The organism is Prosthecobacter debontii, assembly GCF_900167535.1.
In the GTDB taxonomy this organism is placed as follows: Bacteria; Verrucomicrobiota; Verrucomicrobiia; order Verrucomicrobiales; family Verrucomicrobiaceae; genus Prosthecobacter; species Prosthecobacter debontii.
Genome location: NZ_FUYE01000013.1, coordinates 56,996 through 114,666 on the forward strand (window position 1 = coordinate 56,996; position 57,671 = coordinate 114,666).

A 57,671-nucleotide genomic window follows, 5' to 3' on the forward strand; every position below is an offset into this window, starting at 1 on the left:
CGTTACCTCCTGAATGTAGAGTGAGACTTCCTCCTGAGACAAACTGCCCCCGCGGACCGAATCTCCCAGATGACGGATTGCTCGATTGAGCACACTGTATTCCGGAGGCTGCGGCCCTCCCCGAATGATAAAATCATGCAGCAGCTCATCAAAGGAGCGAAGCAGGTGAGACTCCCGCCGATTCAAAACTGGCGATTCATCGGTGAGGATCGAGTAAGGCGGAGGCATCTCGGGAGAATTTTAAAATATCACGCCCGCTTATTAATAAGCGGAGGTATTTTGTTAAAATAAACGAGATATTAAGCATCGCAAAAGCCGAATTGGCTGGGCACGCTAACTTTGTTTCTGAAAAATTTAATTCATTCTAGTGAATCCAGAGAATGGGCTGGTTCAAACGGGGTGGAGGCGGGTGACGCGAAAAACCTTCCATTTTTGAGGCCAAACTCATTCGTGAGGGGTTGAGAAGGCGCTCATTTGAGAGTTTGTGGGAGGGGCTCTCCCGCTTGCTTATGACCTCCGTATTTCTTTTCCAGGCTGTAATCTATCTTCTGGCAGCGGTGATCTCCGTGCCAATCGCCAAACGATTCGGGCTCGGGTCCGTATTGGGCTATCTGCTGGCGGGGATCGTCATCGGCCCTTCAGCCTTGCAGCTGGTCGGGGAGGTGGAAGACGTGCAGCACTTTGCGGAGTTCGGGGTGGTCATGATGCTTTTCGTCGTCGGATTGGAACTGCGACCGAGTTTGCTCTGGCGTCTGCGGGGGCCTATCCTAGGGACGGGGAGTGCTCAGGTGCTGGGCACCGCCACTGTGATGGCCGGAGGCGCTCTCATGTTGGGGATGGCTTGGCCGGTGGCGGTGACGATCGGTCTGATCTTGGCCATGTCATCGACAGCCATCGTTATTCAATCGCTAGCGGAGCGGGGTATCCTGAATACTCGGGGCGGCCAGGCCTGTTTCTCCGTGCTGCTATTTCAGGACATCGCGGTGATTCCGATCCTGGCGTTCCTGCCTTGGCTCGCAGAGGTGCATGGCCATGGGGCCCCTACAGATGTCGGACATGCCTCCGGTCATGAGTCGGCGCTGGCCCATCTGCCGCAGTGGGCGCAGACGGCGGCGACCATCGGTGTGGTGGTGGGGGTCGTCTTTGCGGCGCATTACCTGTCCCGCTATGTGTTTCGCTATGTGGCCGCTTCCAAGTTGAGGGAGATGTTCACGGTGGTGGCGCTGCTGGTGGTCGCTGGCGTGGCGTGGCTCATGCACATGGTCGGTCTCTCACCTGCGCTGGGCACTTTCATTGCCGGTGTGGTCTTAGCCGAAAGTGAATATCGGCATCAGCTCGAAGCGGATGTGGAACCCTTCAAAGGTCTGCTGCTGGGCTTATTCTTCATTGCCGTGGGCGCTGGTTTGAACCTGGGACTGGTGATGGATCAGCCTGGAAAAATCGGCTTGCTCGTTCTCGCTTTGATGGGGGGCAAGTTTTTGGTGTTACTCATTTTAGGAGGTCTGTTTCGCCTGGGGTGGGGGGCTTCCTTCATCTTCTCGGCAGCTTTGGCTCAGGGCGGGGAGTTTTGCTTTGTCCTGTTAGGCACGGCTGGAGGTCTGGGATTGCTCAGCCCGGACTTGAGTGAGCCCCTCAATGCCGCTGTGGCGGTCAGCATGGCTTTGACCCCGCTGCTGCTGATTGCCAATGATCGCCTCATTCAGCCCAAGTTTGCCAAGCTCACGCCACCTCGAGAGCCAGATGCTGTGGAGTCTCACGATCACCCTGTGATCTTGGCTGGCTTTGGTCGTTTCGGGCACATCATCGGGCGCTTGCTCCAGGCGAATGGCTTCGGCGTCACGGTGCTGGATAACGATCCCGACCAGGTGGAGATGCTGGGACGATTTGGTCTGAAATCCTTCTATGGGGATGCATCACGTGCCGACCTCCTGGCCGCCGCAGGGGCGGAGAAAGCGAAACTCTTTGTCTGTGCGGTGGATGATGAAGAAAAATCGATGGAGATCGTGGATCTGGTTCAGCGAGAGTTTCCGCATCTGCGGATCTTAGCCCGGGCTCTCAACCGCAATCATGCTTACCGTTTGATTGATCGGGGTGTGACTGACTTTCGCCGGGATACCTTTGCCAGTGCGCTGGATCTGAGCACCGACGCCTTGCGTGCGCTGGGGTATCGAGCCCATCGGGCGCTGCGGGCCGTGGAGATCTTCCGCTGTTATGACGAAAGCAGTGTTTTTGAACTGGCCAAGCACTTCAATGAGGATGAGGCCAGCTATATCTCTGCGGCGCGGCAGCACCTGGAGAATCTGGAGTCTGTCTTCCGTCAGGATCTGCACCGCCAGCATCTGGATGCCGAGGATGCCTGGGATAGCGCAGGGCCTAACAATGGATAGTTAGCCCCCCGCTGGATTCTCAACTCATCGGCAGTGTGACGCCCTCATGCTCCAGGAGCCACTGCTTGCGCTCCAGCCCGCCGGCATAACCGGTGAGTGAGCCGCTGCTGCCGATGACCCGATGGCAGGGGATGATGATGGAGAGCGGGTTTCGACCGACCGCAGCGCCGATCGCACGGACAGCGGCGGGCGTCCCGAGTCGTTCCGCGAGTTGTCCGTAGGTCCAGGTTTGGCCTGCGGGGATCTCTTGCAGTGCCTGCCAGACCTGCTGCTGAAAGGCCGTTCCGGTGACCAGATCCAGTGGCAGATCGAAGTCGAGACGTTTACCCATGAAATACTTGGCCAAGGCGTGCAGAGCAGGATCGAAACGTGTCGTATCGTCTTGGCGGAGCCACAGGTGAGCATCTTTGGGCCAATGCTTTTGGCCTTCGAGATACAAGCCAGCGAGGCCCTTCTCACTGGCCACCAGGGTGATGCCGCCAAGAGGAGAGGACGTTGTGGTATAAAAGAGGGTGGGGATCATGAATGAAAATTGGTTAGGTGAGGCTTTTCCAGAGGGCTGCGGCAGCATAGGCGCGCCAAGGACGCCAGGCTTGAGAGCGTTGTTCCACGACACGTGCCGGGGCAAGCTCACCTTGGCCGACCGCTTTCCGCAGACCCAAGTCCGCAGCCGGGAAGGCATCCGGAAAACGCAGTCCTCTCATGGCGATGTAGTGAGCTGTCCAGGGGCCGATGCCGGGTAACTGGACCAAACGAGCCACGGCTGCCTCGTGATCCAAGCCCACTGGGAAATCCAGTCCTCCCCGCAGCGCATAGGTGGTGAGATGCCGCAGCGTTTCCGCCCGTGCACGGACCAAGCCTAAACGGCAGAGATCATCGAGGGATAACCGATCCATCGCCTCGACGGTAATGGCATGACGGTGCAAGGCGGCAAAGGGTGTTGACATAGGTTCCCCGAGTCGCTCCGCCAACCGACCGGACAGGGTCGTCGCGGCAGCGACTGTGATCTGCTGGCCCAAGACCGCACGAACGGCGAGCTCGAAAAGATCCCAGGTGCCGCCGACTCGAAGACCTGGAAAGCGGCTCAAGGTCGGGGCCAGCAGAGGATCATCGCCCAGGACTTCATGGATGCTTGCCGGGCTGGCATCGAGGTCGAACATGCGTCTCACCCGAGATTGAAGGCTGCCCAGATGACGGGAAAGGGAAGGGGAGACTTCGACGATCAAAGCTGAGGTGGCCACCTCCGGCCAAACACGCATCCAGCCCTCGGCATGGCCGATTTTCACGGTTCGGCGGTATTCATGATCCTGGATTTCTTCGACTCCAGGCACCAACCGGCTGCGAAAGTAATCCATCAAGGCCTCCCAGGCCAAAGGGGGGCGGTAGGCCAAGCGCAAACGGATGCTGTCCACGGGCTGGCGTGTCCCTTTCCGACACGCACTGGGGGCCATGCGATAGTGTTGCTGGAAGACCGTGTTAAAGGTGCGCAGGCTGCGGAATCCCGATGCCAGGGCGATCTCGCTGATCGGTTGAGTCGTTTCTTGGAGAAGCTGTTTGGCTAAAAGCAGCCGCTGCGTCTGCACCACCTGCACCGGGCTCACGCCGAACTCGGTTTTTAATAAACGGCGCACCTGCCGTGAACTCAGGCCGAGGTCCGCATCCAGAGCCGCCAGGCGAGAGCCCTCCACGGCACGCTCTTGCAGGCGTTTCAAGATCGCTTCCGCCAGGGAGGTGCTGCGGAATCCAGGGGCCAGTTCCGGGCGGCACCGGAGGCAGGGGCGAAACCCCGCCGCCTCGGCAGCGCTGGCGGTGCTGTAAAACTGACAGGAACGGCGAGCGGGGGTCCGTGCGGGGCAGACCGGGCGGCAATAAATGCTCGTGGTTTTGACGGCGGTGAAAAACACCCCATCGAAACGGGAGTCCCGCGCTTGCAGGGCGCTGTAGCACGTGTCGTCAGAAAGTATCATGCCCCGAGGATGGCGCAGAAAAGGAATCTCTGCTCGCCATTTTCGGACAAGGTTATGATTGGTTTCTGCGCGAGGGAATGCTCCATAAAATTGAAAGAGCATCATGCGGGCTTGAAATGCCTGGAGCGAAAGCCGTAGAATCTCGAAGCATGATCAACCGCATGTTGATGTTAGGAGTCGTTGTGATAATGCTGCTGAGCTCGCGTCAAGTGCAGGCGACGTCTTGGGTTGTCCCGACTTGGGAGCAGCTGGCTCAGGAAGCAGATTTTATCGGTGTGGTGGAATGTGTGACGGCTGGAGGCATTGTGGCTCGCTATCGGGTGGAGGAGTCTTTGAAGGGGATGGCCGTCGGGACCGAGTTCTTAATGGAAGAGTTTTCGGATTCGATGGGAAATCATTATCCGGTCAGATTGTGCGGAGAACGGATGCTGGTGATGGCGGCCAAGATCAAAGCTCCAATGGAGCGCAACTCGTCAGATCTTTTTTGGACCATTCCCGCTGACTATTTTGCTTTGTTTTTTGGGACTTGGGAGCTGGAGTATCTGCCTGCTTTGAAAGCTTCTTTTGGCGACAGCGTCACTTCGGTTAAAGAGGCTGAGGAGGTAATTCAAAAGTTTCTCGAAGCATCCGAAAATGAGAAAGAACGGCAGACTATTTTGTCGATCCTGCGGAGTGACCATCGACGGTTTTTGCACTTTGTTGAAGGAACTCGTTCCAACGAAAACGGAAGGCTTTGGGAGGACCTTGAAATCTCTGAGGAGGATATCGCGAAGACTGCGGCAAGGCTACAGACTTTGCAAAAACACACGGATGCAAAGGCACTGATCAGGCAAATGTTGGAGATGGCTCCTCATGAAAAAGTCCTCGGACTTTGGGGGGCGTTGGAACGTGGAGGCGTTCAGGTGGCCCTCGACGAGTGTAAAAAACAGAACACCGATGCTTGGTCAGAGGACAGCGTGATTCAGTTGAACAACGTCTGCCATGCCATCTTTAAGCGGTTGAATCGAGAAAATCAGTCTGAGGAAGTCGTGGCACAGGAAAAAGTAAATAAAGTTAGGCCGAATGAAGATGAACTGTTGAAATATCGCCAGAGGGTCAGCGAGTTAGGATCTGATGATAGCCGTCTGGGAGGGAATCCTTTTGTGATTGTTGATCCAGAATCTTCGAAAGCCTGGAATGCTGCAGTGGAAAACCTTGTTGCGTATGATCCTGATTTTTTGGTGGCCATGTTGATCGCTTGGCCTCGGAGTGATGATGCAGCTGCTTGCAAGCATGTGCTGATCCGGCTGTGCTTCGCTGCGCAGGGAGATCGGGCAGAGCTATTCATGCGATTGCAAGAGGCCCGTGATCCACTTATTCAGGTCATGGCAGCCATTTACCTCTGTTTTGAGAATCAAGACGAAGGGCTGAAGCGTCTGCGACAGCATAGCCAGCTGCCTGGTGTTGCAGGAGCTTGGGCGGCATTGACTTTGGCCAGACGCGGGGAAAAAGGGGCCATGCCGCGGGTGCTGGAGGTTTTCGCTCCCTTGGATGAGGGGGCGAAAAATCTGATTTTCGATCCAGATCAACTCAGGTTCATTCTTCAGCAGAGGCTGCTGGTCCTTTTGTCAAACTCAGCCAAGAACAGCAATGTCCCAAGATTCTTCTTTGAGAACTACACCACCTTCTATCCTGAATTTGGCGAAGGCGGAGTTCGAGAGCGGCAACTCAAGGCTCTCAAAAAATGGTGGGCAGAGCATGCCGATGCCATTGAACTTCATGACCCATGGAGAGGTGTTTTAGAGCAAGAAAAAAAGGACTGATATGGATCTCGCGGCATGAGAGCTAGGCAGAGGGCGCTGCTGCTTTGAGCGGCTTCTTGGTCAGCATGATCTGCGCGATCCGGCGGATGACGGTCTGCACGTTGGTGCCTGAGCAGGTGCTGCCTTCGACGGCACTCTTTTGCCAGTAGCCGGGCGTTCCCAGGATACCTTCTTCGACACAGGTCATCACGGCTTCATCGGCGGGGCGTTGCGGTTGGAGACTGCGCGCGGTGTTTTTCAAAAGGATGCCGACGTTCTTGCCCGAGCAGGTGGAGTTTTCCGTGGCGTGGGCGATCCAGTAGTCAAACGAGCTGATGAGCTTGTGGTCGATCAAGACACGCAGGTCCGCGGCGAGTTGCGGAGAGATTTCGGCGAGGTCAATCGGCGTGGGCGTGCGTGGGGCGGGCCAAGCGAAGGTTTGCGGGGTCTGGGTTTGACGAGCTTGGGCGAGTTTGACAAGGCCCTGAGCCATCAAGTCGGCGGCTTCGCGTCGTGTCATCGCCTGGCTTGTTTTCGCGAGGTTATCCAGTCCCGTCAGGGTGACTTGATGCTCAGCCAGGGCCTTTTTCAGCTTCTCCGCAAACACGGTCGGAGTGACCGGGGTGGGAAACTTCACGGCTTGGTCAAAGGCGCACTTGAAGATCTGGGCGGCGGCCTCGGGAGTGAGCGGTTGGTCAGGCAGAAACTTGCCTTCTTTCAAACTCATCAGCCCCCGCACCGTCACCATCTGCGCCGGCTGCCATTCCCAGCTTGTTTTGGCGATGTCCTTCAAGGGGGTGATCTGGAGCGTGTCACCGGTTTTGAGAAGCGTGTCTTGGACGAGGATCGGGTCGAGCTGACGAGGCTGGACCTGGTTCTGAATTGCGAGCGCAGCGATGGCTCCGGCGGCCTGGCCCATCAGCATGGTGCTGGGTTGCAAACGAGTCGCGCCATTGGCGAGGCGAGACTGAGAGATGTTCTTCTCAGCGGGGATAAAACCATCCACGGTCTCAGGAATGAAGCACTCGAAGGGAATGGCAAACGGGCCGGTGCCGTGACTGCCAAAGCTGCCCTGAGGGATATCTTCGACGGGGTCGAGATCCAGCTCCAAAAGTTCCGGCTTCTTGGAGCCATGCAGATCCACCGCATAGTCACCCAGCGCGATGGTGTTGATGAACTCCGTCGGTTGGCGCGGCTTACGTTCGATCTCGCGGGCTCTCAGCGTATGCAGGCCCACGATGCGGCGGCTCTCACGCGCATACGCCATGATCGAGAAGTGGTAGAGGATGTCCCGATACGGGGCCAGCTCCGGTTGATCTGCGATCCAGGCGTCCATCTGCGCACGATTGTAGGGCGTGTCGTAGCCCTCATCATTCGCGACGCTCCAATCCGTTTTCCCGATCGTGTGCTGCACGTAATAGAGCAGGTGCAGCGTTTTCAGCATCGCCGAGCGCAGCGTCTTTTGGCGGGAGGTCAGATCTTCGACATCGCCAATCGTGGTCGGGTGGTCATTGTTAAAATTCATGTGTGTGCGCGTGATGACACCCACTTTGTTAGGCTGCTCACTGTTTGGCATGCCGCGATACCGGATGAACCGCTCAAAGCTCCAAGGCGCCTCTTTTGAGAGAATGTCATCGCCTGCTGCCAGCGTGCGCACAAAACCCTGATGCACCGCCGGAGTGTAGCCGGGAGGTGCTTCATGGATCACCAACTCATCAGGGACGCCCTGCGGATACTCTTTGATCACCGCCGTCCAGGTCAGGTCTTGGATGCGTCGCTTCATATCCACGTTGTCATTGAAGCAATTCCCCACGCGATAGCGTGCACCCGTGAGCGGGATGACATCGCCCCACTCCGTGGCGTCCATCAGGATCTTGCTCTGGATCGTGCGGGTTTTTTTCCCCGACGTGATTTTCACGCCCGTCACCGCATTCCCCTCCTTCAGCACTTCGGTGACTTGGGCTTGCAGCGTGATGTCCAGCGCCTTCGTATGCGTGCGGGCCTCCGCCAGCATGTCGTAGAGGATCTGTTGGCCCACGTGCGGCTCCATGCAGATGTGGCGGAAACCATAGGCGGTTTCCGCGCTCATGCCCAGCTTGTTGTAGTGGGCATTCACCGCATCGACAAACTCATGATACAGCCCGCGCTCCCGCACGATGATGGGCCCTTCATCCATGGAGGTCACCGCCGCCGCATTCATCTGCCCGCCGATGTAGTCCGTCTCCTCCAGCAGCAGCACCGTGGCCCCCATCCGCGCCGCCTGCATGGCCGCGCCAAAGCCCCCCGTGCCCGCCCCTGCAATGACCACATCGTAGCTCTCCTGCAGGGCTTTGAGAGGCTTCGGGCTCGCTTCCTGCGCGAGCAGAGTGGAGGTGATCAAAAGCAAAAGGCTAGGCAGGCAAAAACGCAGAAACATGGGGAGAAAAACGAGGCAATGAGGCGGCATATTGCCAGCGAATCGACTCGACCGAAACAGCCTCGTCGCCCCGGCCATCTGCCCCCCCGGCAGTCCCGGCCCTTCAAGGTCCGTATCGAGGTCGCTTTTAGTCCCGTCGATATCGCGATGCCTACATGAGGATCGGGATGCATCGTTCGAAGTTAATTTCCAGTCACCACGATGGACACAACCCCGTTGGGGTTGCTCTGCAAATTCCCGCATCATACATGCAACCCAGGGTTGGGGCAACCCTGGGCTCAATGACGCAAGCCCTTTGGGCTTGGCCCTGGAGCGGGCCGGTTTGAGGTGATGATACGCGAGCATGGTTCGACGTGGAGCCTGCGTGTGAGTGTGGAAACACCGGATGAGGCAATGACACGCAGCCATGGTGTGGCAGGACACCCCCCGGTCCCATACGATCCTGCATCCCCTCCAATGCCAACGGCATTGTGTCTTTCAGCCCAGGGTTCTCTGAACCCTGGGTAGCGTGCACGAGGGTGTTTGAAATCCCGGGCAACCCTGGGCTCAACGACGCAAGCCCGTTGGGCTTGGCCCTGAATTGGTTGGTTAGAGGCTATGACACGCAGACATGGTGCGACGCGGGGCCCGGGCGTAAATGTGGAAACACGGGATGAGGTGATGACACGCAGGTATAGTTCGACGCGATGCCTGGGCGTGAATGTGGAAACACGGGATGAGGTGATAACACGCAGATATGGTTCGACGTGATGCACGGGCATGAATGTGGAAACACCGGATGAGGTGATGACATGCAGACATGGTGTGGCAGAACACGCGCACGGTGCCATGGGGTTCTGCATACCTCTCAATGCCAACGGCATTGTGTCCCTCAGCCCAGGGTTCTCAGAACCCTGGGTCGTCTGCGTGTGAGTATTTCGTGGGGCGGGCAACCCCAACGGGGTTGCGTCCATCGGGGTGAGTGGACACACTCTCCCGAATGGTGCCTTTCTAATCCCACACGTAGGCTTCATCCCACTTCTGGCCATGCTTACGCAGAAGGGCACGATATTCATCCTGAAAGGTCACGCCACGATGATGCGCTTCTTGATCTTCAATGTAACGTGTCACGGGTGGAAGCTGCGATTCTGAGACGGAAAAGACACCATATCCTGCCTGCCAATGGAAGTTGCAAAATTCTTGCCCCTGATTCTGAATCCAATGGGTGGAACTGCGTTTGACCTCTTTCACCAAGTCCGCGATGCAAAGCGTGCGCGGTAATGTGGCCAGTAGATGCACGTGATCACTGACTCCCCCAATGATGAGAGGCTGACTGTCTAACGTTTTTAAACACCCGCCCAAATAGGCATGGACCTCTTGGCGAAAACTGGGGTTTTGAAAAGAAGGCATGCGGTCTTTTGTCGAGAAAACCGTGTGCAGAATGACGCGGGCGAGGGACTGCGGCATGGGGCATCGTGAACGATCACGCTGGAATTGGCAAGAGGCGACGAAGGCGAGATGAGGAAGGGAATTTGTTTTACCGGTGGACGGAACCCCGTTGGGGTTCACCGCGATGCGTGGCGGTGGGGGCCTGCGAGACCCAGGGTTGTGCCAACCCTGGGCTCAATGACGCAAGCCCGTTGGGCTTGGGAGGGAAGCGGCAACAAGGCATGGTGAAAACCGCGAGTGATGCGAACTGTTTCCAGAGCCATTGCGTGATTTGATGCATCAGGTTCAAGACCATAGGCTTTAAGATATGGGGCCATTATTCATGAAACTAGCCGTGTGGGACATCCCTCCCCATTGGATTCCCTGATCCCTGCCGATGGCCTTACGATATGAATGCTGTTCTTCGTGAAACCCCTAGCTCACATCCATGCTCTATTGGGTGTCTGCATCAATGCCAACGGCATTGTGTCTTTCAGCCCAGGGTTCTCTGAACCCTGGGTAGCGTGCACGAGGGCGTTTGAGATCCTGGGCAACTCCAACGGGGTTGCGTCCATCGTCGGGTGGTCGTTGAGGGTGGTTTTATCTCCGCACCTCATGTTAGACCGAGCCTTCATGGACAGAACCCCGTTGGGGTTCGCCGACATTCATGGTGGTGGGGTTCTGCGAAACCCAGGGTTGGGGCAACCCTGGGCTCAATGACGTAAGCCCGTTGGGCTTGGGGGGAGGTCAGCGCAGGATTTGACCCTGGGTCACATCACCAGTGACATCGAGGACTTGGATTTGATTGATGTCTTTGAAGTGGGCGTGGTCGGCGGATTCCCAAACGACTTTTTTGTCGGGAGTGACCTCGAAGACTTGGGGTTGCTCGCCGAGATGGCCGTGGCCGAGGTAATTACAAAAGACGGTGTTGCCGTTGGGCAGGCGCTGGCAACCGGCCATGAGGCGGAGGGTGTTGCCGGGGAGGTCGTTTTCGTTGAGCTCCCAGACGACTTGGCTGTCGGGGGCGATCTCTTGGACTTTGTGCCCGTCGCCACAGGTGATGAGGAGGTTTCCGCTGGGGAGGGGCACGACTTCATGGGGATCTCCCGGCACGGGGATCTCGCGGAGGACTTGGCCGGTGGGGTCGAGCTCGACGACTTTGCCCTCACCTTTGAAGGTGACGAAGTAGTGGCCGTTGGCGGTTTTACGGGCGCCGCGGAATTGGTTGTGAATCTTTTCGCAGGTGGTGACGAGCTTGATTTCTTTGGCGATCTTTCCGGCGCGGTTGACCTCGATGAGGCGGCTGGTGCCGCATTCGACGATCAAGACGTCGCCATTGGGGAGGGGCTGGCAGGCATGGCACTCGACCTTGGTGTCGGTGGGGGCTTTGTATTCCCAGACGACTTGTTTATCGCGGGTGATCTCCTGGGCACCGTCGAGGTAGGCGAAGAGGATGTTGCCATTGGGCAGGAGCCAGCAGTCCTGCGGGCGTTTGGTCTCGATTTGCCACTCGATCTGGCCGCTGGGGGTGACGATGCTGATGGTATTACCACCATAGTCACAGCAGAGAAAGGGACGTGAAGGGGAGTCGGCGTGGCTGGTGAGGGTGAGGGCCACGATGGCGATGCTGAGGAGGCGGGGAAGGAGACGCATGAGTAGCCTACAACGATAGGGTGTGTTTTAAAATTCGGGAGAGGCTCGCCCGCGAGAAGGAGCTCAAGAGCAAGGCGAACGCCGACGGGGTTATGGAGACATAACTCCGAGGCGTTCAACGCGGCTATTCGGCTCCTTCTTGCGGGCCCTTCGGGTTGAGTGAGAACGAAGGCCATGGCGGCGTTGCTGCGCTGGGCCAGTATCGCAGAGGATACAGGCACGGCGCTCGCGCCTGGCCCTGACCTCCGTTCTGACTCAACGAGCCCTCCCCAATTTGAAAACACACCCTTTAAAAAGCCCTGATCACTCAGGGCTTTTTCGTTCGGGCTTGCCTTGGCTCAATGCTTCACGGAGCAGCCGGGGCCGACGCTCTGGAAGAAGTCATTGCCCTTGTCATCCACGAGGATGAAGGCGGGGAAGTCCTGGACTTCGATCTTCCAGATGGCTTCCATGCCGAGCTCGGGGAACTCGACGACTTCGACTTTCTTGATGTTCTCTTTGGCCAGGATGGCGGCGGGGCCGCCGATGCTGCCAAGGTAGAAGCCGCCGTGTTTTTTACAGGCGTCGGTGACTTGCTGCCCCCGGTTGCCTTTGGCGATCATCACCATGCTGCCGCCGTGGCTCTGGAAGAGATCGACGTAGCTGTCCATGCGCCCGGCGGTGGTGGGGCCGAAGCTGCCGCTGGGCATGCCGGCGGGAGTCTTGGCCGGGCCGGCGTAATAGACGGGGTGGGCCTTGAAGTAGTCGGGCAGCTCGCCACCGGCATCGAGGCGCTCCTTCAGCTTGGCGTGGGCGATGTCGCGAGCGACGACGATGGAGCCATTCAAAAGTAGGCGGGTGGTAACGGGATGCTTGCTCAATTCAGCGCGGATGGCCTCCATCGGCTGATTCAGGTCGATGCGCACGGCGTTGGTATCCTTGCGGTGGCGCAGTTCTTCCGGGATGTATTGGAGCGGATTGGTCTCCAGTTTCTCGATGAAGACGCCATCGCGGGTGATCTTGCCCTTGGCTTGGCGGTCGGCCGAGCAGGAGACACCGATGCCGATGGGCAGGGAGGCTCCGTGCCGGGGCAGACGGATGACACGCACATCAAGCGCGAAGTATTTGCCACCGAACTGAGCGCCGATGCCGCAGGTGCGGGCGGCCTCCAACATTTGGGCCTCCAGCTCCACATCGCGGAAGGCGCGGCCGTGCTCGTTACCGGTGGTGGGCAGGTTGTCGTAATACTTGGTGGAGGCGAGCTTGACGTGCTTCATGGTCGCCTCGGCTGAGGTGCCGCCGATGACGAAGGCGAGGTGATAGGGCGGGCAGGCGGCGGTGCCGAGGGTGAGCATCTTGTCCGTGAGGAACTTGACGATGCTTTTCGGGTTCAGCACGGCACGAGTTTCCTGATACAGGAAGGACTTGTTGGCGGAGCCGCCGCCTTTGGAGATGAAGAGGAACTTGTAGGCGTCGCCTTCGGTGGCGTAGAGATCGAACTGGGCCGGCAGGTTGGTGCCCGTGTTCTTCTCATCATACATGTTCAGCGGGGCATTCTGAGAGTAGCGCAGGTTGTTCTCCGTGTAGGCTTCATAGACACCTTTGGAGAGGGCTTCTTCATCGCTGCTCCCCGTCCAGACCTGCTGGCCTTTTTTGCCCATGATGATGGCGGTGCCGGTGTCTTGGCAAAAGGGCAGGAGCCCGGCGGAGGCGACGTCGGCATTCTTCAACAAGGTCAGGGCCACCATGCGGTCGTTCTCGCTGGCTTCGGGGTCGTCGAGGATGGCCGTGACCTGCTTCAGGTGCTTGGGGCGGAGGAAGAAGTTGATGTCATGAAAGGCCTGATTGGCCAGGAGAGTGAGGGCCTGCGGCTCCACGCAGAGGACTTCTTTTCCATTGAAGGTCTGAACGCTGACGTGCTCCTTCGTGAGGAGGCGGTATTCCGTGTCGTCCTGTCCGAGTTCGAAGAGTTCCTGGTAATGAAAGGGAGGCGTAGGCATGGGGGTGGGTGGATACTGTGAAAAGCATACGCTGAGGGGCAAACGCGAATCCATTTCGCGTCACAGAATCGATGAATTGACATCACTGCACCACTGCACCATTTTGATGCATGCGGCTTACCGTGAATTTAGAATCGGATCTTTACGCATTGGCTAAATCCTTGGCCAAGGCAGAGGACTGCACCATCAGCACGGCTATCAACCGACTTTTGAGGCGGTCATTGCCAGGAGGTAAAACCCCCAAAGCCAAGGCTGACTCTCCGGGGGTGCGCAATGGTTTTCAAATATCCCGAGGTGCCGCCATCATTACACCTGAGATGGTGAAACAGTTAGAAGCGGAGGACGACGAATCGTGACTTGGCTTTTGGACGGCAACGTCTTGTTGGCGTTGCAGATCGATTCTCACATTCACCATGACCGCGTTCATCGCTGGTTTGGCCAATTGAAGAAGGATCGGTTCGCCACCTGTGCGATTACCCAGGGCACGTTGATCCGGATGCACATGCGGACTGCTGTGGATACGAGCAGCGTTGCCGCGTGGACAGCGCTGGAGCAAATCATCCAGCACCCCAAGCATGAATGGTGGGGCAATGATCTCAGCTATCTGGAAGTGCCTCATCGCCATTTACAAGGAAGTGGTCAAGTCACGGATGCTTGGCTGGCGGAGTTAGCCCGTCGGTATGGTGGCAAGCTCGCGACGATGGACAGCGGTCTCTCCACACTGCATCAGGATGTCGCAAAGCTGATTCCTCTGTAAATTCTACCGCGCTCCTGCCTTCAACACCTCTTGAAAGGGGGAGGTCACACCCATGGTGCTGGGGATGAACTCATCGGTGCGGAAGCAGCTGGCAGGCAGGCCTTCGGCATTGATCAGGTTGGCTCCCTCGGGGAAAGCTGCCCAGGCATAGCGCACACCCACAGGCTGGGTCACATTGGGGCTAGCGACGATGATTTCATCGCCTTCGATGCGGGCTTCTGCCCAGAACCACTTTTGATCGGCCCCGGCGATCTGGAAGTGTTTCAAGGGACCACCGTCGCGGGTTTTCAAACCGCCGCCGACGTAGTCAAACTGGAGGTGCACCTGATTACCCTCGATGACGCTGTTTTTAAACAGAGGTCCGCTGGGCACAGTGCTGGTGCGAGCGTAATCTTTGGCCAAGGCCCACAGGGCGAGTCGGCGCCCCACTTCCTGTTTGTTCTTGGGGTGAATGTCCTTTTCTTCACCGATGTCGTTGGTCACAGCCAGGCCGGTTTTGGCCAGGGTGGTGGCGGTGAGATATTGGGCTTCTTGCAGCTCCGCCCAGGTGTCGGGAACGCCCGCGTCCTGCGTGATGGGAAGGCCATTGCCGAAGCTGGCGAGCTGGACGATGTAGAAGCTGAACTCGTCATTCCAGCGGGTGCGCCAGTCATTGATCATGTTAGGCAGCAGCTCCTGGTATTGGAAGGCGCGCTTTTGGTTAGACTCGCCCTGATACCAGATGGCGCCCTGCATCGTGTAAGGAATGAGCGGGGCCACCATGGCGTTGAAAAGAACGGCGGGATGGTGGGGAGTGCGGTTGGGATCATCCGGGGGACGCGGGGCCGGGGGAAGTTGCTTCTTTTGATCGGCAGGCAGCTTGGCATTGTCTGCGGTGACGGTTTTCACCTGGGATTGCCACTCGGCCTTGGCCACTTCGAATTTGGCGTTTTCTTCCTTGGCATTCCAGCTTTCGCGGATGCCATTCCAATCACTCAGCATTTGGGCCGCGCAGGGCCGCTCTTTCAGGGATTCGAGACTGGTCCAGGCTTCAATGCGGGTGCCGCCCCAGGAGGTGTTGATGAGGCCGACGGGCACCTTCAGCACCTGATGCAGATGCCGGCCGAAGTAGTAGGCCACGGCCGAGAATTGTCCCACATTCTCAGGGGTCGAGGCTTTCCAGGTGCCTTTCACATCGGTGGCAGGTTCCATGGCCGTGGAGCGCTCCACGGAAAACATGCGGATCTGGGGGAAGGTGGCTGCCGCCATTTCCTGCTCCGCGTTGGCAGCTTGAGAGACGGTCCACTGCATGTTGGATTGACCTGAGCAGAGCCAGACTTCGCCGACGAGCACGTCTTTGAGGGTCATGGTATTGTTTCCCTGAAGGGTCATCTCCGCCGGGGTCGCATTGGCGGGAAGGGGGTCCAGGGTGATGCGCCATTTCCCATCCAGATCCGCCTGAGTGGCTTTGGTTTGTCCGGCGAAACTGACGCTGATCTTTTCATCCGCAGAGGCGGTGCCCCAGATGACGCTTGGTTTGCCTTGCTGTAAAACCAGACCATCAGTGAAGAGGGCAGGCAGGCTGATATCTGCCAGGGCTGGCAGAGCCGAAACGACAAAAATGCAGGCAAGGAGACGCTTCATGGCAGATGACAAAGGGAGTCAGGACAGCGGAATCAACGGCTGTAGATAAGCCCTACGTAACAACCATCTGCCTGTGACACAAGCGAAGGTGTCCGGCGATCTAGAAAGCCCAGTCGCAAGTTTGAGCGACTGGGCGGATCCGGCTAAGCCTAGGCTTCTGGAGTGAGCACCACTTTCAGAAGGCCTTCCTTATTGTCGTAAAGACGCTTGAACCAATCGGCACCGTCTTGGAGCGGAGCGACGGCGCTGAGCAGCGGCTCGACCTGGATGCTGCCGTCTTCGATGCGGCGGATGGCTTCCGGGTATTCACCGGCGCAGGAGCAGGAGCCTTTCAGGGTGATCTGACGCGTCACCACTTCCTGAAGAGGGAAGGGGGTGGAGGGCTGGAGGTTGCCGATCAGGACCACCTGACCGCCTTTACGCACGCAGCGGATGGCGAGATCAATCGGAGCGGCGGCACCGACGACTTCGAAGCTGGCGTCGGCTCCGTCACCACCGCAGATGTCCCGCAGGTGCATGGCCAGGCCTTCCTGCTTGGCATTGAAGGCATCGTCAGCCCCCAGGGTTTTGGCCAGTTCCAGACGCTTATCGTCCAGATCCACCGCGATGACACGCTCCCAGCCACGAGCTTTCAGAGACTGGACCACCAGCAAGCCGATCAAACCGGCACCCACAACGACAGCGACGCCTCCCCGGATGTCTTCGGCCCCGTGATCATGAGCATGGTCGTGCTCTTCCTCACCTTCGTGATCGCAGCCACAGCCTTCACAGCCGGCACCACAATCTTCGGCAAAGGCTTCTCCCACCTCGATGCCATCCGCCAGATTCACGGCGTGGAGGGCGATGGCCACAGGCTCGGCAAAGGCGGCTTTTTCAAAGGGCAGTGCTTCAGGGATGCGATACAGGATGCGCTCTGGCAGCACGATCTTTTCCGCAAAGCAGCCGTGACGGCGATAGCTGCCTGGAGAGACGCCGAGAACTTTGCGATCTGGGCACAGGTTCACATAACCGGCCTGACACTCCTCACACTCACCGCAGTATTCGGTGGAGTCGAAAGTGACGCGCTCGCCGACTTTCCAGTCGGTGACACCTTCACCCACTTCGATGATTTCACCGGCCGCCTCATGGCCCATCACGATGGGCATCTGGCGGCGACCACTGCGGCCATCCATGCCATGAATGTCACTGCCGCAGATGCCGCAGGCTTTGATTTTGACCAGCACCTCTCCGGCTCCCGGTGTGGGGTCAGGGAAACCGATGTCATAATTGAATTCGCAAGGGGCGGTGAGAACGAGGGCTTTCATGAAAGTGAAGACAGAGACGAGGTTGGGGTGAGCCGATGATGGAAAGCGAAACCGCCACGGCAAGGACGGATTGTGGAACGATGAAACGAACGGGCGGTTTCAGCCCACGTATTGGGTGATGAATCCCTCATTGCCTTCAGGATCGCGGTAGCGTCCGAGTAGGATCGGTTCGCCTTCGCGCTGGTTGGGGGCATCGACAATCTTGCCTCCGGCTTTTTCAACCAGTGCGGCCACCTCGAAGACATCGGTAAACTGCAAGCTCAGACCGGTGGGATTGATCGTGCCATCATGGCCTCCATGAAGAGCTAGAATGGCATCTCCAAAGGCCAGCTCAGACCAGAACTCACTGACGAACACTTCGGTAAAACCAAAGACCTGAGTATAGAAGCGGACTGCACGAGTCATGTTCGTGGCCAGCAGCATGAATTTCACTTTTTCAGGGCGCATGGCGGGAGTATGGGGAATCTCCGTCCCACGTCAGCTAAAATCATGTCTGTCTCTGCTGCTCCTATCGATGTCGTGTGCGCCATCATCCGGCGGGGAGACCAGATTCTTTTAGCCCAAAGGCCGCCGGGTAAAAGTCTGGCGGGGATGTGGGAGTTTCCAGGGGGTAAGATTGATCCTGGCGAAACCGCCGAGGAAGCCTTGCATCGTGAACTGATGGAGGAGCTGGGATGTCAGGTTGTCATCTTAGCGGTAGGTCCACCCGTCGTTCATGCCTATGAATGGGGGCGCATCTGCCTGCATCCCTTCTTATGTGAGCTAGCATCGGCAAGCCCAAAACCCACTGCACATGAGCACAGCGAGCTCGCCTGGGTTTTTAAAAAAAATATTTTGTGCCCCGATCTTGCTCCAGCAGATGTGGCTGTTGTGGCTTGGGTCGAAAACTTGGCCTGACTCCTGCGTTGTAACCTGCTGGTTACAAGAGTGTTGCGTAGTTAGGGTAGCGATGAGGTGGGACCTCAAGCTATGCTAATTACGGCGATATTTAAGACTTATTTATATTTTCACATTTTAAATAAATATCATAAATATTTGATGTTTGATAGTATCTATGACAAAATCCTGACAACTGTTTGAAATTTGCCATGCACACTCCCGCACCGCTTGCCAGTTCCGAAGTCGCTTTCGCCAGCTTTGATCTTGTCAGTTTTGGAGAAATCCTGGTGCCAGATCATCCGCTGCGCTTTGGCTTTCAATATGACGTGGTGCCTTCCCAAACAGGAAGTCAGAATATTATTCTCGCCCTAACAGCCGTGGCAAAAATCCCTGGGACCGAACAGTCTTGCACCCGAGGGTTCGCGGTGAAGGTGGATCTCGTCACTGGAGAGGTTTGGGATCTGTTGAACGACAGTGGCCTCGTCGGCTGGATTGAGCGCCCCATGGACACATTTACCGACGAAGAGCCCATGCTGCTGAACTGGGAGGTGGAGCACTATGGGGCGGCCTTGATCCCGAAACTTCAAATCGGTGGCGAAGTTTTCCTCTATCCTGCCCTCCGTTACACGGATGGGATGGTCATGGATACGGTCGCTGGGCTGGATATTGGCCAAGATCCGGCCTCGACGTTTATGCATCCGGCCGTGTGGAAAGAGTCCCTGTAAGACAGCAAACCTGACCCGCAGCGGACGAATCGAGGCATATTCTATTCTAGGTCGAGGGGATAGACAGGAGGCGTCCCAATGCCGCTGTTTTCACTAGCTCCAGAGCCACAAAAAACCGGATTTCTCGAGGAGAAGCCCGGTTTTGATGGAGTTAGGAGATCGCGCTTGATCAGTGATTCGAATAGATTGAGACGGGATAAGAGACTTTCAGTTTGATCGTTTTCTCCAACTCGTCGAAGTACTGCCATTCATCAAGCAGACTGAATCCTCCTGCGGATGAACCTAGACTGTCCGGTTCACGGATGACGAGGCCTTCACAAGTATGAGAGCGGACCAAAGGCTTGTAATAGGGTTCCCCGGTTTCTTCGTCATAATATTCGTTATATTCGATGAATTTCCCGGAGCCGGAAAAGAGTCCTGTCGCCGCACTGAATTTAACCGACCTCATGCCCGCCGGATTGACTTCTTCAGAGGGATCGAAACGAATGGTATGAGAGGAAGTAAGGGTCGCTGTGGTGGAGCCATAAGGCCCATCGATATAGACATTGAGGGGAGCCTCCACCAAGTTCATCATCAGCCCGCCCAATTCAGGATGGGTTGGTTTGAGGTATTTACCACCGCCAGTGATCGACTGCTGACCATCGAAACTGAGTGGATAATTTTTTTGGCCTTTAAACGACAGGAAGTTTTTCCTCCATCGGAATGAACCGGCGACGGAAGCATTCAAATACTCAGGGCCAGAGGTTCCTGGAAGAAGCTGGAAATCATAGGAATAGCGTCCTAAGTTTTTGTATAGAAAGGTAATGCCGTAGGAGGTGAAATCCTTGGTGACAGGTCCGGACGTGGTGAAGGAAGTGCCGTCGGCCAGTTTGCCTGTTTGGGAAAGAATTCCAGCCGCAGTTGTCGTGACTCGTGCATAACCCGTGCCCTCGGGCATGCTGCCATAGTAGGAACGCGGCATGTTGATATTGAAGACACCCAGATGGGCTGCTCCGAGAGGCGAAGACTTTTGCCAAGGACAATGAAGTGTATAGAAACTTGCAGAGTCCGTCTCAAGGTAACCATCGGAATCATAAGGAATGTCCATGTCTCCAGACAGGGCTTCGGGGGTGACGGAGATGCGTATCGTCGCCAGTCCCGTCTTGGCGTAATAGCCTTTGAGTGAAAGTTCACTGGTTCCTGTGTAAGCATTCGGTTCCTCTCCGGTTGGTACGGAAGTGGTTAACTGCCCTTTGAAAGAGGACTTGATCACTTGGCCATACATTTTGCTCAGGCTGAGTTTACCCGTATAGGCACCCGAGGCTGTGATTTGGATGTCAATCATCCCCTCAGCCTCGCCGGTGTTGAGTGGACCATAAAAGCGTCCACTGATACCATCGCGCAATGGCATGACGTTGAGATTAGTCTTGATCGTGGTTGAACGTCCGATCGGGTTGATGGCGGTGATGGACACCTGGGCCGTGCCCACCTTGGTCGGCACGCCAGAAATGGCTTGTGTTTCCTGGGAAAAGCTGAGTCCTGCCGGCAAGCCTTTCACCTCCAATCCGCTGGCCGTTTCCGGCAAGGGGAGCGGCCATTCATAAGCGACGCCGATGTAAGCGTCGGGCAGGGAAAGTTCATCGAGTGTCGGAACTGAATCGACCACTTTGAGGGTCTGTACTTCCGTGATGAGTGTCTTCTCTCCCAGCCAGATCTGGCAGGTGTAATTGTCGGCATCGACTTCCTCCGCCGTTGTGAAATCAAGTTGCGGTGTGCCAGCTTTGAGACCGGTCACAGGGGTGCTTCCTTTGAACCACTGAAAAGTAAGGCCGGAACCTGCGGTTGGGATGGAAAGGCTGAACTTTTTGCCTTTGCTGGCCACCCATGTCTTGGCTCGGGGATTCACGATGGCCACCTGCATTGGATCACTTTCGGCAGAGCCGACGAGTGTTTTGATGATGGCCTTGTAGTTGCCTGCATCGGCGAGGCTGGCTTCGGAAATGTAAAAGCTGGCTTCGCTCGGCGTTTGGGACTTAATGGCCTTCCCATTTTTTGTCCAAGAAAGGCGATACTCGTAGCGGGTGAGAAAAGTTGGGGAAAGAAAGATCGGCTCTCCAAGGGTAATTAAGACGTCTTGCTCGCCTGCGACGGAGGGATCTGGCAAGACTTTTACCGTGGCAGTCTCACTCGTCTGTTCCCCATCGCTGTTGCTGATCACCACATGATAGGAGCCTTCAATGGAGGGCGTCACATTGGTGAAGCTGTAATTCGAATAGCTAAAATACATGGGTCCCTGGGTGGAAACCAGCTCGTTGTCGCGATACCAGCGGTAAGTGAAGGGCTGGCGACCTGTGACAACGACCGTCAAGCTTGAACTGGAGTTCTGAAGCAGCCCGACTTCTCCCTGAGGGAAGCTGCTGAGGTTCGGCGGCTGACGCACGGTGAGGGTGGCTGTGTTGCTGATTTTTTTGCCCTGACCATTACTCACTTCGACATGATATGAGCCTTCGTTGGAGGTCGTCACCGAGTTAAAAGTATAGCTCGATTGACTCCCGCGGCTCAGCAATGTGGTGCCGTTTTTATACCAGGAATAGATCACAGGAAGGATGCCCGCATGATCCACCGTCACGTCCAAGGTCACGGAGGAACCTACATTGACCGATTGAGACTGGGGCGATTGCGTGATGGTCAGGGCCAGTTCAGGCACGGGGGCTCCAGGATTTAGTCGCAGGGCCGCTAACCCCTGGAGGAAACTCCCCTCGGTCGCCTGGCTGGCGATAACCACTCGCTGAGCCGAGTCTAAGGCGGCCTCGACGACCAAGGCTGCCCCAGTCCCGACCGTGTGAGCCGATAAACCATCGGTGCCCCAGGTGGTATCGACATCACCATTCCATTCAAATCGGCGCAATTTCACTTGGGCTGTGAGGACCCCCGAAGGCTGTCGCCCCACCACCAGAATGCGTCCGTCGGCTTGAATGAGGAGATCGGTGGGCTGGCTCTCACTCCCGCCCAGGGTAGTGACGAGAAATCCATCCTCTGAGAAGGTCGCATCCACGGCTCCATTTGAGCTTCGCCGCGTCAGCACCACGTCGTTGGCTTCTCCTGTCGCAGCATTGGCCACCAGCACCATGATGTTGCCATTGTTATCGAGCGTGAGCGCTTCTACGGATTCCGTGCCCACAGAGGACGCAGAGACGACCATTCGGCCATTGCTGGTGCCCCAGGTTGTATCCGCGATTCCAGCAGTGGTTAACCTGCCTATATAGTGATTGATGCCGCTGCTGGTGCCGCCATAGAGGATCTTACCGTCGGCCTGGAGGCAAACGCAGCGCGCTGTTTGCAGGCCGGCCCCACTGAAAATGTAATAGCCTACGGAGTTCGCAAAGCTGGACTCGTGTGTGCCTCCAGAGGAGAACCGAAGGATCACTCCATCCGTATCTCCGCTGGAGCGGTAGAGATCCGCACTCACCACGATTTTGCCATCGCTTTGGAGGGCCATGCCCGTCACGGTTGGCGCAAAAGTGAAGCTGTAAGAATTGAATGAGAAGGAGCTGTCTATCTGCCCATTACTGAGAAAGCGGGCCACAAACACCGATGTACCGTAATCGCCTGCGACGAGAATCCTTCCCGTTGAAAGCACTTTCACCGCACGGATGGTGTAGTTGTTTGCAGGCAAGGGACTATACAGGGCATAACCATTCGAACCAAACTCGGTGTCGAGATCTCCATTCGATTTGAATTTGGCCAAGACCATTTTGTAACCGGCTCCACCAGCCCAGGAGTGGCCCGCGACGATCACACTATCATCGGGCAAAACAGCGAGCGCTTGTGCTGAGGAGGTGTAGCCTGGCAGGGTGGCGATGGCCTGACCATCCGAGCTAAAGGTGGTATCCGCAGTGCCCGCCGCAGGGGTCTGGCCATAGGTGCTCATCGTAACGAGGCTACAGGCAAATAGACTGAGCAGTGTGCGGAGAGGAGAAAGGCTTCTCATGGGATAGGTGTCCGCCCGTAAAGGATAATTTCAGTGAGGGCAAGATAATTCATTATCCATGTCACAACTCCGCAATCTTCGCCATCCGCTCACCCGTATCTTGCAAACTTGGGCAGTCCTCGCTATCCCCTTGGGATGACCCTTACCCCTGAAAGCCGCATTCTCGTCACCGGTGGCGCCGGATTCATTGGCAGCGCCCTTGTCTGGGAGCTCAACCGCCGCGGCTGCGAAAACATCATCGTTTCAGACCGTCTCTGCACGGACGAGAAGTGGAAAAATCTCGTGCCGCTTCGCTTCCATGATTATGTGGATGGTGGGGATCTGGAGAAGCACATCCGCACCTCCCCCGACAGCCTGGGCCACTTCGATGTGATCTTGCATCTGGGCGCCTGCTCGGCGACCACCGAGAAGGATGCGGACTACCTGATGCGCAATAACTATGAGCTGACCAAGATCCTGTGTCAGTGGGCCCTGAGCCATGGCACGCGTTTCGTGTATGCCTCCTCAGCCGCTACCTATGGCGATGGTGAGTGCGGGATGGATGATCAGATGGCGGACCTGCATTGCCTGCGCCCGCTGAACATGTATGGTTATTCCAAGCACCTCTTCGACCTGCACGCCAAGCGCACGGGCATGCTCAACCAGGTGGCGGGCATGAAATACTTCAATGTCTATGGCCCGAACGAAGACCACAAAGCCGACATGCGCAGCGTGGTGCATAAGGCCTATGGGCAGATCCTCAACACCGGAAAGGTGCAGCTCTTCAAATCCCATCGCCCCGACTACAAGGACGGGGAGCAGATGCGTGACTTCCTCTATGTGAAGGATGCCATCCAGATGACCCTCCATTTGGCTGAAAACACCGGAGCCAACGGTCTCTTCAATCTTGGCTCCGGCCAAGCCCATACGTGGGTGCAACTCGTGCAGGCCATCTTTGCCGCCCTGGGTAAGGAGCCTAACATTGAGTTTGTGGAGATGCCGGAACACCTCAAATCCAAATACCAGTATTACACCTGTGCAGACATCGCCAAGCTGCGCAGTTCCGGTTACACCCAAGAGCTTTACACTCTGAATGAAGCTGTGCGCGACTATGTGCAGGGCTATCTGATCGGTGACAAGCGCCTCGGTGACGAGGCCTGATCCTCTAACGCTGCGGTTGCTCGTCCCGTTGAGGTTCGGGCCTTGGTTTCACATCTGGCGAACCTGGGCCTGGACCACCGTCCTTATTGCCATCGGCGGCACGACGCTCGCGGGCGTTTTGGAACTCTTTGAAAATCGCTTCCCGATACACCTCGCGCAGCTTCTGGGTGGCTTGGACGCGTTCTTCGCCTGTGGAGCTTTCCAGCTTGGCCAGGGCTTCCTGCACCTGGGGGAAGGTCATCACGCGCTCATGCAGCTTGCGGGTTTCGTCCCGGCGTTCAGGTCGGGAAAAACTCTGCAACTCCATGCCCATGCGCCGCACCATCACCTTCGGAAAGTCAGGGGAGTCGGTGGCGGGGAGTCGAGGCAGCTCTCGCGGATCGAAGTGATCTTTCGGCTCGATGCGTTCGAGGATCGCCGCGGCTTCGGGGTCGATCTTGGTTAGGGATTCCCGGATCGTATCGCGCATCTCCTCATTGGCACGCATGGCCTTATCTTTGGCCGCGATCACCTCGGGGCGGCTCCAGACTTTATCCAGGGCCTCACGCACGCGCTTTTTATCTTCTTCCGGGAGTTTATCAAAGGCGTCATGGCGCATCGGGGGGCGGCCACCAAAGCCGGGCATGCCACTGCCGCCTCCACCACGTCGGTCGCCACGATCCCCCCCTCGGTCCCAGTCCCGCTTGGAGTCACGCTCGCCGCCTTTTGGGGGCCCGAAGTGGGGCGGCGGTGGGGGCATGCCTTCACGGTCCCCCTTCGGCGGTGCGGCCGGTGGTTCGGCGTGCAGAGCCGTCGCAGTCAGAAGCGTCAGCAGGGCAGGGAGAGCCAGGAGAGATTTCATGCGGGTAGTTTTCATGGGATCGCTAGGGGTGCAACCTCGGAACCCGAGTTCCCGAAGTTCAGTCTCCATGAACCCGGCTCAGTCCTCAGAGTTGCGCAGGGTCTGACTCTTTCTGCCACGGCACCGGCCCGAAGAAAAAGCCGCGCTCGTTCAAGCGCGGCTTCAGGTGGCTGTCGTCGTCAGACGTCGGCCCGAGGGATCAGCCCAGCTTGGCGCCTAGCTTGTTCAGCATGGCTTCGAGCTGCTTGCCGTATTTGATGTAGCTGTCGTATTGCTCCTTGGCCTTCTGCTCAGGGGAGAGATCATCGGCGGCACCGGCTCCGTGGAAGACTACGGCCACGTGGGGCTCGATGCTGATGTAGCCTTCATAGCCGGTCTCCACGAGGTCCTTCATGATGCGCTCCGTCTGGCCTTCGCCTTCGCCTGGGTAGGTGTAAACCGCGTCATTTTTGGCCTTGTCCCAGATGCCATCTTTCACGTGTACGTGTGCCATGAAAGGCTTGATTGCCTGATACATGGCCCAGGCGTCCTGCTTCTGGCCGGGGCGATCACGGTCATCGATGAAGACCGGGTTACCGGTATCAAACACCCACTTCATCCCTGGCACCGCCTCGGCCATGCGCTGCACGTAGGTCGGGCTCATGCCACCCCAGTTCATGCAGTTTTCGTGAACGACGGTCAGACCGGCATCGGTAAAGCGCTTGTTGATCTCGATCATGCGTTTGATGCGCTCCGGAGCGAATTGCTCTTCTAGATCCTTGCCCGCGTCGTCCTTGCAGACGGCATAGGACATCACGCGAATCAGCTTGGCCCCCAGCTTCTGCATGCGTGGGATGGCGCGGCTGATCTCCGCCTCGGTGATGCTGAAGTCATCGGTGATCTTCTTGGCCCAGTTACCGATCAGGGAGCCAAAGCCGCTCACCTTCATGTTCTTCTCGGCCAGGCGTGCCACGACTTTGTCGAAAACCGCGTCAGGGATCTCATGCAGGTTCCCCTTCACACCGTCGAACTCCACCACACGGGCCTCGATGCTGTCCCAGCCAAGTTCCTGGTGGGCCTGGATTTGCACGTCCAGAGACGCGCCTGCTTCATCTGCGATGCCGGTGAGTTTGATCATGGTTTAGAAAAACGGGGGTTGGGGGTGAACTGAAAGGATACGAAAGGAAAGGGAACCCATTCTTTAGAGGCATATACGCCCCCTGGCAAGTCACCGTGGCAATACAGAAAGCGCCTGAAGGTGTCGTTTGGTGTTGGGAGCCCAGACCAAACCCTTGCGCTTTTGGGGCTGGGGCGGTGATTTTTGGAGTGAGTTAACTCCTCCGACTAATCTGTATACGGGCTGTGCAGGCTACTTTCGGGGATCACATCTTCCTCCGTTTCTCTACGGCTTTGCGGATGGAGCCTTCGACTTCCACCCATGCTGTCGATGGGTGATCGAAGTGAAAGATACACTTGGCATCTCGGGTAGCGCATTGGAGCTTCTTGAGTTGGGATTCCAGGGCGTGAGTAGTATCTAAATCGGAGCGTTCCAGCGGCACCCAGATCACGCTGCATTCGTTTTTGTCGGAGCGTTCCAGGGCAATGCGTAGTTCCGTTTCCTGGATGAATTTCGAGACTCTCGCGGCGGTGGTATAAAACAGCAGCACGATATCGGCTTTGTTCAGGGCATCGAGTATACCTGTCTCCCAGCATTCCCCGGCGATGAGATCGCGATCCTGCCAAACCTGGATGTAACCGCGCTGGCTCAGTAGCGTCAGGTGCGGCTTGATCGGAGCGATCTCCTTTTCATTCGCATGGGCATAGCTGATGAAGAGTTGCATGCGCTTCTCGGGTTCGGGCCCGGTGGCGATGCGCGACTCTTTGCTTTCCACCGTGTCCAGGGTTTCCACAACGGGCAGCTTGATGCGTTTGGCTTCGGCTCCTTCGCCCACGGTGATCTTCATCGTGTCGTCTTCATCTCGCTCAGCCAGTCGCAGGTCTTGCATGGCGACCCACTTTTCCGGGTCATTCACCGCCTGCACTTCCTCGACTGCGGGCACCTTCCCATGCAAGGTCACGAGATGGGATCGGATGATGTCAAACAAACCCTGCCTCTGCTCATCGGGGCCGCCGATCACTTCCACGGTGGTTTGCCTTTGCGAGCGATCCAGCCGCACCAGAGCTTGGCAACCATTCCACACCAGCACCACGCCACTGCGCCAGCGCCATTCGGGGTGAGGTTGGCTCAGTTCATGGGTGCGCACGATCAGGCGAGGCAGCAGCCCTGGTGGCAAAGCTTCGGGGTAGGTATAGCGCAGTCTCTTGACGTCTTTGCCACGGAACTCCATGAACGCCGCAGGCTGAACCTCCGGCAACAGTTCGGGAATGAGCCAGCGCGTTGGCTCGGCGTCTTTGGTTGTAGGCAGGGCAAAGGCCACTTCAAATTTCTCCATCAGCTCCAGCACAAAGCCATGTTTCTCGGCGGGGTAATCCTTGGCCAGTAGTGCTTTCGCTAACCAACTCTTCTCCAACACGCCGCAGCAGTCTTGCTTCTGCGCATAACGTAGCAGGCCGTAAATGCCCTCCGTCACCCACTGCGGTTTCAGCACGCTGGTGTGTTTCAGCCGATGATGATCGCGGAAGTTCAGGGCAATGCCTAGCCGGTGCAGGTTTTGGGCGAGGCTGTCCTGCTGATCCTCTTCGGGCACATCGTGCCTAGTGCAGAGCTTTTGATAATCCTTGTAGTCCAGATAGCTCTCCTCAGTCTGCCCCAGCTCTTCTTTGATTCGGTGCCACTTTTTAGGCACGCCTGCCCACACATGCTCCATCTGATCCACGGTCTTCTCCAGCGAGGTGCGCAGTTCCTGGATACCTAACCGCGTCTTCGCATCGGTTTCGACAAAACCGACGATCTGCGGGCAGCGTTCTTGCAGACGGAAACGATCTACGGAGAAGGGGTGTGAGGCATACTTATTCAGCACCACCAGGACCGGACTATCCCCACCGAAGCTCTGGATGAAACGCAGCCAGTAGTCCGTCTCCAGCTCCCAATTCCCATCCCGCCCTTCCAGCACCAGCACGTACACACAGCGCTCGCTCAGGAAGATCTGATGCGTGCCGTGCAGAAACTCCTGGCCGCCGAAGTCCCAAGTGTGCGCTGTGGCTTCTCCCTGAGGACAATTCACGGGTAGGGGAAGTACGGTGATTCCCGGAGTTTCTTGTTCATTCCGGTCATGCGGCTTATCGCGCAGAGCTTTAAGCAAGGAGGTCTTCCCCACCCGTCCCCTTCCTACCATCAGCAGCCGCACTTCCTGCATCGGCTCGGTACCTTGGGTTTGCTGGGCGAAGTAGTAATCCAGAATCGCCTTCGGGGAGGCTGAAGGCATTTTCAGCATGACAACTTCGTCCCACCTCGGACCCAGCACTTCTGAGGGCAGACTCAGGCCAGGATTACCATGTAGATAGAGACGTTTTAATGACTCAATTTGGTATAGCTCCGCTGGGAGTTTGGTCAGTGCCATATTTTGCAGCCACAGTTCTGAAAGAGCTGTGAGATTCCCCATCTCTGAAGGTAATCTATGGACTGGATTGTCGGAAATGTTGAGGTTGGCGAGCTTCTTTAATCGCCCAATATCTTCTGGGATTGTGGTGATCTGATTGTCAGCGGGCCAGAATGTTTGCAGTTTTGTAAGATTCCCAAGTTGAGGGGGAAGTGACGTGAGCTTGTTAAACTGGATGTACAACGTCTGTAGAGATACGAGTTTTCCGATCTCCGGCGGCAGTCTTGTAAGCTGGTTGTCTGGGACGTCAAGCCTCCTCAGAGACTCGAGTTTTCCGATCTCTGGCGGCAGGCTCGTGAGCTGGTTTTCAGTGAGATTAAGTGTCGCCAGAGACTCGAGTTGACCTATCTCTGGCGGCAGACTCGTGAGCTGGTTTTGGGAGACATTAAGCGTCGTCAGGGATTGGAGTTTTCCGATCTCTGGTGGCAGGCTCGTGAGTAGATTGTTTTGGAGGTCAAGCCGCTTTAGAGCCTGAAGTTTTCCAATCTCCGGCGGCAGGCTCGTGAGCTTGTTCCTTTGAAGATGAAGCGTCTTCAGAGCGCGTAGCTCGCAAATCTCTGGCGGAAGTCGAGGAAGATTAAGGTCGCTTAAATCAAGTTGAGTTCCATGTTCCCCTTCACTCTTACAGTGCTCAATCCATAAAAATGCTTTGTTATAAGCTTCCAGCTCCCAAGAATTCATCGGTGCTTCCGGTGTCGCCATGGGGGGATTTTGCAGGGGGCGGGTTGGGGTGGCAAGGGAAGAAGAATGACGAATGACGAATGATCCCGCATGCGGGAACGAATGATCCCGCGTGCGGAGGGCGGAAGATGGACGATAGAAGTCGGGATTCTCAATAACTCGGTTTTCCCTTCATTTTGAAGGGCTTTGGGTCTCAAGAAGAGGCCACCACGTTTTTCCCACGCCAGGTGGACTGGCAATGCTGAGGGGTGGACGGCCCGTGCTGACGAGGGGAGTGATCAAGCAGCGAAGGGGAGGGCTGAGGCTGTGAAGGGGAGTCCAAACAGCGGAGGGGACGAGCCCGGGAGCGACGTGGAGTGCGCCGCCAGAGAGGTGGAGCGCCTGAGCAGGGGCGTGGAGGCCTGAAAAAGCAAGGTGGAGGGATGCTCCAGCCGAGGGGAGTGGGTGGGCGGAACCGGAGCGCACGCGTCTCGCGTGCAGACAGCGGCGTCCTCGCGGCTGTCCGTTCTAGCAAGTGGCGGCGAGTAGGACTGGCGCAGGAGTGAATGCGTGTCCTCACGGGATGATGAACCACTTATAGGCACTTATGGACACTCATGATTCTGGGACAGTATCCATTATTAGTGTCGATCCGTGACGACGCGTGGTTTGCTGCCTTGAATCCTGGGATCATGCCTCTGGGGAGGGTTTCCCCTCAAGGACGTCGGAAACGGCAAGCGAGACGCCCGCACTCCAGGTCCCGCCGCTGGCCGCTATCTCCAACACGCTTCATCGAGCCTGCTTTTTTTGTTAAGCCTGTGTAAATCCCTTCTCACAACCGCAGGAGCACCTTTACAATAATCCCTATGTTTGCGGATGTGGATCAGAGAGTTGGGCTGGCAGGTGAGCCGGGGAGGGGTGTGCCTGCAGAAGGGCTGACGCAGGTGCTGGTGATCGATGATGATAAGAAGCTCTGTGCGCTGATCCGCGACTACCTAACCCCGCTGGGCTATGCGGTGGAGATGGCCCACACGGGGCCGGAGGGGGTGGTGCGGGCACTGGAGCGGCCTTGGCATGCGGTGATCTTGGACCTGATGCTGCCGGGCTGTGATGGTTATGAGGTGCTGAAGCAGGTGCGGGCGAAGTCTCTGGTGCCGATCCTGATGCTGACGGCCCGTGGTGATGAGGCGGACCGGATCGTGGGCCTGGAGATGGGGGCGGATGATTACCTGCCAAAGACGTTTTCTTCCCGGGAACTGCTGGCGCGGCTGCGGGCGGTGACACGACGGGTGGCGCTAGCTCAGGCTGGCGCACCTGTGGAAAAGCCGGTGCGTGAACTGGTGGGCGGCCCGGTGCGGTTGAATCTGGATGCGCGGGTGGCCAGTCTGGAGGATCAGCCGCTGGTGCTGACGCCGGTGGAGTTTGACATCCTGGCGGCGCTGATGAAGTCGAAGGGGCGCATCCGCTCCAGAGAGGCTTTGATCGAGTCGCTCCGAGACCGGGAGTATGAGGTCTTTGATCGCAGCGTGGATGTGCACATCGCGGCGCTGAGGCGGAAGCTGGGGGATGATGCCCATGAGCCGCGCTTCATCCGCACGGTGCGCAGCGCAGGCTACATGTTCATCGCGTCGGTTTGAATCCTGAAAACAAAGCTCAAGACTGATTACTGGAAACCGATCCTGACTTTCCCTCATGAGACCCCGCTCGCCCAATCTCTACATGCGCATCTTGATGTGGTTGCTGGTGAATGTGGCGGTGCTGGCGCTGGGGTTTGCCCTGGTGCTGTGGTGGCAGTTCCGAGATGGGTTGCAAGGGGCGCTGGGAGGCATTGCGGGGGATCGTCTCCAGGCGATCGGCCAGGAGATGTATAGTGCGCTGAGTGACCGCCCGCGTGGGGAGTGGGACACGGTGTTAAAAGGGCTGGGCACAGAGCATGGGGTGAAGGTGGCGCTGCTGAAGCCGCCGGATGCCGTGGTCATGGGGGAGAGCCTGGAAATCCCGGACAAGCTGCGGGAGCAACTCGTGTCCATGACGCCGGATCTGCAACGCCGAGGCAGACCGGAGGGTCCCGGTGGCGCTGGAGATGGCCCCGATGGACGCCGCCCACCACCGCCCCAGCGGGATGCGCTGGAGGAGTTTTTGTTTGGCGATTCACTGCCGCCTCCGCCGCCGCCTTGGGAGCGCGGTGAGGGTCCTGAACCTGAGCAACGCGAGGGGGGCGGACGGGCGGGGATGCCGCTGCGTATGGGTACCTTTTTGATCAAAGCTGGGGAGCCGGCTCTGTATTACGCGGGGATCCGGCTGCCTCCGCCGACTGGTTGGCCGCGTCGGAATGGACCGCTGATGCTGTTGATCGCCTCGCCGTCGATGACGGGCGGAGGTCTGTTCTTTGATACGAAGCCCTGGCTCATTGGGCTGTTTGGCGCGATGGGCATCTCCGCGCTGCTTTGGCTGCCGTTTGTCAAAAACATCACCGGGAGCATCCGGGCGAGCATGCATGCCACGGAGCAGATCTCAAAGGGGCGCTTCGAGGTGCGGGTGCCCGAGACACGTGGGGATGAACTCGGACGTCTCTCCCACGCCATCAACCAGATGGCGGGGCAGCTCGATGGTCTGGTGCGTGGGCAGAAGCGCTTCCTCGGCGATGTGGCGCATGAGCTGTGCGGCCCGATCTCGCGCATGGAGATGAGTCTCGGCATCCTGGAGACGCGGGTGGATGGGGCGGATGCTTACCGCCTCAATGATGTGCGTGATGAGCTGCGGCAGATCTCGGCGTTGGTGGATGAGCTGCTGTCGTTTTCCAAAGCGGCTCTGGGGCAGCGTCTCCAGACACCGGAGCCGGTGGCCCTGCATGCCCTCATTGACGGGGTGGTGGAGGTGGAGGGCGTGCCGATGAACCGGGTGCAGCTCAGCGTGCCGGAGGAACTCCAGGCGATGGTGGTGCCCGATCTTCTGCGTCGGGCGATTGGGAACGTGCTGCGCAATGCCAGCCTGCATGCGAAGGATTCACAGATCGAAGTCAAAGCCGCGAGGTCGAAGGATACGGTCACACTCACCATCGCCGATGCAGGACCTGGGGTGCCCCATGAAAGCCTGCCGCGTTTGTTCGAGCCCTTTTATCGAGTGGATGTGGCCCGTTCACGCGAAACCGGAGGCACCGGTTTAGGGCTATCCATCGTGAAAACTTGTGTGGAGGCCTGTGACGGGGCGGTTTCTGCCCAAAACAGAATCCCCCATGGATTGATCATTACCTTCGAGCTTCCTTGTGCTTGACCAATAGACGCGTAGCAGTCAGCATTGCAATACCCACCCCATGAAAATCAAGCTTACCCTCGCTGCTGTTGCTGCCGCATTCGCTGTGTCCACCGCCTCCGCTGAAGATGTGGATTTCGAAAAGCAGATCCTGCCGATCCTGAAAGACAACTGCTTCAAGTGCCATGAGAAAGAGCACGAAGACAACGGCCGCGTGAAGAAGCCCAAGGGCGGTCTGGCCCTGGACAGCGCTGCTGCCATCATGAAGGGTGGTAAGGAGTATCCAGATGCTAACGTCGTGGCAGGTAAGCCCGATGAAAGCTGGCTGCTGAAGACCATGGCGCTGCCTGAGTCTGACGAATACGCCATGCCTCCTGAAGGTAAGGGCGACCGCGTCAGCGCTGAAAACCAAGCTCTGATCAAGAAGTGGATCGAGTCCGGGGCTTCCTTCGGTGCTTGGAAAGGCGCTGAATAAGTTTCAGAAGACACTGGAAACGTGTCTGAAAATCTCAAGCGGTGTGACAGCAATGTCGCACCGCTTTTTGTTAGGAAAACTGTCTTCGTTCTGCACTGATCATGCCGCCGCCCTTCATCAATGCCCCGCATCCTTTGCTGCCGTCCATTGACCGTGTTTACAAGGCGGAGGAGATCAATGCGTTTGGGAAGGATCGCGGCCCGGCTTTCTATGAAACCTGCCATCTCTATGCCCAGAGCCTCTGGCAGATCGGCTTTCCGGCCAAATGCATCCTGTTGCTGAATCGGGCTCTGTCGGCACCTCTGCCGGGGAGTGAACCGGTGCTGCAAAGGCTACCGCTGCCGTATCAGGCCATGGCGTGGCTACTGCTGAATCGGCCGGAGGGACAATTCATCGGCAATCCGCGTCGGCATTGGCAGCATCTGGCCACGCGTATGGTGGAACCGGATAAAGACCTCCGCACCTGGCGGGCCTGGGCCTGCTGGTATCTGGCCACGGAGATCCTGCCCGAGTCTGAGTTTCCCAGTGATCTGGAACAGATCCGCGAAGAAGGCGTGGTGGAGCCCACCCGGGCGCAGATCATCGAACATCTGACGCGTCTTTCTCCGGCGGATGATGTGGAGCAATGGCACCGAGCTCTGGCATGGACACATCAACAGTTAGGTCGGGAGCCAGCACAGCGCCTCGCCGTTCGCATCCGCCGGATCGGTGAAAGTGAACTACCCGTAGTGAAACGGCTGGGTCATGAGATCTGGCGGAAGTGCTACCCGGGCATCATCTCGGAAGCGCAGATCGAATACATGCTAAGCATCTGGTATCAGCCCACGACAATGGCGCGTGAGATGGAGGTGAGGGGCACGTGGTTTGCCTTGATCGAGGCGGAGGCTCTGGGGCCAGTCGGCTACGTATCCTTTGAGAGATATCCGGAGAATGTGGCTTTCATCAATAAGCTGTATCTCCAGCCAGAGCTGCACGGACGCGGCGTGGGCTCGGCGGCTCTGACTTGGGTGGAGGAACGCGCCCGTGAGATGGGATGTCGCAGTGTGCAGTTACGCGTGAATAAGCACAATGCCGGAGCCATCCGCGCCTATCAGCGAGCCGGATTTGTCTTTGTGGAAGATGTGTGCTCGGACATCGGCAGCGGTTTTGTCATGGATGATTACCGGATGGAGAAGAAGATTTGAATGGATGGTTAGGCCGTCATTCAGCGTCGGCCTTTTTATTCTTCCGTTTCTTCTTCTCGCCCTGGCGGCGAGGTTCGCCGTTCCAGCGTTTGTCTTCCCAACGTGGCGACTGCATGGTAGCATTCCACTTGTCAAAGAGAGTGGTGAGTTCGGCTTTCTTCTCGGGATGAGCTGCGCTGAGATCGTTTTGTTCGCCGGGATCCTGAGCTAGATTCACCAGCATGGGTTCCATGGCTTGGGAAGCTTTCACCAGTTTCCAATCGCCCTGTCTGACGGCATGCTGAACGCCGAAGCGGAAGTAGAGTTCACGCGGGGCGAGTTTTTCTTCTTGGCCTTCCAGCAGCGGCAGCAGATTCACGCCATCCAGCTCCACCTTCGGTTTCTCAGCCCCTGCGGCGGCAAGGGCGGTGGGCAATACATCCAATTGGATCACCGGATCATTCACCACACGGTTGCCAGGAATGGTGCCCTTCCATTGCGCGATCCAGGTGACACGGATACCTCCCTCCCAGACGAACCACTTGGAGCCACGCAGGCCCATTTGTTCCGCCTGGGCTGCGGCACCGCCGTTGTCACTGATGCAGAAGATGAGGGTGTTTTCCTCCAGAGCCAGTTCACGTAACTTCGTCATCACGGTGCCGATGGCTTCGTCCGCTTCGGCGATGAGGGCGGCATAGGCACCGGTGCGGCGGTCGAGGTCTTGGAACTTATCCAGCCACTTTTGCGAAGCGACATGGGGCGTGTGCACGGCGTTGAAGGAGAGGTAGAGAAAGAAGGGCTTGTCCTTGTTCGACTCGATGAAGCCACAAGCTTCTTTGGCATAGATGGGTGAGGTGATGGGTGCTCCGTCCAGCTCAGGGAGGAGTTCATTATCTCGGTAAAAGGTTGGGCCTTCACCTTCGCCGAGATTCCCCACGGTGCCCATGGCGAAATCAAAGCCCCGCGCCTGGGGCATGAACTGCGGGCTGGTATCGCCCAGGTGCCATTTACCGACGATGCCCGTGGTGTAGCCCGCAGGCTTGAGATGTTGGGCCATGGTGACTTCGCTCAGCAGCAGTTCACGGCCTTCACGTCCCACATTGGCATCATGACCGGTGCGGGATTGATAACGCCCGGTCATGAGTCCGACACGCCCTGGAGAACACACACAGGCGCTGGAGTAGCCGTTGGTGAAACGCACTCCGTTGGCAACGAGCGAGTCCATGTTCGGCGTCGGGGCCAGTTTGCCTCCATAAGCCCCCGGCTGCGCCCAGCCCATGTCATCCAGGTAAAAGATGACGATGTTAGGCTTTGCCCAAGCGGAGATGAACGGACCGAGCGCGAGAAGGAGGATGAGGAGTCGCATGCCATCGCCAAAACGATGTGCTGAGGCGTTTTTATCGGTGATCTTCACTTCACCGATGCTGATCATTTCGTGGTTCTACCACGCCACCTCACGGCCCAGGGTCCGCATAGCATAAAGAGCTTCGATCTCGTCCTCGATGGTTAACTCAGATTCCCAGGCACCCGCAAGCGACGCCCAAGCATCGGCTTGGGCATTCACTCGATTGATGTCCCATTCTGAAGTCATTCTTTTGATTCGTTGAAAGAAGAAGCTGTCTCAGGCAAGCTAATCTCTTTTGGTTAGGTCACAACTCTTACTTCAGACTCTTGATATACAGCACGAGGCTATCGATCTGGCTATCATTGAGAATCCCGGCATAGATGGGCATGCCGGTATCGAATTTCTCGAAGCCTTTCACAACCTTGGCGCTGGGGTTGACGATGGACTCGCGCAGGTAGGCTTCATCAGCGATGACGGACTTGCCACCTTTGCCCAGGATGCGCTCCGTGCCGTAGATGCCTTTCCAGCTCGGACCGACCTTGCCGACGGTGCTGCCATCGATGCTGTGGCAGGCCATGCAGCCGATCATTTGATACAGCTTGGCGCCTTCCTCGACGGTGGGTTTGGCCAGGGCGACGGTCTCCGTTTTGCGCGGGGTGAGATCCACGGTGATGTTGCCAAAGCCTTCTTTCACGGGATCGAAAGTCGCCAACTCCCAGGGACTGAAATAGGCAGTGTTGGCGGCTTTGAGGCCATCCGCACTTTCCAGCCCCCAGCCGATGCGCATCTGATGCACCCCGGCTTTCATATCGGCAATACCCACCAGTACGCTCATGCCATCCTGGCTGAGGTAGGCGCTGCTCGGGGTGATCCATTCCTGGCCGGTGCTGCCGTCTAACTTTAAGTGTGGAGATCCGTAGTCGTGGGTGCGCTTGTAGTTCCAGCGTTCCGCACTGTAGTTGGCGGGATCGGTGGCCAGCTTTTCATTCAGCTTGGCATTGAAGTGCAGCAGCAGCCCCTTGTCTGTGGGCGTGACTTCTTTCAGCAACACACGCGGTTTGTCCGTGTAGCGCAGGCGCACCAGACCGCTCAGCTTTTTCGCGGTGGTGCCCCAGACTTGGAAACCCATGACGTAGAGCTGACCATCCGCCGGGTTGACCGTGGCGTTGAGGGGGCCGAAATCGAAGTCGCGGCTGAAGCTCATGACCGCAGCTTGAGGACGCTGGAAACGTGTATTCATCAGCACACGGAAGAGTTCAGGTCGATTGTAGCCCACATGGATGAGTTCGCCATTCACGGGTCCCATCTTGGCATCCATGAGCCAGGTCTGGGTGGCACCGCTGGGGTTCACGGGATGGGGAATCCAGACCAGCGGCTCAGCAATCGGCTCCTTGTATTGTTCCTCTGGCGCAATGGTGGGGAGGTGACCGTAAAATTGGTTTTTCTCGATGATGTGGATCGGGGTCGAAGGCACGTAGTTGCCCTGCTGATCACTGGCGGTCACGAGGCCTGTTTTGGGATTCACGCCAATGAATGGCTGACGCAGACCGTGGCCGATGACCTCGAAGGATTTGCCATCGGGAGCCACCTTCAGCACGGTGCCGTTGTGCTTGCCATAAGTGGTGCCTTCTTGGCCTCCTTTGGAGAGGTAAAAGGAGCCGTCAGGGCCGAGCTTCATCGAGTTCGGGAACTCGCGGGTTTCGGCCGTTTGCGCGAAGAGATTGCAGAAGGTCTCGTAGCGGTCGGCTTCCTGGTCACCGTTGGTGTCCACCAGCTTGATGATGCCATTGCGATCAAACACGAAGATCTCCCCCTGACGAGAGACGATGCTCATGGGCTCGTGCAAACCGGAAGCGAAGCGTTTCCAGGTGACTTTTTCCAGATCGCCTTTCAATCCGGACACCAACCAGACATCGCCATCGAAGGTGACCGCGGCGGCATCGCCCTGGTCGTTGAGGAACGCGAGATCGGCGAGACGCACATTGCGCTTCCAAGGATTCGGGACGGGCAGGGGAATCTCATCCACCACGTAGGCGTCGGGGGATTGGGAGAGGATGCCCTGGGTGGAGATTGCCGCTTTCCAGTCCGTCCTGCTTGACGCTGCTGATCCTTTGGCCGTTACGAGCCCGAGCTCGAAGCTTAATTTAAAGTGGGGCTCCTTGCGGACAGTGTTCTTTGCTTGTGGGTCAAAAGGAAGCACCATTTCACCCTGCGGGCTGTAGAAAACGAGGGGTTGGTTGCGGACAATAAACTGCCCTTTTGGATTGGCCGATAAAGCCTTGCCTGGTGGCACAAACCAAAGCTTCTGGGGGTGGGCCGTGATCGTGCCCGAAGTTAGGAAGGATCCTTTGTCGTCATTGACCGTCACCTCAAATCGCTGCCTGATCGTGGCACCGTCCACTTCGATGAGAACAACAGGTTTGTGGTCGGTATCCAGTTCAACGCCCAGGAATCTCCCCATTGCTGGCGGCAAACTCCCCCGTCCCACTTCCTCCGGGCTCTCGCTCGGTTCACGGGGATCGGTGAAGCTGGGCTTGTCGCCGATCTGCCAGCCGGGATAGATGCCGTTGGTGAGCAGGACCTTACCAATGGGCTTGGGCAGGTATTCTTGGCCGTCCTTGGTTTTTTGCCCAGCGATGTGGTAGGAACCAGGGGCGAGGGCATCGGGAGTGACGTGCGGTTTGCCTTCCTCACCCTGCCAGATGGCCGAAATGCGCAGGAGGTCGGTGTCAAAGCAGGCCCAGTAATTGTGGCCAAGATTGAGAATCAGACCCCGGGGGGTGAGATTGTCCTTGGGGAAACCTTCACCGAGGTCACGGCAATCCAGTACGCTGCTGAAAAAGGGGAAATCCTTCTCGAAGTAGTCACCCCAGGGGGTGTTAGCAGGAATGGCAGGTGCTTGAGGGGGGGCAGAAACTTTTTTGGCCTTTTGTTGAGCAAAGGCGGGGAGGAAACTGACAAAAAGGCACGCGGCGAGGGTGAAACGCATCGTGTAAGAACACATGAAGAGCCCCCGCTCTGTCAACGTTCATGCACCGAGATCGCATACCCATGTGACATCCGGTTTGCCAAACGTCTAAAAATGCCTAGTCTGTTATCTTTAGCCCCTGGCGGCCTAGCCGCGTCTTTTTCACGCAGTTTTGCTTCCCACATGAGATTCGTTCCGCTCGCTAAACATCGAATCATCTGCCGCACAGCCCTGGTGCTGGCGGTCTTGAATACTGTCGCGGCACAGGCCGATGTGGCCAAACCGGAGGAGGATAAGCCCGGTTTCATCGGTCGCGTCTTCAGTTTCGGTAAAAAGAAGGAGGAAGCGCCTCCGACACCTCCCCCCGCGCCCGTGGTGGAGGAAAAGCCCAAGCCTGCAACACCGGGGCCGAAACCCAAGGTGACGACGATCAAGCCGAAGTCCGGCTCGGGTTCCTCCTCTTCCTCCTCGAAGGGCAGTTCTTCCTCCACCGCCAAAAAATCCACCCCTGCGCCGACGACGGCTAAAAAAACGACTCCTGCCCCTGAGAAGGCGGTCGAAAAGCCGAAGGCACCCGAAAAGAGTGTGGCGGATAGAGGCGATGGCGAATTTGGTCACTCCAAGGATGACGATAAGGCTGAAACACCCAAGTCTGAGCCGTCGAAGTCGGCTCCAGCGAAGCCTGAAGTGGCGACCCAACTGCCTGCCAATGCGGGCTGGCAGATCGTGAAGGTCAATGGCCGCGACTACATCACTGGCGAGAGCATGCACCAGTTTTACCGGTTCAACTCCTACAAGGTGGATGGTAAGCATGTCTGGTTCCGCTCCAACAACCTCATTTTGAAAGGGACGATTGGCAGCCAGGAACTGCTCATCAACAACATCAAATTCATCCTGAGCTATCCCGTGCAGGAATCCGGTGGCCGGGCCCTGTTTTCACGGATCGACCTTTGCAAGCTGATCGACCCCGTCCTGCGTCCGACCTACATCACCGATGCCGAGCCCTTCGATACGGTGGTGATCGATGCCGGACATGGAGGGCACGATGCCGGGGCACGCGGTGTTTACGGTTATGAAAAAGACTTCGCCCTGAAAATGGCCGGGGTGCTGCGCTCTGAATTGATGCGCCGTGGTTTCAAAGTGGTGATGACCCGCACGACGGATACCTTCATCACTCTCGGTGGACGTGTGGCGGTGGCCAATGCCACGCCGAACAGCATCTTCCTCAGCCTGCATTTCAACTCGGGCTCCAGCAGTGTGGCGAGCGGGATCGAGACCTTCGCGCTGACTCCTCAAGGCAGCTCCGCGAGTCTGGAGCGCGGCGGCGGTTACAACGCCAATGGTCTGACGGGCAATACCCATGATTCCGCCAACATCGCCCTGGCAACCGCTGTGCATGCGATGGTGATCAGCAAGTTTAAGTTTGTGGATCGTGGCATCAAGCGCGCCCAGTGGAGTGTGCTGACGGGGTGCAAACGTCCCGGCATTTTGTTCGAAGGCGGTTTTGTGACCAATGGCAACGAGTGCCGCCTGATCGCCTCCGACACCTACCGCCAATCCGTCACCAGCGCGATTGCGGACGCCGTGGTGAACTACCGCACGGCGCTGCGTGGAGCGATGACCAGAAATCGCTAAAACTGGTGCGCTTGTGATGCTTCAGGGACCGCTTTGACAGGAAAGGCGGTTTCGGACCGTGATGTCGGGATGCGGCCTCTGAATCCTCTCTTCGCTCTCGCATTGCTTTCTGCCGGTTTTGACGTCGGTGTGGCCGCCGATCTGCCGCCTGATCCAGGAAATACGGTGCCTACGAGCGCGGCACGTCCGGTCGTGATCGAGCGGTCAGGGGCTGAGAAAAGCGCACCAGAGCACACCTTGCCCGAGGGGTGGACCCTCCAGCAAGTGGCATCGTCACCTCTGGTCACCCATCCCATCATGGGCTGTGTGGATGATCAAGGTCGCCTTTACATCGGGGATGCCGTCGGGGTGAACTGGAACCAAGCGCAACTGGACCAGAATCCGCCGAATCGCATCCTGCTGCTGGAGGATGAGGATGGCGATGGTGCGTTTGATCGCAGCACCGTCTTTGCCGACAAGATGACCTTTCCGCAAGGAGTGGCTTGGCTGAAGGGCAGCCTCTATGTGTGTAGCCCACCGGGACTCTGGAAGCTGACCGATACCAATGGGGATGGCGTGGCGGATGAGCGGCAGATGATCGTCCGTGGCTTCGACTATACCGGGAATGCCGCCGATGTGCATGGCCCCAAGCTGCATCCCAATGGCCGACTCTACTGGTGCCATGGGCGCAAAGGGCACAAGGTCATCGGTAAAGAAGGTCACGTGGTCCACGAAGGCAAAGCCAGTGGCATCTGGTCCTGCCTGCCGGATGGTTCAGATGTGCAGTGGCATTCCCTGGGGTGTGCGGATAACCCCACGGGCTTAGCCTTTACGCCTCAAGGGGATATCCTCGGCACCTGCAATCTGTATTACAGCCAACCGCGTGGAGATACGTTGATGCATTGGTTGTTAGGTGGGGTGTATGAGCGGGCGGATCAGATGCAGGTCATCGCCGAACTGCCCAGGACCCTCAGCCGCATGCCGGTGGTGCATAACTTCGGCCATGTGGCGGTGAGTGGGTGCACGCTGGTCCCAGAGGAGACGGCCTCGGCGCTGTATGTCACTCACTTCAATACTCAGCGGCTGGTGCGCATGGATCTGGTTCCCTCAGGAGCTACCTTTAAAGCCGTGGAGAATGAGTTTCTGAAAATCCACAATCCTGATGTCCATCTCACGGATGTGATGGTGGATCATGATGGCTCGCTACTGGTCTTGAATACAGGCGGATGGTTCCGCATCGGCTGCCCGTCTTCATTGATGGCCAAGCCTGATCTCTTGGGGAGTGTCTATCGTCTGCGGGGACCGAAGGTCACGCCCGCCATTCAACCTCTGGCGTGGAAAGCGGATTGGCAACTGACGAGCCCGGCGGAGATCGTCCAGCAACTCACATCACCCGAGCCACGAGCCGTCCTGCATGCCCTGGCCGCCGCCGCCCGCCAGGGATCGTCCTCAGAGATCGATGCAGGCCTGCGTGAGATGCTGGATCATCCGCTGGAGCCCGTCCTGGAGCACGCGCTTCTTCATGCAGTGAGGGTTTCAGGAGCGGTGATTGGTGTTCAGGATTTAGTGGAAACGAGGAGCCCTGTCGCCCTGCGCCGTCTCTTGGTCGGGTTTCAGCCTCAGGACGATGTTGAAGCTCAGCAAAAGCGTGATCTAGCCGCCCAGCATCTGGATGATGCCGATGTGGCGTTGGCTCAGGTCGCACTGGAAGTGATTGCCGCTGAACCAGAGGCCGCGGCACCCGTGACAGCACGCGTCGAGGCATGGCTGAGGGCGGATTCAATGCCGGAAACTCAGCTCAAGGCTTTGGAGGGCTATTTGAATGCCCTGCATGCCCAGCTCGGTGTGCAGGCCTTGTTGGGCCTGGCTTTGTCGCACCCACAAGCGGCGGTGCGGGAGGTTGCCCTCCGGGTGCTGGCGGATCAGCCGGGTGTTCCGGTCGCCAGCGAGTGGACGACGTCATTAGAGCCCAAGGCCGGACAGCCGCAGTTGCCTTTGATTCTGGCCGTCTTGAAGCGCCTGAAACAGCATCCGTTTGAAGTGCAATTGCAAGACATCGCCGATAACAGCTCTCTGGCGCTCTCTGTGCGTTTGAAAGCCTTGGATGCACGGAAGCAAAATCGGTTAACGCCAGAGACCTTGGCTTTCCTGCTGCAGACGCTCACCGACATGGCAGCTCCGTCCGCAGCCCGTATTCAGGCGGCCAGCATGCTCGGCGCCGCATCCGTGACACCGGAGCTGATTCAGGGGCTGGCTCCGGCTTTGGCTACTGCTGGGCCGGTGGAGCTTGAGAAATTGTTGCCCCTGGTGCGCCGGGTGAAGTCTGAGGAGGATGCCCGTCTGCTCGCTCAAAAGCTGGCGTTGAACCCAGCGCTCTTAAGCCAGCAGGAAAGCTTTTACCGCACCTGCTTCAGTCATCTGCCTCCAGCCATTTTTGAAGGCATCGTCTTGCCTGCCCGGCAGAAGCTGGAGCAGCAGATGGATGAAAAGAAACGCCAGCTCGGCAGCCTCGCGGAAAAGGTCGGGCAGAGTGGTCATGCTGAGGACGGTCAAAAGAACTTTGCCATGGGGAAAGGCACCTGCATCGCTTGCCATAAGATCGGCGAAACAGGCCGCGCCATCGGTCCCGATCTCTCCCACATCGGCAGCATTCGCACCGAGCGGGATTTGCTCGAAAGCATCCTGTTTCCCAGCAACACGCTGGCCCGTGATTACGAAGCGCACGTTTTTGAACTCAGCGATGGGCAGAGCGCCATGGGAGTGATCCGCAGCCATGCCGCCGAGGGTTTGATCATTCTGGATGTGGCAGGGCAGGAGCGCCTGCTGCCGCATGAGCAGATCGTTTCAGACACCGCCCTCACCACCAGCCTGATGCCGATGGGGCTGGATATGACGCTCACCCCTCAGGAGTTGTTGGATCTGGTGGCTTACTTGCGCAGCCTGAAGTGAGGCATTACTCACAAGCTGCGTTTCTATAACACCCCCGAGCTTGCTCTCTGGGCCAGGCCCCCGTAGGCTGAGCCCATGGCTGCCTCACGCCCTCCGAGTTTACCGTTTCCGAATCCATCGAACCTCAAGATCAATCCTGGCCGCATCCTTGGGGTGGTCACGGCCCTGATCGTGGGGATCGGCCTGTTCTCCAGCTTCTATCAAGTCCCCGCCAGCTCGGTGGCCGTGGTGCAGCGGTTTGGCAAATACCTGGACACCACCCAGCCGGGTTTGAACTTCAAACTGCCCTTCGGCATCGACGATGTGACGCAGGTGGAAATCCGGCGCCAGTTGAAGCTCGAGTTTGGCTATGGCACGCGCGGGGCCAACAATGAGTATCAATACAATGACGACTATGAAGAGATGGCGCGGGAGCGGAATATGGTGACGGGTGATCTCAACGCCGCTGTGGTGGAGTGGGTGGTGCAGTTCCACATCGCCAACGCCCGTGACTTTGTGTTTAATTTCATCGAGCCCCAGTCCACCCTTCGGGACATGTCTGAGGCGGTCATGCGTGAGGTGGTGGGAGATCGCTCGATCGATGAAGTGCTCACCGTCGGACGCCAGGAGATCGAGATCAAAGCGCTGGAAGGCATGCAAAAAATAGCCTCGACGCTCAACATGGGCGTGCACATCGACCAAGTGCAGCTCGGCAATGTCAATCCTCCTGCCGAGGTCAAAGACAGCTTCGATGAAGTGAACCGCGCCCAGCAGCAGAAAGAGTCGGCGATCAACCAAGCCAATGGCGAATACAACCGGGTGATCCCCGAGGCTCGGGGCATCGCCGAACAAAATATCAGTCAAGCGGAAGGGTATGCCACGCAGCGCGTGAACCAAGCTCAAGGGGATGCCTCCCGTTTCACGGCGCTTTTGACCGAGTATCGGAAGGCCACTGAGGTGACCCGTAAGCGCATCTATCTGGAGACGCTGAGCGAAGTGCTGCCGACCATCCCCGGCAAAATCATCATCGATGATCGGGTGCCCCAGTTTCTCCCTCTGATGAATCTCAAACCGAATCCGGCGGCGCAGGTCCCCTTCGCAGCGCCTAACACGAACTCCAGCCGTAACCCACGATGAAATCAGCCCTTTCCTTGATCATTCTGATCCTCGGCTTTGCCCTCTATATTCTGGGGAGCGCCAGCCTGTATTCGGTCAGTGAAACCGAGCAGGTAATCATCACTCAATTTGGCAAGCCCGTGGGGGAAACCGTCAGCGATGCCGGCCTGCATGTGAAGATGCCCTTCATTCAAAAGGTGAACCGTTTTGAAAAACGCATTCTCGAGTGGGACGGCCCTCCGGCGGATATGCCGACGAAGGATAAAGTTTACATCGCCGTGGATAACTTTGCCCGCTGGCGCATCAGTGATCCGCGCGTGTTCTTTGAAAATCTGAGGGACATCCGCACCGCCGAATCTCGACTCACCGACATCCTCGGCAGTGAAACGCGCAACGTCATCGCCAAGCATGACTTCATCGAGGCCATCCGCACGACCAAGGATCGCAAAGTGGCGCGTGAAGCTGCCTCTGGAGCTTCGATTGCGGATTCGCGTATCGGTGTCTTGCCTCCAATCTTGAAGGGCAGGGCTGTTTTGGAGAAGGAAATCTTTACGAGCGCTGCTCCCAAAGTGAAAGGCTTTGGCATTGAGCTGATGGATCTGCGCTTCAAACGCATCAACTACAATCAATCGGTCAGTCAGACCATCTTTCAGCGCATGGTCAGTGAGCGCACGCAGATCGCTGCGCGCTTCAAGTCCGAAGGGGCAGGGGAGGCCGCCAAGATCCTGGGCCAGAGGGAGCGCGATCTGAAGCTGATCGAGTCTGAGGCCTACCGAAAGGTGCAGGAGATCGAAGGTGAAGCGGACGCGAAGGCCACCGAGATCTATGCCAAAGCCTACGACAGCTCACCGGAGTCCCGAGAGCTCTTTGAGTTCATCAAGACGATGGAAGCCTATAAGAAGATTCTGACGGCGGACACGAGCCTGATTCTCAGCACGGATAGTGAACTACTTCGTTATCTGAAATCACCTGACAAGAAGCTGCCGCCCTCTCCTGCCGCCGCTGCGGGGGGAGACGCCGATCCGCTGAATCGTCTGCCGACTCTCATGGACTTGAATCGCCAATAGCCCTGCAACCATGGCGACTTTGACACGCCACTTTTGGGGCTGGGACAGGCCTGTCCTGGACAATGCCGTGCGTTATCTCACGCAGGGGCATACGGGGCCGACGGCGTTGGACCTGAGTGATACGCTCCTGATCGTCCCCACCTCGGAAGCTGGGAGGCGTCTGAAGGAAGGTCTGGCCCGCGCCATTTCCGCCGGGGCTCTGGTGCCGTGGGTGTGGACCTCCGAGCAGGCTCTCCTGCCTGCGGCGATGCGGAAGACGGTGGCGACGCCCATCCAATCTCAAATGGCTTGGCAGCAGGCGGTGCGGCAGATGGACGTGACGGGGCTGAGTTCCCTCTTTCCACGTTTACCGGAGGAGAGAGGTTGGCTTTGGGAGCTGGAATTGGCACGCTTACTCGGGGAGTTGCATTCGTTGTTGGGGGCTGCTGGGCTGGACTTCTCCGATGTGACGGAGCAAGCCGGAACTGAAAGCGGGCGCTGGCGGGATCTCGAGAAGATCGCTCAAAGCTATCAGGCTGAATTGGAGGCGGTGGGCCTCGTGGACGCTCAAGCGGCGAGGCTGAACTGCGCCCGTGCCCCTCAGTTGCCGGAGGGCGTCCAGCGGGTGATCGTTTTGGCAGCACCGGACCTGCCGCCTTTGTTTTATCGTTGGTTAAGCCAATGCCCCGTGGAGGAGACTGTGGTGGCCATTCAGGCAGCGACGGATCTGGCGGAGACGTTTGACGAGCTGGGGCGTCCCTTACCGACTCAGTGGGGCCAGGAGGCAGACCTGATTCTACCTCTCACCGAAGATCAACTGCATCTCTGTCATGATGCCTCCGCTCAGGCAGAGCGTGTGACGGATCTGCTGAGGGATCTCGCCCCTCACCTGCGTGTGGCCGTGGGGGTGGGCGATCCTGAGGTCGGGGCGGTTTTGCATGAGCGGCTGGATCTGGAAGAGGTGCGGGTGTTTGAGCCCGGCGGGGTGGCTCCGCAGCAGACGGGCTTGTGGCACGTGCTCCAGCAGGTCAAGCGACTGGTGGAGAGCCGCTCGTGGAGAGCCTTCGCTTCGTTACTGCGGGTTTATGAGGTGAGAAAAGCCTGGGCCGAGCAGAGCCGGGGCGGTTTGTCTTTGATCGAAGAGGCGGATGCCTTTGGCCAGGAACATATGCCGGTGACGATCGATCACGCGGTAGAGTTGCTGGAGGGACGCACGGTTTCCCCAGAGCTGCATCGGGCTCTCCTGGCGGCGCAGAGGATGGTGAGTCATCTTCAAGAAGATGACCTGACGGATGCCGCCCGGCATGTCCTCATCCAGCTTTATGGGGAGCGCGAATTTGCGCCGGATGCTCCACAGGATCAGTGGGTGACGGCCCTGGGGGATGCGTGGCTGGACTGCTGCCGTCAGGTGAGTGAAGAGGCACGGCGCTTTGACCTGAAGCCGACCCCTGAAGAAGCTCTGGCCCTCTCCCTGGAGGCGCTGGCCAGGACCGCCTTGTCGGAAAATCGTGGTGAGGTGGATCTGGTGCTGCAAGGCTGGCTGGAACTGCTCTGGGAGCCGGCACCTGCGCTGGTCGTCGCAGGCCTGAATGAGGAGTATGTGCCGGGGATCTTGATCTCGCATCCTTTTCTCCCCGACCAATTGCGGGAGCAGCTCGGCCTGCCTTGTCAGGCATCGCGCTTTGCCCGTGATGCCTACACCCTGCGGGCCTTGACGGAGCAGCGCGCCCATGCCGGGGCTCTGCATTTGCTCTGTGGGCAGTGGAGTGATCGGGGGGAGGCCCTGCGTCCCTCGCGGTTGCTGTTTCTGTGTGCCGATGACCATCTGCCGCTGCGGGTGAAGCATCTCTTCCCCAAAGATGAAGTCGCTGAAAATGGCGTGCAGGAGCCCGTGCGCACCGTCGCGTGGCCGCTGCACCCACGGCAGGTGAAGCTGAAGCTGGAGACGATTTCTCCCTCTCGCCTCAGGTCGTATCTGGACTGCCCGTTTCGGGATTATCTCAGTCAGGAACTGCGCATGGAGGCGGTGGATGCGGAGAAGCGTGAGCTGGATCCGGCGGAGTTTGGCACGCTGATCCATCACGCTTTGCAGCAGCTCGCCCATGACGAGCGCCTGAGCCGCAGTGTGGATGCGAATGAGATCGGGGATTTCTTGGTCGAGATGGCGATGAAACAAGCGCGGATGCTCTATGGGCAACGGCCCGCGCCCTTGATCGGACTGCAACTGGAGAGCCTGCATCAGCGGCTGCGCTATGCGGCTGAAACCGAGGCCGCTGAACGTGAACAGGGCTGGATGATCTATCGCGCTGAATGGGAACCCTCCGCAGACACACCGCTGCTCATCGAAGGCGCACGATTGAAGTGCAAAGTGGACCGCATCGACCGCCATGCTCGCAGCGGACACATCCGGGTCTTGGACTTCAAAACCTCCGACCGCATGACCGAGCCACTGGCCGCCCATACGCGCAAGCTCTCGGGGCGCTCGCGCATTCCAGAAGCCGAGGTCTGGAAATGTTTTGAAACGAGAGATGGCAAGGCTTGGCAATGGAAAGACCTTCAATTGCCTCTCTATGCAGCGGCGCTGCGGCTGCATGGGTTGACGCCTCAAGAAGTGGGATACTTCACTCTGCCGAAAAGTGTGCAGGACACCAAGGTGCTGATCTGGGAAAACTTCACGGAAGAGTGGGTGGATAAGGCCCTGGAATGCGCGGAAGAGATCGTGCGCCGGATGCGCTCGGGCATCTTCTGGCCACCGGGAGATAAAGCACGGGATCGCGGCTTTGATGAAATCTTCCTCGGGGATCTGAGCGCCAGTGTAACGTGGGCCAGCGAGACAGAGTAAACTTTGTTTTGCCCCCTTGGACACTTTTTGCTGGTGTCCTTGTCTGTGGCTGCTTTGTAATCTCCACCTCGCCATGACCATCTCCCCAGACCAATACGAGAAGCTCGGTGCCTTTTACCTCGGACGTGGCTACGACCTCGCCACCAAGCAACTCCAGGATGACCTGATCATGTATGACTCCAAGGATCTGGTGACGCATGGCGTCGTCCTGGGCATGACGGGGTCTGGCAAGACGGGGCTCTGCCTCGCCTTGTTGGAGGAGGCGGCCATGGATGGGGTGCCCCTCATCGCCATCGATCCGAAAGGGGACATTGGCAATGCACTGCTCACCTTTCCGAACCTGAGTGCGGAGGAATTCAAACCCTGGGTGAATGCCGACGATGCCCGGCGGAAGGGCATCAGCGTGGATGACTTTGCCGCACAGCAATCGAGCTTGTGGACTAAGGGGCTGGGCGATTGGGGGCAGAGTGCCGAACGTATTCGTAAGCTGCGCCAGACCGTGAATATGGCCATCTACACGCCGGGCAGCAGTGCTGGGCTTCAGGTGTCCATCCTCAGTTCTCTGGATTGCCCTCCGGCTTCCGTTTTGGAAGATGCGGAGGTGCTGGCGGATCGCATCGAGAGCACCGTGTCCTCGTTGCTCGGTCTGATGGGTATTGAGGCCGATCCTGTGCAATCTCCAGAGCACATCCTGCTCTCGAACATCGTGGCCTTCTGCTGGAAAAAAGGCCAGAACATCTCTCTGGAAAACCTCGTGCGTCACATCCAGCAGCCGCCGCTTCGGAAGATCGGTGTGGTGGATATCGAGACCTTCTGCCCGGAATCCAAGCGCACGGCGCTGGCCATGAAGCTGAATAACCTCATCGCCTCGCCCGGCTTTGCGACTTGGTTGGAGGGGGAACCGCTGGACATCCAGCGCATGTATTACACACCGGAGGGAAAACCTCGGATCACGATCTTTAACATCGCGCACCTCAGCGACACGGAGCGGATGTTCTTCGTGTCCTTGCTGTTGAACCAATTGTTAGGCTGGATGCGCAGTCAGCAGGGCACCACGTCCCTGCGGGCGCTGTTTTACATGGATGAGATCTATGGCTACCTGCCACCGACCGCCATGCCGCCGTCGAAGAAGCCGATGATGATCCTGCTCAAGCAGGCGCGTGCCTTCGGGCTCGGTCTGCTCCTGGCCACCCAGAACCCGGTGGACCTGGATTACAAAGCCCTGGCCAACATTGGCACCTGGTGGATTGGTCGCCTGCAAACGGAGCGTGATAAGGCGCGCCTGCTCGATGGTCTGGAAGGGGCCATCAGCAGCAGTGGTGGCAGTTTTGATCGCAAGACCCTGGAGACGACCATCTCCGGACTGGGCAACCGTGTGTTTCTGATGAACAACGTCCATGAAGATGGTCCCGTGGTGTTCCATGTGCGCTGGATCATGAGTTACCTCAGCGGCCCTCTGGCGCGAGATCAGGTGAAGCGGCTGATGGACCCCATTCGCCCGGCGAAGTCCTCCGGAGCCGCTGCTTCTGGTGAGGACGATGGTTTCCTACCCCCCGGTGCCTCGGCGGCTCCTGCGGGCGCTCGCAACACGGTCAAACCGCGTCTGCCTGAGGGCACGGCGGAGGCCTTCGTGGCTAGCACCGTGGGCGTGTCAGCCGACAGTCTCTGCTACGTGCCGGCCATCCTGCGCAGTGCCGAAGCGAATTTCGATGATCCCAAACGGAAGATCACCGGAAGCAGTCGAGTGACCTTGGTGAACCCGATCGATGTCGAGAACCAGCGTGTGCTTTGGGATAAGTTTGTGCAGTTACCCCGCGATGCAAATCCCGACAGTTGGGAAAGCCAGCCTGTGGATGGTGCCGAATACACGGACCTCCCCGGTGCCGCCATGAAGTCCAGCACCTACACCAGTATCCGCAAAGACTATGTCGATTGGGTGTATGCCAATCATGTGCTGGAGGTGAGCTTCAGCCCTTTGCTGGAAGCCTATTCCAATCCTGGTGAGAAGGTGGATGAGTTCCGTGCCCGCATCACTCAGACTGCGCGTGAGCTGCGGGACCAGGCCATCGAAACCCTGCGTGAGAAGACCGCGAAGGCTCTGAAATCGCTTCAGGAAAAAGCCATCAAAGCTCAGGTGAAGGTGGATACGCAGAAGTCCCAAGCCACCTCGGCCAAGCTCTCCACCGCCATGTCCATTGGCAGCAGTTTGTTAGGCGCGTTCTTCGGTCGCAAAGGCGGCATCGCCTCTGTGGCTAAGGCGAGCACCGTGAACAGTGCGGCCCGGGTCATGCGTGAGCACCAGGAAGCTGCCGCTGCTGAGGCCGAGCTTGGTCGCATCCAAGCCGATATCGCCGATCTGGAAAAACAGCTCGCCGATGAAACCCAACGCATCCGCGATCAATACGACCCTGCCGTCCTCGTCTTCGAAACCACCCGCCTCACTCCCGTGAAGTCGAAGATCCAACCCACCGCCATCGGCATCCTCTGGCTCCCTCATGAGCGCGTGGGTGGGGAATTGAGAAAGGCCTGGGAGTAAAAGATGATGAGCTGAGTTGAGCTCATTCAAAGCCAGCACCTTTATGCAAGTAAGGCCTCTTGGAAGGAGGCGAGATATTAGCCGGGGGTGGCGAGAGCGAAGCGAACAAAACCCCCGGTCGAAGAAGCCATGCGTGTTATTTGCAGGCCGCCCCCTGGATGGGGGCGAGAGGTCTACACTATGTTCTACCGCTCATTGGCCCTAGCTTGAATCCGCTACTTCTCGCGCACCTCCGGCGCGTGGCATTGACCTGAATGTCCTGGGGTATGCATCCCCGGGTTCTCGCTCACTGCGTTCGCTTCACCCGGGGCTAATGGCTCGCCTCCCTTCAGGATGTCCTGTTAAGGCCATGGCTAAACGGGCATCTGCATCTTACCGTCATGACGTGCATTCAGTTAGGTTGGGGGATGCAATTCGGTCGGATAAAGGCGAAAACTCGGACTGCACCAACCGACGATAAAATCCATCGAATCGAGAACGGCATCGTAATAGGTCTCGTCCGTGTCGTTCGCATGTTTAGCGCGGAATTCATCGAACAGTTGATGCATCTCGATCTGGCTCATCCCTTCGTCGCGGAGGGCAATCGCAAGCGCGTGAACGGCGCGACTTGGTTCCGAATCTTGAAGCGCATTCTCAAGTCGTGCGCGGGGTGAGTTCATATCATGAGAAGTTTCGTCATCGAGAGAAGACATCTTTGTGAAGTGTTTCGTCCGGAGAAAAACTATCCAGTCGCGATGAATCTCCTCGGCACTCCACGTGAATGCGGCCACAGTTTGAGCACTGGTAAACGTCTCGATTTCCCTGTGATAGGTGACGTGTGATGATGTCATGAACAACGTCAGAGTCTTTGTTGCAAGGGTATCCTTTTAAAAAAGATTGGCCAATCCATTCGCGCTCTCGACCAGCCACGCGTGCCTCAATGAAGTCGGTAATTTCTTCGGTGATCTTGTCAATGATATCGAAATACTGGGTGTCAGCGAAGAAATAGCCCTTGTATGGTAGCCGGTCACTCTGATCGTAGATAATCTCTCCGCATGAACACATGAATTTGCTCATAAGATGTGCGCCCTAGATAAGATGTTTGAATGTGGAAGGGCGTTGGAGCATCCCTTTGCAATCGAGTCAGGATTGTAATGAAAGGGAGTCTTTGACGTCAAGACGCGGTAGTTTGTTCTCGGCCTTGAATGCATTGAATTTTACAGATGTTGAGAGTTGCTGAGCAACTCCTCCATGACCTGCATTTCAGCATCGCTGAGCGGGTATTCTCCATCCTGGTTAAGATGCTCAGCGGTGTATTTGAACTCCGGTTCAATTCGGATCTCGATCCTGTGCTCATCAAACTCTTGGCGAAGATAAAATAACTCTGCCGCCTTCCGAGTGATTAAAGGCAGCGACGTGTCGTCTTTGTAGGCTCTGGCTTGGGTGACGGGGATATTGAAACGGTTCCCAAGCCATGCCACAGCAGGCAGCCAATTTTCGGGGAGCCGTTCCACATAGCAGGTGTAGTCAACCATGTCGGATTTGAAGGCGGAAAAATGGCTGGTGACAAAGCCCACTTCACATCCTGCAACTTTGCATGCGACTCCTGCAGATGAGCCTTTTATGAAGGCGTAAAGGTTGCCGCAATGAGGGCAATTGTGTGAGCCGAGCTTCATCTCTTGAGGATAAGCTCTTATGAATGTCTCACTCCCACCAATGAAACCACTGGTTCATCCAGCCCACGGCGGCGGCCAGGGAGGTGATGACGACGCCGAGCTCGATGAGGAGGGCCATGCGGCGGCGTTTGGCGGCCTTGAGTTGGTGCAGGGGTTTACGCTGCGGAGAGCGCAGGGCCTTTTTGCTGAACATGCTTTCGGGAGCGGGCAACACGTCTTTTGTGGCCAAGCGTTGGCGACGGATCGTGTGAGGGGCGGCCACGATGGCGCATTCCAGGGAGTGGATTTCTTCCTGAAGAACGCGGGAACGACTCTTGATCTGTTTCAGCTTGGCTGGGCGTTGCTCGATGGCCAAGTCGTGAACAGATTTCGGACGGCGGGTTGCGACGCGCTTGTTCATGGATTCAGGGAAGTGAGTTAAAACATCAGCTTGGCCAGGATCAGGGTGATGAGGATGGTGGCCATGAGGGGCAGCGTGAAGGCAAATCCACGACGAACCCAGGTGCCCAGATCATCCGACCCGGAAAGGACATTGGCTAAACGGCTGTTGCCTGCATAGCCCTCTTCATCTTCTTCCTCGTCGGGATTCAGATGCAGGGGGGAGGTCTCCACCGGGCGGTGGGAGGTGATGCGGCGGATGCCTTTTTCAAAGGATGTTTCAGCCTCGATGAGGGAGGAGATGGCGCGGTCCAGCTCCTGATCGAGCTGACTGCGGTGCCAGCGCTCAGGCAGGAACATTTTCAGCTCTTCCAGGCGTTCCCGGAAGTCTTCCTGCGTGGTGGCCAGGTCCTCGACGCGGCGTTGGGCGTCTTCGAGATCTTCGGTGATGGCGCGCAGGCTGCGCTCCAGTTTTTCCGTGATGTCTTTGCGCCCAGCGATGAAGCGTTCTTGTTTTTGCTTCAGGTTTTCCAGGATCTTCCGCTGATGTTCCAGCTCCTCCTGCTCAGCGCGGAGGCGGCTGAGTCTCTGCTGGGCTTCACGGACCTGCTGGTCCATGTCTTCCATGGGAGATTCATCGGAGTGACCGAGGTTGAATTCGGGGGCTTCGTCGAAGCGGAGGATGTTGTTGTCCTCTGAGGCAGGGACCGAAGCGAGAGCGGGAGAGCGGCGGACCATGGCAGTCATTGATATTACTTCAGCCCCAGTAATATTACAGCTCTTTTAAATAATCTAGACTTTTCGTGCGCTTTTTCGCCAATCCATACGGAATTCCCCCAAAAATCAGGGAAAAGAACAGCACCGCCCCCAGGGCAGAGAGGTCTTGCATGAGGATAAGGGTTGATGATGGGGGAGCTCCGGCGACTTGGGCCTTCCAGCGTAGGGCCTCAGGCAGGGCCAGGGCAGAGGCGCTGAACAGGATATAAAGGAAGCTGCTGATGAGACACAGGGTGCCGCCGAAGCCGGAGATGATGCGGGCGGGGTTGGGCTCGCGGAAATTCGGCAGCAGGGCTCCAAGCGAGAGCGCCAGGGCATTGAGCCCATAACTCTGCATGAGCACCGCGGCGCAGAAGAAAACGGTGCGCTGCCAGGGGAGAGAAAGCGAGAGGCTGGAGACGAAGACGAGGCAGGTGGTCATGAGGCCCATGACACCGGCACTAAGGCGGAGCTTGAGGCTGAGGACCCGCTCCAGAGACAGGGGGGAGAGGCCAATGATCCAGAGGCGCTGACCCTCCATGCTGAACTGGGGGAAGATGAAGCGGGTGGTGAGGGTGGAGAGGGCGAGGCAGCAGACGAGGAGATTCAGGTGGCTGATCACCATCACCCAAAACGGACTCTGAAGGTCGTAGCCCAGGCGCCTCAAGTTCGAGGTATACATGAGCAGCAGGCCAAAGATGAGCAAGCTCTGCCCCCATTGAGTCGGCTCGCGCAGAAAGGTGCGGACGTCCTTCAGGATCGCGGCGTATTCCGGTCGGTTCAGACCCCAGATACGGGCGCTCCAGCTCCGTTTCAGGAAGCGCTCAGGATGGTGAAACCACAGCTCTAGGGTCGATGGCGCCAGGGCGAGGGGTACGGCACTCATCACCCGCTGCCAGGCGGGATAAAAGAGCCTGCCGCCGAGGAGGGCGGTGATGGTGAGGGCAAAGAGAGCATTGGCCAGCAGGGCAGAGCTGAAAAACAGCGCCTGAGCGGTGAGGCCGCGCCCGGAGGCGAAGATGACCTCCGCGACCCAGGAACTGGGCAGCAGCGGATGCATGCAGATCTCCGTGTGCTTTAAGACACTGTGCAGGCTGGAGACGATGTCATTCCCCTGCAGTTCCTCCGGCTCTCCCGTGGAAAGAAAGCGGTAGATGGAGACGCCTAGCAGCCAGACCCCGAAGAGGGCGATGGGACGCCACCACCAGCGTTTGGCATGCTTCACCAGAATGAGCAGCACCCAGGAGGAGAGATTGGCCGAGATGGTGACGAGGCAGAGCAGGGCCGGGGCACCGAACAAATAAAAGGAGGCTCCCACATCATAAAGCCGACCCAGCGCCACCAGGATGGGAGCACTGAGCACGAGCAGGCCCCAGCTCGCCAGCGCCATACCCTCCAGCGTCTTCCAGATCACCAGACTGCGATAGGGGATGGGGAGGGCCACCTGCCAGTCCATATCCTTTCGGCGAAACATGCCCATGCCAGTGATGGTGGCATTGGAGATGACCAGCATGACGAAGAAGAAAAAGAACAGCAGATAAACCAGCCGCTCCAGCAGCAACGGGCCAAACAGCGGCATGCGGCTGACGAACTCTAAACCGCGTGATACCAGCACATACGCCGCTACGCAGTAAAGCCCGAGAAAGGAGCCGATGGTGAGCAGCAGCAGGCGATTCGTCTCCAGCCCTTCGGCGACGCGATGTTTCAGCATCTGCCAGTAAACCTGGGCCTGCAGCAGCGTAGCGGTGGCGGAGGACATGACGGGATGAAGGCAAGCAGGCTTTAAACCGATATGAAAAGGAAACTCGATCCAATGATGCTTTACGGCCACAAAGGATAAGGCAACCGTATCGCACGATGGTCTATGACAAGCTTCACCCTGGAGATGCTGAATTGTCTGGCAGATCGGCCTTAGAAAGTCAGCTCGCGCCTCTTTGAAACCAAAACGGGTGTGACCTTTCAGCCACACCCGTTGTTAGACTTTTACTTCTTCGATTCACCGCCGCCGGCATTGGCGATGGCTTGCTCTTCAGGGGGCAGGAAGGCTTTGAAGCGGCCTTTGTCGATGGCTTTCATGTAGGCCTCCATCGGGCTCACATAACCATCGCGCAGTTTTTGCCAGATGGAGTCGTCCATGAACTGCATGCCCTGGGCCTTACCGCCGATGATGACGTCGTAGAGCTTCTGGGTGGCGCCTTCACGGATGATGGCGCCGACAGCCGGGGTGGAGATCATGATCTCGTTCACGGCGGCACGGCCTTTGCCATCGGCCTTCTTCATGAGAAGCTGGGCGACCACGCCTTTGAGCGAGGCGGCAAGCATGGTGCGCACCTGGCTCTGCTGATCGGCAGGGAATACGTCGATGATACGGTCAACGGTTTTACGGGCGTTGTTGGTGTGCAGGGTGCCGAAGACCAAGAGACCGGTCTCCGCAGCCGTGAGGGCCAGAGAGATGGTTTCAAGGTCACGCATTTCCCCCACCAGCACGATGTCGGCATCCTGACGGAGAGCGGCACGCAGACCATCGGCGAAGGTCGGAGTCTGGATGGGCACTTCACGCTGGGTGATGATGCTCTTCTTGTTCTTGTGCACGAACTCGATCGGCTCCTCGACGGTGATGATGTGGCGGCGGAAGTTGGTGTTGATGTAATCCAGCAGGGCGGCCAGCGTGGTGGACTTACCGGAACCGGTGGGGCCGGTGACCAGGACGAGACCGCTGCGCATGTGGCCGAACTCTTTTACCACCGGTGGGATGCCGAGCTGCTCCAGGCTGGCGATCTTGGTCGGAATGATACGGAAGACGGCACCGAAGCCGTGCTGCTGGCGCAGGTAGTTACAGCGGAAGCGGTGCTCGGCATCCATCTCATAGGCGAAGTCGAGGTCACCTTTTTCGATGTAGCGATCCCAGGCGCGAGGCTCGCAGATCTCACGCATCATGGTTTCCATGGTGGTCTCCGTGAGGATCTCACTGGAGATGGGCTTGATGCTGCCGTGGACACGCACTTTAGGCGGCTGGCCTTGGCTGAGGTGAAGGTCAGAACCTCCCAGGTCGATCAGTTGCTGGAAGAGATTGTCAATGATGGGCATGGCGTAACAAAAAGGATTGAAAGGGTGGGACGGATGGGGGTGCCTCAGGAGTTGAAGAAGGCGCGCATCTGCTGCTTGTCTTCCGCGCGGGATTCACATTCTTCACGGCTGATGAGGCCTTTGGAGTAGAGGCTCCGCAGGGAATCATCCATCGTGATCATGCCCACATTTTTACCGGTCTGCATCACGCCATTGAGCATGTAGGTTTTACCATCGCGGATACAGGCGGCGGTGGCCGGGGTATTGACGAGCAATTCCAGAGCCATCGCACGGCCATTGCCATCCGTTTTAGGCACCAACTGCTGGGAGATGATGCCACGCAGAGATTCCGACACCATGATGCGGATCTGGTCACGTTGATCGGGCGGGAACACGTCCAGGACACGGTCCAGGGTGCGGGCGGAGTTACCGGTGTGCAGGGTGCCGAGCACCAAGTGACCGGTTTCCGCAGCGGTGATGGCCAGGGAGATGGTCTCCAGGTCGCGCATTTCACCGACCATGATCACATCTGGGTCTTCACGGAGAGCACCACGGAGAGCGGCGGCGAAGGAGTCGGTGTGGGTGCCCACTTCACGCTGGTTCACGTGGCAGCCTTTGGGCTCGATCACGTATTCGATGGGGTCTTCCAGCGTGATGATGTGGTCTTGACGCTCTTTGTTAATCTCATCCACCAACGCGGCCAGGGTGGTGGATTTACCGCAACCCACGGGACCGGTCACCAGCACGAGGCCGTTGTGATAGCGGATGAGGGTGCGGACGGTATCCGGCAGGCCGAGCTGCTCTACGGAGCGGATGTTCGTGCTGATGATGCGGAAGGTGATGTCGATGCCCAGACGCTGCTGGACGACGGAGGCACGAAAGCGGCCAAACTCCGGGGAGTAGGCAAAGTCCACATCACCCCGGGTTTCCAGCTCATGGATCTGTTTTTCCGTGAGGAAGCTGTAGGCGAGGCGGCGGGTATCCTCGGGGGTCATTGCCACGGCATTGCCCCAGATGGGGGTCAGATTGCCGAAGCGTCTCCAAATGGGCTGGGCTGCCGTGGCGAGGTGGAGGTCGGAGGCCTCATACTGCATGCAGAAACGCAGATAATCATCCACGTGGCCCAGCACGGGCACTAGATCTTGGGGGGCGGCTTGGTCGGACATGAGAAGGGTGATCACGCACGCGGGCGTTCACCCTCGTGCTGAGAGAGATGTTGGGTCAGGTAATTTTGAAGAAAATGGCGGCCATATTTCCACGCCTCCTGCCGCACCATGCCAAGCACAGGAGACAGAATTAGCGCAATAAGGCCGCCTTTTGTAGCGGAAGCGCCCAAGTTGTCACGCTCAATCTTACTGCGAGGAGAAGGCATGAGACTGCGGACCAATAAAAGGCCGCCTAATGCCGCTGCTCCCACCCAAATCCAAGGATGTTCACGCACGGAGCGGCTGATCATCACCTTCGGGTTCAGGTCCTCCGTCGCGAGGTGGAGGTGGGCACCGA

42 protein-coding genes and 1 pseudogene (2 of these 43 running past the window's edge) are annotated in these 57,671 nt (G+C 57.8%); 17 read left to right on the forward strand and 26 right to left on the reverse strand.

Going from position 1 to position 57,671, the window contains the following annotated elements; translation table 11 throughout:
- Positions 1-228, reverse strand: the 5' portion of a protein-coding gene (locus B5D61_RS17605; protein WP_078814745.1) for a class I SAM-dependent methyltransferase. 732 nt of this gene lie to the left of the window's left edge; only the first 228 of its 960 coding nucleotides appear in the window; it begins with the start codon at positions 226-228; the stop codon falls past the left edge of the window.
- Positions 229-509: 281 nt separating this feature from the next.
- On the opposite strand from B5D61_RS17605, the gene B5D61_RS17610 reads away from it, so the two are divergent.
- Positions 510-2,387 carry a monovalent cation:proton antiporter-2 (CPA2) family protein gene (locus tag B5D61_RS17610; RefSeq protein ID WP_078814746.1) on the forward strand — a complete coding sequence of 626 codons (1,878 nt, stop codon included), beginning with the start codon at positions 510-512 and terminating at the stop codon, positions 2,385-2,387.
- Positions 2,388-2,406: 19 nt separating this feature from the next.
- Here the strand turns inward: B5D61_RS17610 and B5D61_RS17615 are convergent, their stop codons facing one another.
- Both B5D61_RS17615 and B5D61_RS17620 read right to left on the reverse strand, forming a co-directional pair.
- Complete coding sequence (locus tag B5D61_RS17615) at positions 2,407-2,910, reverse strand: methylated-DNA--[protein]-cysteine S-methyltransferase (protein WP_078814824.1); 504 nt, start codon at positions 2,908-2,910, stop codon at positions 2,407-2,409.
- 13 nt (positions 2,911-2,923) lie between these two features.
- On the reverse strand, positions 2,924-4,354 hold the full coding sequence (locus tag B5D61_RS17620) for a DNA-3-methyladenine glycosylase 2 (RefSeq protein WP_078814825.1): 1,431 nt from the start codon (positions 4,352-4,354) through the stop codon (positions 2,924-2,926).
- 149 nt (positions 4,355-4,503) lie between these two features.
- On the opposite strand from B5D61_RS17620, the gene B5D61_RS17625 reads away from it, so the two are divergent.
- On the forward strand, positions 4,504-6,156 hold the full coding sequence (locus B5D61_RS17625; RefSeq protein WP_176159502.1) for a hypothetical protein: 1,653 nt from the start codon (positions 4,504-4,506) through the stop codon (positions 6,154-6,156).
- Between the two features lie 22 nt (positions 6,157-6,178).
- Here B5D61_RS17625 and B5D61_RS17630 read toward each other — a convergent pair whose 3' ends face one another.
- From B5D61_RS17630 to B5D61_RS17650, 4 genes are all read right to left on the reverse strand, one after another.
- Positions 6,179-8,551, reverse strand: coding sequence for an FAD-dependent oxidoreductase (locus B5D61_RS17630; protein WP_176159503.1), 2,373 nt, complete (start codon positions 8,549-8,551; stop codon positions 6,179-6,181).
- Positions 8,552-9,541: 990 nt separating this feature from the next.
- Complete coding sequence (locus B5D61_RS17635) at positions 9,542-9,997, reverse strand: transposase (RefSeq protein ID WP_078814749.1); 456 nt, start codon at positions 9,995-9,997, stop codon at positions 9,542-9,544.
- A 708-nt stretch (positions 9,998-10,705) separates the two neighbouring features.
- Positions 10,706-11,611, reverse strand: coding sequence for a beta-propeller domain-containing protein (locus B5D61_RS17645; protein WP_078814751.1), 906 nt, complete (start codon positions 11,609-11,611; stop codon positions 10,706-10,708).
- Positions 11,612-11,949: 338 nt separating this feature from the next.
- Positions 11,950-13,590: a fumarate hydratase gene (locus tag B5D61_RS17650; RefSeq protein WP_078814752.1), complete on the reverse strand. Its 1,641-nt coding sequence runs from the start codon at positions 13,588-13,590 to the stop codon at positions 11,950-11,952.
- 110 nt (positions 13,591-13,700) lie between these two features.
- On the opposite strand from B5D61_RS17650, the gene B5D61_RS17655 reads away from it, so the two are divergent.
- Both B5D61_RS17655 and B5D61_RS17660 read left to right on the forward strand, forming a co-directional pair.
- On the forward strand, positions 13,701-13,946 hold the full coding sequence (locus B5D61_RS17655) for a hypothetical protein (protein ID WP_078814753.1): 246 nt from the start codon (positions 13,701-13,703) through the stop codon (positions 13,944-13,946).
- A complete protein-coding gene (locus tag B5D61_RS17660) occupies positions 13,943-14,347 on the forward strand; it encodes a TA system VapC family ribonuclease toxin (RefSeq protein ID WP_176159505.1) in 405 nt (134 codons plus the stop codon). Before B5D61_RS17655 ends, B5D61_RS17660 begins: the two co-directional genes overlap by 4 nt.
- Before the next feature lie 3 nt (positions 14,348-14,350).
- On the opposite strand, the gene B5D61_RS17665 is transcribed toward B5D61_RS17660, so the two are convergent.
- The 3 genes from B5D61_RS17665 to B5D61_RS17675 form a co-directional block, all read right to left on the reverse strand.
- A complete protein-coding gene (locus B5D61_RS17665; protein ID WP_078814755.1) occupies positions 14,351-15,970 on the reverse strand; it encodes a sialate O-acetylesterase in 1,620 nt (539 codons plus the stop codon).
- A gap of 149 nt (positions 15,971-16,119) precedes the next feature.
- Entirely contained in the window at positions 16,120-17,274 is a 1,155-nt protein-coding gene (locus B5D61_RS17670) for a galactitol-1-phosphate 5-dehydrogenase (RefSeq protein ID WP_078814756.1), read from the reverse strand.
- Between the two features lie 99 nt (positions 17,275-17,373).
- Entirely contained in the window at positions 17,374-17,721 is a 348-nt protein-coding gene (locus tag B5D61_RS17675) for a VOC family protein (protein WP_078814757.1), read from the reverse strand.
- Positions 17,722-17,763: 42 nt separating this feature from the next.
- Between B5D61_RS17675 and B5D61_RS17680 the strand changes: the two genes are divergently transcribed.
- Positions 17,764-18,171 (forward strand): (deoxy)nucleoside triphosphate pyrophosphohydrolase, encoded by a 408-nt coding sequence (locus B5D61_RS17680; protein ID WP_078814826.1) that lies wholly within the window; start codon positions 17,764-17,766, stop codon positions 18,169-18,171.
- 191 nt (positions 18,172-18,362) lie between these two features.
- The gene (locus B5D61_RS17685) at positions 18,363-18,878 is read left to right on the forward strand and encodes a hypothetical protein (protein WP_078814758.1); all 516 of its coding nucleotides are present in this window, start codon (positions 18,363-18,365) and stop codon (positions 18,876-18,878) included.
- Positions 18,879-19,047: 169 nt separating this feature from the next.
- On the opposite strand, the gene B5D61_RS17690 is transcribed toward B5D61_RS17685, so the two are convergent.
- Positions 19,048-22,848, reverse strand: a complete 3,801-nt coding sequence (locus B5D61_RS17690) for an immunoglobulin domain-containing protein (RefSeq protein ID WP_078814759.1) — start codon at positions 22,846-22,848, stop codon at positions 19,048-19,050.
- A gap of 135 nt (positions 22,849-22,983) precedes the next feature.
- Between B5D61_RS17690 and rfaD the strand changes: the two genes are divergently transcribed.
- Positions 22,984-23,988: an ADP-glyceromanno-heptose 6-epimerase gene (gene rfaD / locus B5D61_RS17695; protein WP_078814760.1), complete on the forward strand. Its 1,005-nt coding sequence runs from the start codon at positions 22,984-22,986 to the stop codon at positions 23,986-23,988.
- Between the two features lie 4 nt (positions 23,989-23,992).
- Here rfaD and B5D61_RS17700 read toward each other — a convergent pair whose 3' ends face one another.
- From B5D61_RS17700 to B5D61_RS27215, 4 genes and pseudogenes are all read right to left on the reverse strand, one after another.
- Positions 23,993-24,829, reverse strand: coding sequence for a hypothetical protein (locus B5D61_RS17700; protein WP_078814761.1), 837 nt, complete (start codon positions 24,827-24,829; stop codon positions 23,993-23,995).
- Positions 24,830-25,028: 199 nt separating this feature from the next.
- Positions 25,029-25,946, reverse strand: a complete 918-nt coding sequence (locus B5D61_RS17705) for a sugar phosphate isomerase/epimerase family protein (protein WP_078814762.1) — start codon at positions 25,944-25,946, stop codon at positions 25,029-25,031.
- 244 nt (positions 25,947-26,190) lie between these two features.
- Positions 26,191-28,194 (reverse strand): COR domain-containing protein, encoded by a 2,004-nt coding sequence (locus tag B5D61_RS17710; RefSeq protein WP_245846558.1) that lies wholly within the window; start codon positions 28,192-28,194, stop codon positions 26,191-26,193.
- 222 nt (positions 28,195-28,416) lie between these two features.
- Positions 28,417-29,070 (reverse strand): annotated as a pseudogene (locus B5D61_RS27215) (leucine-rich repeat domain-containing protein); the annotation flags it as partial.
- An 824-nt stretch (positions 29,071-29,894) separates the two neighbouring features.
- Between B5D61_RS27215 and B5D61_RS17720 the strand changes: the two are divergent.
- The 4 genes from B5D61_RS17720 (at position 29,895) to B5D61_RS17735 (ending at position 33,939) form a co-directional block, all read left to right on the forward strand.
- Positions 29,895-30,665, forward strand: coding sequence for a winged helix-turn-helix domain-containing protein (locus tag B5D61_RS17720; RefSeq protein ID WP_078814765.1), 771 nt, complete (start codon positions 29,895-29,897; stop codon positions 30,663-30,665).
- 790 nt (positions 30,666-31,455) lie between these two features.
- Positions 31,456-32,301: a sensor histidine kinase gene (locus B5D61_RS27220; protein WP_425440073.1), complete on the forward strand. Its 846-nt coding sequence runs from the start codon at positions 31,456-31,458 to the stop codon at positions 32,299-32,301.
- 40 nt (positions 32,302-32,341) lie between these two features.
- The gene (locus B5D61_RS17730) at positions 32,342-32,755 is read left to right on the forward strand and encodes a c-type cytochrome domain-containing protein (RefSeq protein WP_078814767.1); all 414 of its coding nucleotides are present in this window, start codon (positions 32,342-32,344) and stop codon (positions 32,753-32,755) included.
- A 101-nt stretch (positions 32,756-32,856) separates the two neighbouring features.
- Entirely contained in the window at positions 32,857-33,939 is a 1,083-nt protein-coding gene (locus B5D61_RS17735; RefSeq protein WP_078814768.1) for a GNAT family N-acetyltransferase, read from the forward strand.
- A 16-nt stretch (positions 33,940-33,955) separates the two neighbouring features.
- Here B5D61_RS17735 and B5D61_RS17740 read toward each other — a convergent pair whose 3' ends face one another.
- From B5D61_RS17740 to B5D61_RS17745, 3 genes are all read right to left on the reverse strand, one after another.
- Positions 33,956-35,350 (reverse strand): sulfatase-like hydrolase/transferase, encoded by a 1,395-nt coding sequence (locus tag B5D61_RS17740; protein ID WP_078814769.1) that lies wholly within the window; start codon positions 35,348-35,350, stop codon positions 33,956-33,958.
- Between the two features lie 9 nt (positions 35,351-35,359).
- Positions 35,360-35,509: a hypothetical protein gene (locus tag B5D61_RS26415; protein ID WP_176159507.1), complete on the reverse strand. Its 150-nt coding sequence runs from the start codon at positions 35,507-35,509 to the stop codon at positions 35,360-35,362.
- A gap of 67 nt (positions 35,510-35,576) precedes the next feature.
- Entirely contained in the window at positions 35,577-38,252 is a 2,676-nt protein-coding gene (locus tag B5D61_RS17745) for a DUF6797 domain-containing protein (RefSeq protein ID WP_176159513.1), read from the reverse strand.
- A gap of 162 nt (positions 38,253-38,414) precedes the next feature.
- Between B5D61_RS17745 and B5D61_RS17750 the strand changes: the two genes are divergently transcribed.
- The 6 genes from B5D61_RS17750 to B5D61_RS17775 all read left to right on the forward strand — a co-directional run bounded on the left by B5D61_RS17750 (position 38,415) and on the right by B5D61_RS17775 (position 50,313).
- Positions 38,415-39,866, forward strand: coding sequence for an N-acetylmuramoyl-L-alanine amidase (locus B5D61_RS17750; RefSeq protein ID WP_176159508.1), 1,452 nt, complete (start codon positions 38,415-38,417; stop codon positions 39,864-39,866).
- A gap of 69 nt (positions 39,867-39,935) precedes the next feature.
- Entirely contained in the window at positions 39,936-42,794 is a 2,859-nt protein-coding gene (locus tag B5D61_RS17755) for a PVC-type heme-binding CxxCH protein (protein ID WP_078814772.1), read from the forward strand.
- 75 nt (positions 42,795-42,869) lie between these two features.
- Positions 42,870-43,910, forward strand: a complete 1,041-nt coding sequence (hflK, locus tag B5D61_RS17760) for an FtsH protease activity modulator HflK (RefSeq protein ID WP_078814773.1) — start codon at positions 42,870-42,872, stop codon at positions 43,908-43,910.
- Complete coding sequence (hflC, locus tag B5D61_RS17765) at positions 43,907-44,956, forward strand: protease modulator HflC (RefSeq protein ID WP_078814774.1); 1,050 nt, start codon at positions 43,907-43,909, stop codon at positions 44,954-44,956. Before hflK ends, hflC begins: the two co-directional genes overlap by 4 nt.
- Before the next feature lie 10 nt (positions 44,957-44,966).
- Complete coding sequence (locus B5D61_RS17770) at positions 44,967-47,777, forward strand: PD-(D/E)XK nuclease family protein (RefSeq protein ID WP_078814775.1); 2,811 nt, start codon at positions 44,967-44,969, stop codon at positions 47,775-47,777.
- A gap of 73 nt (positions 47,778-47,850) precedes the next feature.
- The gene (locus B5D61_RS17775; RefSeq protein ID WP_078814776.1) at positions 47,851-50,313 is read left to right on the forward strand and encodes an ATP-binding protein; all 2,463 of its coding nucleotides are present in this window, start codon (positions 47,851-47,853) and stop codon (positions 50,311-50,313) included.
- A 395-nt stretch (positions 50,314-50,708) separates the two neighbouring features.
- Here B5D61_RS17775 and B5D61_RS25840 read toward each other — a convergent pair whose 3' ends face one another.
- The 8 genes from B5D61_RS25840 to B5D61_RS17820 form a co-directional block, all read right to left on the reverse strand.
- Positions 50,709-51,005 carry a hypothetical protein gene (locus B5D61_RS25840; RefSeq protein ID WP_217699010.1) on the reverse strand — a complete coding sequence of 99 codons (297 nt, stop codon included), beginning with the start codon at positions 51,003-51,005 and terminating at the stop codon, positions 50,709-50,711.
- 504 nt (positions 51,006-51,509) lie between these two features.
- Positions 51,510-51,968, reverse strand: a complete 459-nt coding sequence (locus B5D61_RS17790; RefSeq protein WP_139373340.1) for a hypothetical protein — start codon at positions 51,966-51,968, stop codon at positions 51,510-51,512.
- 28 nt (positions 51,969-51,996) lie between these two features.
- Positions 51,997-52,368 carry a hypothetical protein gene (locus tag B5D61_RS17795; protein WP_078814780.1) on the reverse strand — a complete coding sequence of 124 codons (372 nt, stop codon included), beginning with the start codon at positions 52,366-52,368 and terminating at the stop codon, positions 51,997-51,999.
- A 17-nt stretch (positions 52,369-52,385) separates the two neighbouring features.
- Positions 52,386-53,084: a hypothetical protein gene (locus tag B5D61_RS17800; RefSeq protein ID WP_139373341.1), complete on the reverse strand. Its 699-nt coding sequence runs from the start codon at positions 53,082-53,084 to the stop codon at positions 52,386-52,388.
- 34 nt (positions 53,085-53,118) lie between these two features.
- Entirely contained in the window at positions 53,119-54,861 is a 1,743-nt protein-coding gene (locus B5D61_RS17805; RefSeq protein ID WP_078814782.1) for a putative ABC transporter permease subunit, read from the reverse strand.
- A gap of 224 nt (positions 54,862-55,085) precedes the next feature.
- Positions 55,086-56,189, reverse strand: coding sequence for a type IV pilus twitching motility protein PilT (locus B5D61_RS17810; protein ID WP_078814783.1), 1,104 nt, complete (start codon positions 56,187-56,189; stop codon positions 55,086-55,088).
- A gap of 44 nt (positions 56,190-56,233) precedes the next feature.
- Positions 56,234-57,334, reverse strand: a complete 1,101-nt coding sequence (locus B5D61_RS17815) for a type IV pilus twitching motility protein PilT (protein ID WP_078814827.1) — start codon at positions 57,332-57,334, stop codon at positions 56,234-56,236.
- Positions 57,335-57,345: 11 nt separating this feature from the next.
- A protein-coding gene (locus B5D61_RS17820; protein WP_078814784.1) for a hypothetical protein crosses the window boundary here: on the reverse strand, positions 57,346-57,671 show its 3' portion. The gene runs 52 nt beyond the window's last position; the window shows 326 of its 378 coding nt (coding positions 53-378); its start codon lies beyond the right edge, outside the window — the gene reads right to left on this strand; it ends in the stop codon at positions 57,346-57,348.

Coding starts and splice junctions, on each gene's coding strand:
- hflK (WP_078814773.1), top strand. CDS start 42,870: ATGGCTGCCTCACGCCCTCCGAGTTTACCGTTTCCGAATCCATCGAAC.
- B5D61_RS17800 (WP_139373341.1), bottom strand. CDS start 53,084: ATGGTCCGCCGCTCTCCCGCTCTCGCTTCGGTCCCTGCCTCAGAGGAC.
- B5D61_RS27220 (WP_425440073.1), top strand. CDS start 31,456: ATGGGCATCTCCGCGCTGCTTTGGCTGCCGTTTGTCAAAAACATCACC.
- B5D61_RS17770 (WP_078814775.1), top strand. CDS start 44,967: ATGGCGACTTTGACACGCCACTTTTGGGGCTGGGACAGGCCTGTCCTG.
- B5D61_RS17720 (WP_078814765.1), top strand. CDS start 29,895: ATGTTTGCGGATGTGGATCAGAGAGTTGGGCTGGCAGGTGAGCCGGGG.
- B5D61_RS17775 (WP_078814776.1), top strand. CDS start 47,851: ATGACCATCTCCCCAGACCAATACGAGAAGCTCGGTGCCTTTTACCTC.
- B5D61_RS17790 (WP_139373340.1), bottom strand. CDS start 51,968: ATGAAGCTCGGCTCACACAATTGCCCTCATTGCGGCAACCTTTACGCC.
- B5D61_RS25840 (WP_217699010.1), bottom strand. CDS start 51,005: ATGTCTTCTCTCGATGACGAAACTTCTCATGATATGAACTCACCCCGC.
- B5D61_RS17670 (WP_078814756.1), bottom strand. CDS start 17,274: ATGAAAGCCCTCGTTCTCACCGCCCCTTGCGAATTCAATTATGACATC.
- B5D61_RS17705 (WP_078814762.1), bottom strand. CDS start 25,946: ATGATCAAACTCACCGGCATCGCAGATGAAGCAGGCGCGTCTCTGGAC.
- B5D61_RS17735 (WP_078814768.1), top strand. CDS start 32,857: ATGCCGCCGCCCTTCATCAATGCCCCGCATCCTTTGCTGCCGTCCATT.
- B5D61_RS17665 (WP_078814755.1), bottom strand. CDS start 15,970: ATGAAGCGTCTCCTTGCCTGCATTTTTGTCGTTTCGGCTCTGCCAGCC.
- hflC (WP_078814774.1), top strand. CDS start 43,907: ATGAAATCAGCCCTTTCCTTGATCATTCTGATCCTCGGCTTTGCCCTC.
- B5D61_RS17635 (WP_078814749.1), bottom strand. CDS start 9,997: ATGCCGCAGTCCCTCGCCCGCGTCATTCTGCACACGGTTTTCTCGACA.
- B5D61_RS26415 (WP_176159507.1), bottom strand. CDS start 35,509: ATGACTTCAGAATGGGACATCAATCGAGTGAATGCCCAAGCCGATGCT.
- B5D61_RS17610 (WP_078814746.1), top strand. CDS start 510: ATGACCTCCGTATTTCTTTTCCAGGCTGTAATCTATCTTCTGGCAGCG.
- B5D61_RS17815 (WP_078814827.1), bottom strand. CDS start 57,334: ATGTCCGACCAAGCCGCCCCCCAAGATCTAGTGCCCGTGCTGGGCCAC.
- B5D61_RS17685 (WP_078814758.1), top strand. CDS start 18,363: ATGCACACTCCCGCACCGCTTGCCAGTTCCGAAGTCGCTTTCGCCAGC.
- B5D61_RS17730 (WP_078814767.1), top strand. CDS start 32,342: ATGAAAATCAAGCTTACCCTCGCTGCTGTTGCTGCCGCATTCGCTGTG.
- B5D61_RS17740 (WP_078814769.1), bottom strand. CDS start 35,350: ATGATCAGCATCGGTGAAGTGAAGATCACCGATAAAAACGCCTCAGCA.
- B5D61_RS17655 (WP_078814753.1), top strand. CDS start 13,701: ATGCGGCTTACCGTGAATTTAGAATCGGATCTTTACGCATTGGCTAAA.
- B5D61_RS17805 (WP_078814782.1), bottom strand. CDS start 54,861: ATGTCCTCCGCCACCGCTACGCTGCTGCAGGCCCAGGTTTACTGGCAG.
- B5D61_RS17675 (WP_078814757.1), bottom strand. CDS start 17,721: ATGCGCCCTGAAAAAGTGAAATTCATGCTGCTGGCCACGAACATGACT.
- B5D61_RS17810 (WP_078814783.1), bottom strand. CDS start 56,189: ATGCCCATCATTGACAATCTCTTCCAGCAACTGATCGACCTGGGAGGT.
- rfaD (WP_078814760.1), top strand. CDS start 22,984: ATGACCCTTACCCCTGAAAGCCGCATTCTCGTCACCGGTGGCGCCGGA.
- B5D61_RS17700 (WP_078814761.1), bottom strand. CDS start 24,829: ATGAAATCTCTCCTGGCTCTCCCTGCCCTGCTGACGCTTCTGACTGCG.
- B5D61_RS17795 (WP_078814780.1), bottom strand. CDS start 52,368: ATGAACAAGCGCGTCGCAACCCGCCGTCCGAAATCTGTTCACGACTTG.
- B5D61_RS17690 (WP_078814759.1), bottom strand. CDS start 22,848: ATGAGAAGCCTTTCTCCTCTCCGCACACTGCTCAGTCTATTTGCCTGT.
- B5D61_RS17745 (WP_176159513.1), bottom strand. CDS start 38,252: ATGCGTTTCACCCTCGCCGCGTGCCTTTTTGTCAGTTTCCTCCCCGCC.
- B5D61_RS17630 (WP_176159503.1), bottom strand. CDS start 8,551: ATGTTTCTGCGTTTTTGCCTGCCTAGCCTTTTGCTTTTGATCACCTCC.
- B5D61_RS17710 (WP_245846558.1), bottom strand. CDS start 28,194: ATGCCTTCAGCCTCCCCGAAGGCGATTCTGGATTACTACTTCGCCCAG.
- B5D61_RS17625 (WP_176159502.1), top strand. CDS start 4,504: ATGATCAACCGCATGTTGATGTTAGGAGTCGTTGTGATAATGCTGCTG.
- B5D61_RS17615 (WP_078814824.1), bottom strand. CDS start 2,910: ATGATCCCCACCCTCTTTTATACCACAACGTCCTCTCCTCTTGGCGGC.
- B5D61_RS17680 (WP_078814826.1), top strand. CDS start 17,764: ATGTCTGTCTCTGCTGCTCCTATCGATGTCGTGTGCGCCATCATCCGG.
- B5D61_RS17645 (WP_078814751.1), bottom strand. CDS start 11,611: ATGCGTCTCCTTCCCCGCCTCCTCAGCATCGCCATCGTGGCCCTCACC.
- B5D61_RS17650 (WP_078814752.1), bottom strand. CDS start 13,590: ATGCCTACGCCTCCCTTTCATTACCAGGAACTCTTCGAACTCGGACAG.
- B5D61_RS17750 (WP_176159508.1), top strand. CDS start 38,415: ATGAGATTCGTTCCGCTCGCTAAACATCGAATCATCTGCCGCACAGCC.
- B5D61_RS17755 (WP_078814772.1), top strand. CDS start 39,936: ATGCGGCCTCTGAATCCTCTCTTCGCTCTCGCATTGCTTTCTGCCGGT.
- B5D61_RS17620 (WP_078814825.1), bottom strand. CDS start 4,354: ATGATACTTTCTGACGACACGTGCTACAGCGCCCTGCAAGCGCGGGAC.